Source organism: Rahnella sp. GSA61A (genome assembly GCF_019969905.1).
GTDB classification, from domain to species: Bacteria; Pseudomonadota; Gammaproteobacteria; order Enterobacterales; family Enterobacteriaceae; genus Rahnella; species Rahnella aceris.
On record NZ_JAHXYO010000030.1, the window covers coordinates 1 to 54,020 of the forward strand.

The window sequence follows — 54,020 nt, forward strand, 5'->3', positions numbered from 1 at the left end:
CAAACTCTTCAATTAAAAGTTCGATTTGCTTCAACAAGTGAAGCGGTGCTCAGAGATTACTTCGTAATAATTCAACTAAATGAATTACTGCTTGGTCACTCTAAGACTTGATATTTTTTGCCACCGAAGTGGCTGATATCGTCTTGTGAGTGCCCACACAGATTGTCTGATAAATTGTTAAAGAGCGTACGCTGCGAGACTTAACTCAGCAACGTGGGAGGCAGATAATACTCTTTCTCCCTGAAGAGTCAACCATTTTCTTTTACAAGATGCGGTGTTTTCACCGGGTTGATTCTTCCTGACTGGGCGACTTGGTTCTTGTTAGAGGAGTCGTTGTTCCCGGTCAGTGGAGGCGCATTATAGGGAGTTCTCAGAAGGCCGCAACCCCTAATTTCAAAAAACTTTCTGAATGCTTTCTTTTTGGCCTGAACGTCTATTAAGCCCGCATTAGTGCGATTTTTTATACGATATTTGCCCAAAATCTTCAGCGAATTTGGCCACCTGCTGCCAGTCGGTATATTCCACTTCTTTACGGGTATCTGTTTCACCACCTGTCATCCGCATAATCAGTTGGATCATGACCTTATCGAACCAGCGATATCGCGGATAACGTAATGCGCCAGCAAAGACACCGCACATTGCCGGTTCCCACGGGGATGCCAGCAGGAATTTACGTACATAGGCATTAGTCTGTGGCGTTCGTTTTTCGGGTTTGCGCGCTGTCAGGTTGACGCCGAAAAAAGCCGACGGCATGTGATTCAAAGTTTCGGCGTGTTTTTTAACGAACTTATCCAGCACCGGGTTAAAGTGACCGTAACGTATAGAAGCGCCGATCATCACCTGGTCATAGCTTGTCAAATCGACATGTTCCGCATGTACCAGATCAACAACATCGCAGTTGCACTTTTCTTTCAGCTCACTTGCTATATAAGAAGCGATAGCATGTGTCTGCCCGTCACGACTTGAATAGAGTATCAACGCTTTCATACTTGTTTCCCTTTCTTAAAACTCATTCCCGCCAGAACGTCGGCGTGAACAGCACTAATAATGTGAAGACTTCCAGACGACCAAACAACATGGTGACGATCAGGATCCATTTCGCCACGGAATTCATCGAAGCAAAGTTATCAGCCACCACCCCCAGCCCCGGGCCAAGGTTATTGAGTGTGGCGGTAACCGCAGCAAAGGCGGAGAAGTTATCCACACCGGTGGCAACAATCGCCAGCATGCTGACAATAAATACCAGCGCGTAAGCGGAGAAGAAACCCCATACCGCTTCTATGATACGTTCAGGCAACGCGCGGTTACCCAATTTGATGGTGTAAACCGCATTCGGGTGAACCAGCCTTTTCAGCTCGCGCGAACCCTGTAAATAAAGCAAAAGAATACGGATCACTTTAAGACCGCCGCCCGTTGAACCGGCACAACCACCAATAAAAGCAGAGCACAATAATAGAAGCGGCAGGAACAGCGGCCATTTGGAAATACTGTCAGTGGTATAGCCTGCGGTGGTGGCCATTGATACCACCTGGAAGAATGCCTGATTGAGCGTTTCCAGCGGCGAGCCGTAGGTATTGTGGATCCACAGAATCACCGTGCAGATGACGACCAGCGTGAACTGCACGCCGATAAACATGCGAAATTCCGGATCACGCCAGTATACCTTGAGGTTTCGCCCGCTCAGCACCGCAAAGTGCAGGCCGTAGTTACAGCCGGAGATCAACAGGAATACCGCCACAATGGTATTAATCGTTCCGCTATGGAAATAGCCGATGCTGGCATCATGCGTCGAGAAGCCACCGATAGCGATAGTCGAGAAACTGTGGCTGATGGCATCAAAGACCGGCATACCGGCGCCCCATAATGCCAGCGCACAGGCGATGGTCAGCAGCACATAGATAAGCCACAGCGTTTTTGCTGTTTCGGCGATACGCGGGCGCATCTTGTTATCTTTCAGCGGCCCCGGCATTTCGGCGCGATACAACTGCATTCCGCCGACCCCCAATATCGGCAGAATGGCTACCGCGAGCACAATGATCCCCATACCACCAAACCATTGCAGCATCTGCCGGTAGAAGAGAATCGCTTTCGGCAAAGAATCCAGCCCGACCAGCGTGGTCGCGCCCGTCGTCGTCAGGCCGGAGAAAGATTCAAAGAAAGCATCGGTAAGGGAAAGATTCGGCCGCTCGGAGAACAGAAAAGGCAATGCCCCGACGCTGCCCAGCACCGTCCAGAACAGCACCACAATCAGGAAACCTTCCCGTGGCTTCAGCTCACTTTTCTGCTTCCGGTTTGGCAGCCAGAGAAATAACCCAATCGCCAGGGCGACAAAGAAGGTCTGACTGAACGCACGCCCCGCACCATCGCGGTAAATTAAAGCGACCAGACCGGGAATAATCATCGTTCCCGAGAAAAGGATGACGAGCACCCCCACAATGCGTGTTATGGCACGAAAATGCATGCTGGTGCGTTCCTCAGCGAATTAACCATAGAAAAATTTAAGAAACCGGACGCAGGATTAGCGTGCCACGGCTGATATCGAACAAATGGCTGACGGTTGCCGGTGCATCTGCGGCAGGCAACGCCAGAACGAGATCCACCGCCGCGCCGTATTCACTGCGTAAAATATGCCCGCCAACCTGCAAAAGCAGCGTTTCCACCAGCTGTAACTGGCTGTAATCACACTGCACCGCGAACTCCGCCAGCGGAACCTTTTGCTGCACGATAAGTTGTTTTAATGCCTGCTGAACACCGCCGCCGTAGGCTTTCACTAACCCGCCAGTACCCAGCATTATGCCACCGTAATAACGCACCACGACGGCGGTGATCTCCCCGACTCCGCTTCCCATCAGCTGACTTAAGATCGGTTTACCGGCTGTGCCCGCCGGTTCGCCATCATCAGAAAAGCCCAGTTGCTGAGAATCAGCAGGCGCGCCAGCTACAAACGCCCAGCAGTGATGACGCGCTGCCGGATGCTGGTTTCTGACCTCCTGAATAAAAGCCTTTGCCACTTCAACTCCCTCAGTTCTCGCCAGCAGGGTGATGAAGCGACTCTTCTTTATTTCTTCGCTGAAACTGACAGGCTCAGCGGGGACGGGATAAGGCTGCATCAGGCCAGCTTCAGATCACGTGTCATATTTTCGATACGATTATCGTGGATGACAATGTTGTCTTCGATACGAATGCCGCCAAATGACTTCATGGCATTGATGCGATCCCAGGCAAAGTGTTTGCTAAACTGCCCTTCGCGCCACGGTAACAGCAACGAATCGATGAAATACAAACCCGGCTCGATAGTCAGCACCATGCCTGGCTCAATCACACGGGTACAACGCAGGTAGGGATATTGCGAAGGCGCGGCCAGATGCGTGCCGGTATCATCCTGCATAAACCCGGCGACATCGTGAACCTGTAACCCCAGCGGATGCCCCAGACCATGCGGCAGGAAAGGCCCGGTCAGGTTCTGTTCCACCATGGCGTCTTCACTAATATCCACCACCAGCTTATGCGCTTTCAACAATTTGGCGATACGGTGATGCATCTGAACATGATAGTCGGTATAGCGCACACCGGCTTTAATCGTATCAATTAACGCAAGTTCTTCCGTATTGAGATCTTTCACGAGTGCTGCAAAATCACTGTCCGGTTTTGCGGCATAGGTACGCGTCAGATCGGCGGCATAACCGTTATATTCTGCACCGGCATCAAGCAGGAAGCTGTGCATTTCGGCAGGCGGCTGATTATCGAGCGTAGTGTAATGCAGTACGGAAGCGTGTTCATTGAGCGCGACAATGTTGCTGTAAGGCACATCGGTATCACGATGACCGGTAGCAGTGAGATACGCCAGATTGATATCAAATTCGCTCATGCCGGAAAGGAACGCTTCTTTCGCCGCGCGATGGCCACTGACCGCGACTTTCTGCGCTTCACGCATACAGGCCAGTTCATAGTCTGTTTTGTAAGCGCGATGATAATGCAGGAAATCCAGTACCACTTTCGGATTCACGTTCGCCGCAGGGATACCCATGCTGATCGCACGTTCCTGACTGTAACCGATGTAACCCACACGTTTGAGATCAACCGGCAACTGGCCTTTGATATCGTCAGCGTTGGCCAGCGGCGTCAGGGAAATCTCTTTCGTCCAGAAGGACTCCGGCAGCGGCTCATGGCTGTGCCAGTAATCCACCGGAGAATAGAACCACAGCTTCGGCGCATTCACGCCATCCACCCACAACCAGCAGTTCGGCACTTTGGTGACCGGCACCCAGGCTTTGAACTGCGGATTGACTTTGAAGGGATAACTGTGGTCATCAAGGAAGGTCGTCAGCAACTCACCGGAGTGAATCAGTAACGCATCAAGCTGAGAACGTTGCAGAATTTCACGGGCACGCGTCTGCAGCGTGGCGATATGTTCTTTATAAAGCGTAGTAAGCGATTCCATCCAACTGTCCTTTTTTCACCTGAATGACGATGCAGCATCTTACCACAGCCTCACCGCGACCATAGTCCCGGAAGGTTTGTGATCTTGCCTGCAAATAAAACACATCTCATTTGCAAATTATTAACATAAAAACCACACTCCAAAACATCTGGTCATACCAGATCATCCCAGATGATTCAGGAGAGACACATGCTCTACCAAGGCGAAACACTACACCTGCACTGGCTCGACGGCGGTATCGCGGAGCTGGTGTTTGATGCTCCAGGCTCGGTCAACAAACTCGACACCCAAACTGTCGCCAGCCTGGGCGAAGCCATTGCAGTACTTGAAAAACAGTCTGACCTGAAAGGTCTGCTGCTCAGTTCGGCCAAACCAGCGTTTATCGTGGGCGCGGATATCACCGAATTTTTATCCCTGTTCAACGCGCCAGCCGAAAAACTGCATGAATGGCTGGATTTCGCCAACAGCATTTTTAACCGGCTGGAAGACCTGCCGGTACCGACACTTTCTGCCATCAGCGGTTATGCGCTGGGCGGCGGTTGCGAATGCGTGCTGGCGACAGATTTTCGTATCAGCACTGCCGATGCCCGGATTGGCCTGCCGGAAACCAGTTTAGGGATTATGCCGGGCTTCGGCGGTTCCGTACGTCTGCCACGTCTGATTGGGACCGATAGTGCGCTGGAAATTATCGCCGCCGGTAAAAATATCAGCGGAAAAGAGGCCCTGAAAGTCGGGCTGGTCGATGCAGTGGTTGAAGCCGATAAACTGCGCGACGCTGGCATCAGCATGCTGAGAAACGCCGTTGACGGCAAACTGGAATGGCATAACCGTCGTGATCCTAAACGTCTGCCGTTGAAACTCAGCCAGATTGAAGCGGCGATGAGCTTCAGCGTCGCCAAAAGTATGGTCATGCAAAATGCCGGTAAACACTATCCGGCGCCCATGAGCGCGGTGAAAACCATAGAAGCCGCGGCCCGTCTGGGTCGTGATGAAGCGTTGCAGCTGGAAACCGCCAGCTTTGTGCCGCTCGCACAATCAAAAGAAGCCCGCGCACTGGTCAGTATTTTCCTTAACGATCAGTTTGTGAAAAGCAAAGCCAAAAAACTGGCGCAAGACAGCGAAAAACCGAAACAGGCCGCCGTATTGGGCGCGGGCATTATGGGCGGCGGGATCGCCTACCAGTCTGCGCTGAAAGGCGTGCCGGTTGTGATGAAAGATATCAACGACCAGTCCCTGACGCTCGGCATGAACGAGGCTGCCAAGTTGCTGAACAAGCAACTGGAGCGCGGTAAACTCGACGGTCTGAAAATGGCTAAAGTGCTGTCGACCATTCATCCGACGCTGGATTACAGCGGCATCGAACGTGCCTCTGTGGTCGTTGAAGCCGTGGTCGAGAATCCTAAAGTGAAGGCCGCGGTGCTGGCGGAAGCGGAATCTCTGCTCGGCACCGATACCGTTCTGGCCTCGAATACCTCGACCATTCCTATCGATCTGTTGGCGTCTTCGCTCAAACGCCCGGAAAACTTCTGTGGTATGCACTTCTTCAACCCGGTGCATCGTATGCCGCTGGTCGAAATCGTGCGTGGTGAGAAAACCTCAGACAAAACGATTTCGCGCATCGTTTCTTACGCACTGGCGATGGGTAAAACGCCTATCGTGGTCAACGACTGCCCGGGATTCTTCGTCAACCGCGTACTGTTCCCGTATTTCTCCGGTTTCAGTCTGTTACTGCGTGATGGCGCTGATTTCCGCCAGATCGACAAAGTGATGGAAAAACAGTTCGGCTGGCCGATGGGTCCGGCTTATCTGCTGGATGTGGTCGGCATCGACACCGCGCATCACGCCCAGGCCGTGATGGCCGCCGGTTTTCCTGAGCGCATGGCGCGGGATTACCGTGACGCTGTTGATGTGCTGTTTGATAACCGTCGTTTTGGGCAGAAAAATCAACTCGGTTTCTACCGTTACAGCGAAGACAGCAAAGGCAAGCCGCGCAAGGAAGTTGACGAACAGGCGATCAGTCTGCTGGCCGACAACCTGAAACCAGCACACACTGACTTCTCACCGCAGGACATCATCGCCCGCATGATGATTCCGATGATTAACGAAGTGGTGCGCTGCTTTGAGGAAGGCATTATTGCCAGCCCGGCCGAAGCCGACATGGCGCTGGTTTACGGCATCGGATTCCCTCCTTTCCACGGCGGCCCGTTCCGTTATCTTGATACCCTCGGCACCACTGAGTATCTGAAAATGACCGAACAGTACGCACATCTGGGGCCGATGTATCAGGCACCGGAAGGGCTACGCGCTAAAGCGCAAACCAATGAAAGTTACTATCCGGTTGCCGCTCCGCTGGAAAACTTCAGCACCGGTAATCAGGCATAAGGACCGAAATCATGGAAAACGTAGTCATTGTTGACGCAGTCCGCACGCCAATGGGCCGTTCAAAAGGCGGCGCATTCCGCCATGTCAGGGCTGAAGATCTCTCCGCGCATCTGATGCGTGCCGTACTGGCCCGTAATCCGGCGCTGAACGCCAAAGATATTGATGATATTTACTGGGGCTGCGTCCAGCAGACGCTGGAACAAGGCTTCAACATTGCCCGTAACGCGGCGCTGCTGGCGGAAATACCGCACAGTGTTCCCGCGACTACGGTCAACCGTCTGTGCGGTTCTTCCATGCAGGCGCTGCATGACGCCGCCCGCGCCATTATGGTCGGTGACGCACAGGTCAGCCTGATCGGCGGTGTGGAACATATGGGTCATGTGCCGATGAATCATGGTGTGGATTTCCATCCGGGGCTGAGCAAAACCGTAGCGAAAGCCGCAGGGATGATGGGACTGACGGCGGAAATGCTGGCAAAAATGCACCAGATCAGCCGTGAAATGCAGGATGAATTTGCCGCACGTTCACATCAGCGTGCTCATGCAGCCACCGTAGACGGGCATTTCGCTAACGAAATTGTGCCGACCGAAGGCCATAACGCCGATGGCGTTCTGACCCGTTATGATTTCGACGAAGTGATCCGCCCGGAAACGACGGTCGCCACACTGGCAGCTTTACGCCCGGCGTTCGATCCGGTGAATGGCACTGTCACGGCGGGAACTTCTTCTGCCCTCTCCGACGGCGCATCGGCAATGTTGCTGATGAGTGAATCCCGTGCCAAATCTTTAGGTCTGAAAGCCCGTGCCCGCATCCGCGCCATGGCGGTGGTGGGCTGCGACCCGTCCATTATGGGTTATGGCCCGGTGCCAGCAACGCGTCTGGCTCTGAAACGCGCCGGACTGAGCGTGCAAGACATCGGTCTGTTCGAACTGAACGAAGCCTTCGCCGCACAAGCCTTGCCGTGTGTGAAAGATTTGGGACTGCTGGAAACTATGGAGGATCGCGTCAACCTGAACGGCGGTGCCATTGCGCTCGGTCACCCGCTCGGCTGCTCCGGCTCACGTATTTCCACCACACTGCTGAACCTGATGGAGCGCCGCGACGTCCAGTTTGGCGTTGCGACCATGTGTATCGGTTTAGGTCAGGGCATTGCGACCGTTTTCGAACGCATCTGATTCTCTCTTTGTGCAAAAGCAAAAAAGCGGGCATTTAGCCCGCTTTCATCAATGTGTTCTGCCTGTTTTAGTTGCCGTTTTCCCGCCTGTCAGGGGCGGGCTTTTTCATTGTTCAATCAGATGAAAGAGAAAGCATCACCAAACAGACGGTCTTCCTGCGCACCGCGCTCGGCGACAAAACGTTCACGGGCGATTTTAGCCATCTCAAAACGACCGGCGATATAAATGTCGTACTCAGCCAGTGAAGAGAAATCCTGTAAAACCGCGCTCAGCACGGTACCGCTTCTGCCCTGCCAGCCCTCTTCCGGCTGTTCAACTACCGGGATCACCTTCAGGTTCGGATGATTAATGCTCATCGCTTCCAGCTCACCAAGATCGTACAGATGCTTCAGTTCACGCCCGCCCCAGTAAATGGAGATATCGCGGTGCGGTTGCTGCTCAAGTGCGGTGATAAGAATCGAACGGACGTAGGAGAAGCCGGTGCCACCGGCAATCAGCACCAGAGGACGCTCGCCGTCTTCACGTAGCCAGGCATCGCCGTGCGGAATATCAACGGTGATTGCCTGTTCTTTCAAAATGCGATCCATCACGGCCATCGCGTACAAATTCAGTTCAGACGCGCCGATGTGCAGCTCAATCACATTGTGTTGAGCCGGCGTCGAGGCCAGCGAGAACGGGCGCTTGTCACGCTCATCCATTACCACCATAAGATACTGACCCGCGCGGAACGAGAAAGGCGCTTCCGGAACCAAGCGGACGCGATACACCGTATCCGTTATCGCCTCAACCGAGGTCACTTTACAGCTCAATGTTGTCATGCGTTCCCTCTGTGGGTCATCAAAGCAAAGCGTAGGACAAAGATTCGATTATTTTTTCGCATCGTCTTTATCATTAAGAATAGCGAGTTCATCCCAAATAGCATCGATACGCGCGGTGACTTCCGGATCTTTCACAATCGGACGTCCCCATTCACGCTGCGTTTCACCCGGCCATTTGTTGGTCGCATCCATCCCCATTTTTGAGCCAAGCCCCGAAACCGGAGAGGCAAAATCGAGATAATCAATCGGGGTATTTTCCACCAGAACCGTATCCCGCGCGGGATCCATCCGGGTGGTGATCGCCCAAATAACGTCGTTCCAGTCGCGGGCATTCACATCGTCGTCGCACACAATCACAAACTTGGTGTACATAAACTGACGCAGGAATGACCAGACCCCCATCATCACGCGTTTAGCATGACCGGCGTATTGCTTCTTCATGGTAACGACAGCCAGACGGTAGGAGCAACCCTCAGGCGGCAGATAGAAATCAACAATTTCCGGAAACTGTTTTTTCAGGATTGGCACAAACACTTCATTCAACGCCACACCCAGAACCGCAGGTTCATCCGGCGGACGGCCGGTGTAGGTCGAATGATAGATGGCATCTTTTCGCTGCGTCATGTGCGTAATGGTAAACACCGGGAAGCTATCCACTTCATTATAGTAGCCGGTGTGGTCGCCATAAGGGCCTTCCGGTGCCATTTCACCCGGCTCGATATACCCTTCAAGCACAATCTCGGCGCTGGCAGGCACTTCCAGATCGTTGGAAATACATTTCACCACTTCCGTTTTGTTACCACGCAACAACCCGGCAAAGGCATATTCAGACAGCGTATCGGGCACCGGCGTCACAGCGCCAAGAATCGTTGCCGGATCGGCACCCAGCGCCACGGAAACCGGAAAACGCTGGCCCGGATTCTGCTGGCACCATTCCTGGAAATCGAGCGCGCCGCCCCGATGGGACAACCAGCGCATGATCACTTTATTTTTACCCAACACCTGCTGACGATAAATGCCCAGATTTTGACGCGGCTTGTTCGGGCCACGAGTCACAGTCAGGCCCCAGGTGATGAGCGGGGCCGCATCTTCCGGCCAGCACTGCATCACCGGAATTTTGGTGATATCGACCGCATCGCCTTCCCAAATCTGCTGCTGACAAGGTGCCGAATGCAGCATTTTGGTCGGCATGTTCAGCACTTGTTTAAACTTCGGCGCTTTGTCGTATAAATCACGAAAACCGCGTGGCGGCTCAGGTTCTTTCAGAAACGCCAGTAATTCACCGACTTCCCGCAACGCACTGACATCTTCTTTGCCCATGCCCATCGCCACACGCTGAGGTGTGCCGAATAAATTGCACAAAACCGGCATGTCGTAGCCTTTAGGATTTTCGAACAAAAGCGCCGGACCACCTGCACGCAGGGTACGATCGGCAATTTCGGTCATTTCCAGATAAGGGTCAACTGACTGGCTAATGCGTTTCAGTTGGCCTCTCTTTTCGAGTAACGAGAGGAAGTCACGTAAATCACGGTATTTCATGCTGATTCTGAGTCGCCAGGTTGAAGGAGAGCATTATAGAGCCTCTCCAGAGTTGTTGCTGCTTTTTTGTTATCAGCAAGTTTGTTATCAGTAAATTTCTTATTGGTAAGTAAAGTCTGATAACGAAAAAGCAGTATAACCGTCAGCCCGGGTATTTTTGGTCTGACGGTGCGGAAGTTATATCGCGACGACAATCACACGCAGTTAAAAGACACCAGAGGCTGGAGCGCCTGAGTATCCTGATATTCCTGTGTGTCTTGCCCGTGGCGGAAAACCTTAAACCCCTGATTTTTAGCACTGAAGTAACTCAGATCATTGCCGGACACCTGCAACAGGCTGCCTTCACGCAACGCAATCACTGATTCAGACGGGTTAACCGCGCAGAATTCCGCAATGCGCTCATCACGGGTTTCGCCCATATGACCGCTTAAATGGGCATCGATGTAATGCGGATTGATTTGCACCGGGAACAGGCCGAGAGCAGGCAGAACCACAGAGTTGCGAACAGGCATATCATTGGTGGTGCGGATGCTTGGCGTGGCGACATTACAACCCGCACTCCAGCCAACATAAGGCACATTGCGCTCACGCACTGCCCGCTGAATTGGTACGATCAGGCTATGTTCATGCAGCATCTGATTAAGCATCCAGGTATTCCCGCCGCTGATCAAAATGCATTGTGCGCCGGCAATAGCTTCAGCAGGATTTTCTGCATGATGAATGCTACTGACGCGAATGCCCAACGTATCAGAAAGTTCCAAGGCGCGGGCATCGTAATCACTGCGGATCAGGGCGTAGGGGACCAGCACGGCAGAGGTGATATTGTGTGCCTCAAACATAGTCTGGATGCGCGTTTTAGCGTAACCCAGTAACTCAGATTCACCTGAAAGCTTGCCGTTACTCAGTAAAAACAGCTCCATGAGATTTCTCCTGATAAAATAGGATTAATAGAGGGGATAAGAACGCGCTTTTCTCCGATAATAAAAGATAACGGGCCGACAATCAGCAAACGTCTGCATAGACTTGCACTGTCTGTATCTCATGAGCGGCTTTTGGTATGCTGCCCCGCTCAACGCTTTTATGTGGGAAACTATGGAATCCTGGTATTTACTCTATTGCAAACGTGGTCAGCTTCTTCGCGCAAAAGAACATCTTGAACGCCAGAACGTTAACTGCCTGACGCCGATGATCACACTGGAAAAACTGGTGCGCGGACGCCGCACTGCGGTCAGCGAGCCACTGTTTCCAAATTACATGTTCATCGAGTTCGACCCTGAGCGGATCCATACCACGACGATCAACGCAACGCGTGGCGTCAGCCACTTCATCCGCTTTGGTGCGAAACTGGCCACCGTCCAGCCTGATGTCATCAAACAGTTGATGGAGCCACCAACAATTGAAATTCGTGATCCTGATACGCCGTATGAAGGCGATCAGGTGGTGATTACCGACGGGATTTTTGCCGGTATCGAAGCGATTTATACTGAACCGGACGGCGAAGCACGTTCACTGCTGATGCTTAACCTCATCAACCAGCCGGTTCGTCAGAGCATCGAAAATACGCACTTCCAAAAAATCTGACCGGCATCTCCGCCCAGTACAAATGATAAAGGCACCGTTAAAGGTGCCTTTATCATTGGGTTCAGCGGCGCGCGGACAATGCAAAAAGTTTACGTGCATTGTCATCCGTGATATCTGCCAGCCACTGAGGATCTTCCCCGCGCCACAGCGCGACCTGTTTAACAATATGCGGCAGGAAAGCCGGTTCATTGCGGCGGTTTTTCGGCTTGTTTTCCATATCACGCGGCAGTAAATACGGTGCATCGGTTTCAAGCATTAACCTGTCCGCAGGGATCAGCGGCAGCATGTCACGTAATTCCAGCCCGCGACGCTCATCGCACACCCAACCGGTGATACCAATCGACAGTCCGAGAGATAAATACAACTCAAGCTCCTGACGGGTGCCGGTGAAACAATGAACCACGCCGCCCGGCAAATCGGACAGCCAGGGTTTCAGCAACGTGGCGAAGCGCTCACCAGCATCACGACAATGCAGAAACACCGGCAACTGTAATTCTTTCGCCAGCGCCAGCTGTGCCGTGAAAGCCGCTTCCTGTCGATCTGCCGGAGAAAAGTTGCGATTGAAATCCAGCCCGCACTCACCGATAGCCACAACATTGGGTAACACTGCAAGCTCACGGATACCGGCTTCAACCTGCGCATTCCAGTGACTTGCCTGATGCGGATGCACGCCCGCCGTCGACCAGCAAAAATCAGGATGCTCATCCGCCATTTTCTGCGCTTCGACACTTTCCTGCGCTGACGTTCCGGTGATCAACATGCCGCTCAGACCGGCAGTTCTGGCTCTTTCCACTACCTGCAGCCGATCTTTATCAAACTGACTGCTGGTGAGATTTATACCGATTTCAAACATGGGGAGTCCTGAAACAGAAACCGCCCAACAGGGCGGTTTCTATGTATAACGAAAGAAACTTTAAGCAGGCTGATCCGGATCGGTCTCGTTGTCGACGTCCGACCGGCGACGGCCTCCGACATAGAAACGGGCAAAGAACACGCCGATTTCAAACAACAGGTACATTGGAATGGCCAGCAATGTTTGCGAGAACACATCCGGCGGTGTTAACAACATCCCGACCACAAAAGCCCCGACCAGCACATACGGACGTTTCTTTTTCAAGTCTTCGGGTGTCGTTACACCACTCCAGCAAAGCAACACAATCGCGATAGGCACTTCGAAGGAGACGCCAAACGCCATAAACAACGCCATCACGAAATCGAGATAGTTGTTAATGTCGGTGGCTATCTGCACGCCAGCCGGTGCAGTTTTCGCAAAGAAAGCAAACGCCAGCGGAAACACGACGAAATAAGCAAACGCCACACCGAGATAAAATAACGCGGAGCTTGAAAACAGCAGCGGCATCATGAGACGGCGTTCGTGTTTGTAGAGCGCCGGAGCCACAAATGCCCAGACCTGATACAAAATGAACGGTGCAGAGACAAACACCGAGACAATCATGGTCAGTTTGATAGGCGTAAAGAACGGCGACGCGACGTCAGTCGCAATCATGCTCGCGCCCAGCGGCATTTGTTTGATCAGCGGTGAAGCCACCAACTGATAGATGTCATTTGCGAAATAAACCAGCGCTAAAAACACCACAATAATGCAGATAATGGCATTTAACAGGCGCTTACGCAGCTCAATCAGATGACTGATAAGGGGTTGTGTATCTTCAACTGCCATGTTTAACGCTCGCCTGTCGTTTGAGTTGATGAAGCCGGTTTAGCCGGTGCTGCGGGTTCAGCCACAGGGGCTTCAGCAGCAGTTTTCACAACCGGTGAAACGTCAACAGAAGCGTCAGCCGCGTGTTCCGCCGAGGCCGTCAGCTTTTCAGCCGCAACATGCGCCGTTTTATTTGAGGCCAGAGCGGCATCAACAGCACTTTGCGGTGCCGTTGCCGGTGCAGAAACCACATTGTCGGCAGCAGCAGGAGAGACACCCGCATCATGGTGCGCTTCAGCTTCATCCAGAACAGGGTTGTGGATGGTGTTGCCTTCCGCTTTGGCTTCTTCCACAGCTTTCTCTGCAGGATTCAATCCTGAATTGATCGACTGCTTCATAGATTCTGCGGCTTCTTTCAACTCGTCCATAGACGCTTTGATTTCTGGCGTGAGATTCTTCAGACCGGCTTCTTCCGCTTTCTTCAGGCTATCCTGCAATTCCTGGAGTTTCAGTTCCTGCGACAATTCGCTTTGAACTGAAGCAGCCATGGCACGAAGCGTACGGATCCAGCCTGCTACTGTTCTGACTGCTACAGGTAAACGCTCGGGCCCGAGGACAACCAGGCCAATCACCAATACCAGCAGCAGTTCACTAAATCCAATATCGAACACGGCTTATACCTGCTCTTTGTTTTGGCTCTTGGTGTCTTCTGCTTTCGCTTCTGGCTTGCTTTCAACAGACTTTGCTACGAAATCAGCATCAGTGGGAGAAACGTCAGCGTCTTTAGTTTTTGACTGGCTGTCGTCGTCACTCATGGCTTTTTTGAAGCCTTTGATGGAAGCACCCAGATCAGAACCCAGACCACGCAGTTTCTTCGTACCGAACAGCAGTACCACAAGAACAACGAGGATCAGGATTTTTGTAATACTAATACCACCCATTATTTTCACCTCAAACAGGAAGGAACGACATTTATTGCCGTCCGCAAACGGCATTCGATTTAAAACAATTTGCTCAGCTGGCGCGCTTCCATCCGATTAACCAGGAAACAACACCGGCTGCCATCAGGCAGGCGGGGTAAACCTTAACGCCACCCAACAGTAAGAGGGTTCCGCTCAGTAACAGCGTCGCACCCATTCCCAACAAATAACGAGACTGCCCCTGACGGGAACTCTGGTTATGGATCTGGGAGGAAAGCTTCTCAATGTTGTATTGCAACAGCTTGTGCTGATGCAGGCTCTGATAAACCAAATCTGGCAGTTCAGGCATTTTCTCAATCCAGAACGGCGCACGCTCTTTCAGTGCGCGGATCATCGCCGGCAGACCCACCTGATCACGAACCCAGCTTTCGAGGAAAGGTTTCGCCGTTGTCCACAAATCCAGTTGAGGATAAAGCTGACGCCCGAGGCCTTCTACATACAACAGTGTCTTTTGCAGCAACACCAACTGAGGCTGGACTTCCATATTAAAACGGCGAGCCGTATTAAACAGATTTAACAATACGTTACCGAAGGAAATATCCGCCAGCGGTTTCTCAAAAATCGGTTCACACACTGTCCGAATTGCAAATTCGAATTCTTCAACGTTGGTATCTCGCGGGACCCAGCCGGAATCGACATGCAATTCAGCTACTTTGCGGTAATCACGGTTAAAGAACGCGATGAAATTCTCCGCCAGATAGCGCTTGTCTTCCTTATTGAGCGAACCAACTATGCCGCAATCAATGCCTATGTAGCAAGGATCTTCAGGCGTTTCGTAGCTCACAAAAATATTGCCCGGATGCATATCCGCATGGAAGAAACTGTCGCGAAAAACCTGAGTGAAGAAGACCTGTACACCGCGCTCCGCCAGCAATTTCATATTGGTGCCCTGTTTTTTCAGCGCCTCAATATCAGAAACAGGGATCCCGTAAATACGTTCCATCACCATCAATTGTTCGCTGCAATAGTCCGGGTACACTTCCGGCACATACAGCATCGGGCTACCTTCAAAGTTACGGCGAAGCTGAATGGCATTCGCGGCTTCACGTAACAGATTCAGTTCATCGAGCAGCGTTTTCTCATACTCACGTACCACTTCACGCGGACGCAAACGGCGACCATCCGGTAACAAAATCGGTAGCCAGCCAGCAAGACGCGACATCAAACGGATATCAGCAACAATGGTCGGTAAAATATCCGGACGGATAACTTTGAGCACCACCGGTTTGCCGTTTTCTTTCAGGATCGCCGTGTGCACCTGAGCAATCGACGCAGACGCCAGCGGCGTCTGATCGAACTCATCAAACCAGGTTTCCAGCGGGCCACCCAGCGCGGCATCAATTTGCTGACGGGCTTTCGCACCATCAAACGGCGGAACATGGTCCTGAAGCAAAGCCAGCTGATCGGCTATGTGCGGGGGGAAAAGATCGCGGCGTGTAGACATCATCTGACCGAACTTGATCCAAACCGGCCCAAGCTGTTCCAGTGCCAGGCGCATGCGCTCACCTAACGGCTTTTCTTTATGACGATTTGGTAACCAGAAAAAAAGATAACGACCAATTCTCAGTGGTAACGTTAAGCGGATTTTAGGGATCAGTTCGTCAAGGCCGTAGATCAGAAACATGCGGATAATCAGATATAAACGTCGCATTTCCCTAGGCGTCACGGTTTGTCCTCCAGTTTTTTGATACGTTTATCCAGCGCATCCAGCTCACACACCAGTGCGGAAACCTCATCACTAAACCAGACAACTTCCAGCGGACCGGGTGCCATTTTCCACTCTTCAGTCAGCGTTTGCGCCACATAGCTCTGCTGGTGTTTCAACCCTTTTTGCAAAAAGCTGAAAACGCCCTGCACGGTCTGACTCAGCCCCTGTGCCGCAATGTCACCGATATAGGGTGCCAGAAATTCCGCAGGCTCAATTTCCGCCATATCCAGCAATGCAGAGAACTGCTGAACCAGGGCGATATCGCCATCAACTACCAGCTCGCCACTGCGCATCATGGGCGACAACTGCTGGCGATCACGTAACTTATGCAGCACTGACAGTTTCGAGGTGACGGTGCAATCTGCCGCGCCGTCCCATTGCCCGAGCACATCAATTTTCTGTTCACTGAACACAAACGTCAGTGGTGTACTCAGTTCCTGCAATTCAACACGCAGAACTTTACCGGCCAGACGTGTCCGCGCCGCCTTCATGCTGCGATCTCTGAAAAGCAGGTAATTAAGCGGCGTCTCGATAGCGGCAGTCAGTAACGGCGTTAACAACATCGGCATACTCATATCAGAATTTGAAACCCCGATGTAACGCCACAATGCCGCCAGTCAGGTTGTGATAAGTCACATTTTCAAAACCTGCGTCCGCCATCATTCCTTTCAGTGTTTCCTGATCCGGATGCATACGGATTGATTCAGCCAGATACCGGTAGCTTTCGGCATCGTGTGCAACCAGCTCGCCAATACGCGGTAAAATATGGAAGGAATAGGTGTCGTAAGCTTTGCTCAGCGGCTTCAGCACCGGTTTGGAGAATTCCAGTACCAGCAGACGCCCGCCCGGCTTGAGTACGCGGAACATGGAACGCAGCGCCTTCTCTTTTTCAGTCACGTTACGCAGACCGAAAGAGATGGTGATACAGTCAAAATAGTTATCCGGGAACGGCAGAGCCTCGGCATTCGCCTGAACGTAGCTGACGTTGCCGACGATGCCAAGATTGCGCAGCTTTTCGCGGCCCATCTTCAGCATGGAATCATTGATATCCGCCAGCACGACTTCGCCTTTCTCACCCACCAGACGGGAAAATTTTGCGGTCAGATCGCCCGTACCACCGGCCAGATCCAGCACACGTTGTCCCTGACGGACACCGCTGCAATCAATAGTGAAGCGTTTCCAGATGCGATGAATACCGAAAGACATCAGATCATTCATCAAATCATATTTTGCCGCAACGGAATGGAAGACTTCTGCCACCATTTCCTGTTTTTCATCTTTGGCTACTGTACGAAAACCAAAATGGGTGGTTTCCGGCGTCTGCTTTTCCATTATTTATGCCTGCTTTTTCAGTCGAACTCTTGGGGAGAAGTGTATCAGAACCCGTTCGAAAGCCCCATCACCGATGGTGATTCAACATATTGCAAAAATTCATGCATTGAATCACAAATACAGTGCAGGCCCTCTGACCCGCTATGTCTGCTGGTGGGGAGTTAACTCACCCGGGTTCAGCGTCTGTTCTTCTTCCGCATCAGAGGTATCGGGCAGAGATGCGGTGTCTTCAGGTTCATTTTCCGCTTTCGCTATTTCAGCCAGAGACGGACTGATAGGCCGTTTAACTTCAACACCCAGCGCGCGGAAACTTTCCACCTGTCCGATAAGATTACCACGGCCTTGCGAGAGTTTATTCATCGCGGATCGATAACTTCCCTGCGCTTTGTCGAGACTTTGTCCCATCGACTCCATGTCATCCACAAACAGCCGCAGTTTGTCGTAAAGACGTGCCGCGCGGTCGGCGATACGTTTGGCGTTCTGACTCTGATGCTCATAGCGCCACAAGTTACTGATCGTTCGCAGCGCCACCAGCAGGGTCGTCGGGCTGACCAGCATAATATTGTGCCGGAGCGCTTCGCTAATCAATTCTGGCTCACGGTCGATAGCCAGCAGAAAAGCGGGCTCAACAGGGATAAACATCAGCACATAATCGAGGCTGCGCAGACCGGGAAGTTGCTGGTAATCTTTGCGCCCGAGCAGGCGGATATGTCCGCGAACCGAGGCAATATGTTCATTGAGCGCCGCTTCCCGCTCGCTGTCATCCTCGCTGTTGAAATAGCGCTCATACGCGACCAGGGTCATTTTGGCATCAATCACTACGTCTTTATTCTGCGGTAACCTGACGACCACATCGGGTTGCATCCGGCTGTTGCTGTCAACCTGCACGCTGACCTGAGTCTGGTACTCATGCCCTTCACGTAAACCGGAAGCCTCGAGCACGCGGCTCAGCACCACTTCCCCCCAGTTGCCCTGCGTTTTGTTGTCACCTTTCAGTGCCTTGGTCAGGTTGACGGCTTCACGGGCCATCTCCACATTCAGTTGCTGCAGATTGCGGATCTCATGCGCCAGCGTATGGCGTTCACGGGCTTCCTGCCCAAAGCTGTCCTGCACCTGACGACGGAAACCATCCAGTTGCTCGCGCAACGGCAACAGTAACTTGTCGAGACTTTGCTTGTTCTGTTCGTCGGCACGGCGGCCATTTTGTTCGAAAATCCGGTTAGCCAGATTTTCAAACTGGCTGCTCAGGCGCTGTTCGCTGTTAATCAGCAGACGCTGCTTTTCTTCAGCCGCCATGCGGGTTTCATCCAGACGGGTTGAAACCTCACGCAACTCTGCTTCCTGCGCGCTGTTGATTTCCCGCTGCGCACGCAGTTCCTGATTCAGTTGCTCACACTCGTTTTGCCAGTGGGCAAGCAGTTGTAATTTTTCCTGACTGGCCGCCTGCAGGCTATGCAGTTTTCGCAGCTCAAGTTCAGCCTCACGCAGTTGCTGCTGCCCTGATTGCCGCTCGCTTTTGTGCGTATCATTTTCCGCTTTAGCCTGTTCCAGCGATTGTTCCAGCAAACGGCGCTGCGTTTCATACTCCGTCTGCTGTTGCTGTTGGCGCAGGCTGGCGATAAGCCAACCTACGAGTAAGCCCACTAACCCCGCCCCCAGGGCTGTCAGGATGCTGATATCCACGCGATTTCCCTCTTAAAGTCTCTTGCGGCCAAGGTAATGTCAGGCTGTATGGATGTCCAGTCTATTTTCTGTTGCATTGAGCCTTTGCGAGACGTCTTCCAAAAAGGAATTTCTCTGTATTTGCCCCCTTGCGATAGCCAGCCACAGAGAGCAGCATTCAAAACCAGCGGCTCAGCCACTGAATGCCGAAAGCACCTGGCGCCAGGATGCCGAAAGCCCAGATGAGTGCAGACGTCACATTCGCAATCTGGAAATATTTTTGCGGCATACCGCAGATACCGGCAACCAGTGGCACAACGGCACGAAGCGGGCCAAAGAAGCGGCCAATGAAAGCCCCGGGCATGCCCCATTTTTCAAAGAAAGCATGTCCACGAACCAGCATTTGCGGATGGCGGGAGAAAGGCCAGAAATTGCCAACCCGATCCTGATAACGGGCACCAATCCAGTAAGAAAGCCAGTCCCCCAGGAAAGCGCCTGCGGCGGCGGCGGCCCAGATGGGCCAGAACGGAATACCGGTTTCGCCGATCAGCGCGCCGAGTCCCAGCAAGATAAACGTTGCCGGGAGCAGCAGGGAAAGGAATGCCAGAGACTCACCAAAAGCCAGAAAGAAAACGATCGGTGCAGCCCACACCTGATGGGCGCGGATGAAGGTAGTGGTGTACTCAAGAAGGTCGTGAACAGTCAAAAATGCAGTTCCTTTTGTCAGAGATCCGGGAGGAGGTTCATCAATTATTCCAGATGGATTACTAACATGACCTTAACAGATCTGCTTAGCAGGGCAAAAAAACGGGCCGCCAGAGGCAGCCCATTGATGTGATGATGTGATGTGGTTGTTTTAGTTTTATAGGGACTAAATAAGCCTGCGGGCTGCTTCTACAACAATCTTCACCGCATGACTTTCAGTCTTTTTCATGGTTTCCGCATTAGGGATTTCCTGCTGCGTGCGGTTCACGATAACACCCGCCACCATCCCCGCGCGCAGACCCTGGCTTGCACACATGGTCAGCAGAGTCGCGGATTCCATTTCGTAGTTCATGACGCCCATTTCCTGCCACTCTTTCATCGATTCTTTGAAGCGACGGACAACACGGCCAGAGTAAGTGTCATAACGTTCCTGACCCGGATAGAAGGTGTCAGAAGAGGCGGTAACGCCAATGTGCGTCGCGGCACCCACGGCTTCTGCCGCCGCAACCAGCGCGGTGGTGCAGGCAAAATCGGCTACTGCAGGGAATTCCATCGGCGCAAAGTGCAGGCTCGCGCCATCAAGGCGAACGGCAGCGGTCGTGACCAGAACGTCACCGACATTGATGTGTGGCTGGATAGCGCCAGTTGTGCCGACTCGCAGGAAAGTACGGATCCCCAGTTGCGCCAGTTCTTCAACCGCAATAGAGGTCGAAGGGCCACCAATACCGGTTGAGCAAACAATCACAGATTTGCCATCAAGCTCAGCACGCCATGAGGTAAATTCGCGGTGGGAAGCCAGACGAACCGGGTTCTCCATCAATTTGGCAATTTTTTCCACGCGCTCAGGGTCGCCGGGAACAATCGCCAGCGTCGCGCCGTTTAAATCTTTTTTGGCCAGGCCAAGATGGAAAACTTCAGGCTGAGACATAACAAACTCCTCTGTGTGTAAGGTCATTTATTGGCAGGAGGAACACCCGGCAACTGTACTGAACATTGTGACGTTATTTCGTGACGGTCGTCACTATGATGTAACAACAGGAATTTCACATACATTTATTTTGTGATTCAAGTCACAAAATAAGGAGGGGTGAGGGAATTTTAAACAGGCAATCTCCGCTGCCGGGGATTGCCTGTTTATCAGTTACAGTTAATCAGGCAGGAACGGCATCTGCCGCCGCACTGCGCGACCAGATCCGGTGTTTGAGCATGTCTTTCAGAAACGCCTTCAGCAACGCTCCTTCTGCTTTTTCACCTTCCACAACGCCCTCTTCCGGCACATCATCCGTCAGCCCCAGCAGCGATTTGAAGCGGCGTGCATCGCCACTTAGCCCCACCACTTTCAGGTGTTTGTAGGCTTCGAGCACATAATGCCGTGCATCGCCATTCATCAGCAGTGCGTCGATATGCCCATGCGGAACAATCACTGCATCAACGGTGATGGAAGGCGATCCGGCAAACGTCGCATCAACCGGCAACGTAGAACCATCATCGGCAGTCACACTCCCTAAGTGACTGGCCAGCAGCTTAGGGTGAACGCCAGCGGCCTGAAGTGCCTGTAAGGTTTCCAGAACATCCGCCGCATTCACACCTTCACCCAGCAATATCGCCACCTGCCGCCCTTTGATCGTGCCTTTACCGCTGGCATACAAACTCAGCGACGGATCATTTTTCAGCCCATTCACGGGCTTCGGCGGCTTGATCTTCAGGGTGTCAGCGGAAAGGGTAATACCCAGATTTTTCGCCACTTTCTGCGCCAGCGTCTGATCAACATGCGCTAACAGATCCACGACCCGCTCGCGGATATACGGCCGCGCCACCTTCGATAATTCAAATGAGAAAGCGCCGATAATATGATCCTGCTCCGCTGTTGTCTGGCTCAGCCAGAACAGGCGCGGATGGGCATAATATTCGGCAAATGACGGACTGCGCTGACGGATTTTTTCTGCATCAACCCGTTCAGGATAACTTTCAAAGCCACCGCCGGACGCTGCCGGAGGTGTTTCCCTCGGCCAGTTATTGTTGATGGAATTCGGCTCGTAGTTCGCCGGATTCGTATCAATGTCCTGACGGTGCATGCCGTCACGCTGGAAGTTATGGAAAGGGCACGTCGGCCGGTTAATCGGAATTTCATGGAAATTAGGCCCGCCCAGACGACTGATTTGCGTGTCGGTGTAAGAGAACAGTCGCCCCTGCAACAGCGGATCATTGGTGAAATCTATGCCCGGCACAATGTGCCCCGGGTGGAACGCGGCTTGCTCGGTTTCAGCAAAGAAATTATCGGGGTTACGGTTGAGCACCATTTTGCCGATCAGTTCTACCGGCACCAGTTTTTCAGGGATGAGTTTGGTCGGGTCGAGCAGGTCGAAATCAAATTTGAATTCATCTTCTTCAGGGATCAACTGCACACCCAGTTCGTATTCCGGATAATCTCCGGCTTCGATGGCTTCCCACAAATCACGGCGGTGGAAATCGGCATCTTTCCCGGCCAGTTTCTGCGCTTCATCCCATAACAGAGAGGCTTTTCCGGCCAGCGGTTTCCAGTGGAAACGCACAAAAGTGGCTTTGCCTTTTGCATTCACGAAACGGAAAGTATGGATGCCAAAACCTTCCATCGTGCGGTAACTGCGCGGAATGCCCCGGTCAGACATCGCCCAGAACACGTTATGCAGGGTTTCCGGTTGCAGGGACACGTAATCCCAGAAGGAATCGTGCGCACTCGCTCCCTGCGGGATTTCGTTATGCGGTTCGGGTTTTACCGCATGCACAAAATCAGGGAATTTATGGGCATCCTGAATAAAGAACACCGGTGTATTGTTACCGACCAGGTCGTAAATGCCTTCATCGGTATAAAACTTGGTCGCCCAGCCGCGGATATCACGCACGGTATCTGCCGAACCGCGGGACCCCTGAACGGTAGAGAAACGCACAAATACCGGCGTTTTCTTTTCAGGATCAGACAGGAAGCTGGCTTTGGTCACCGCCTTCATACTGCGATAGGGCTGGAAATAACCGTGCGCTGCAGCGCCCCGCGCATGAACGATACGTTCGGGAATACGCTCATGGTCGAAGTGAGTAATTTTTTCACGGAGAATGAAATCTTCAAGCAGTGTCGGGCCACGGTTTCCGGCTTTCAGCGAGTTCTGATCATCAGAGATTTTGGTGCCCTGATTGGTGGTCAGCGGCTGTTTTTCACCATTTTTGCGGTGGCGTTCTAATGCATCGAGTTTGGCATTGGTATTTTCCGGACTCTTCGCACTGCCGGACGCTGTCGGTTCTTTTCCTGGCGGTGTCGGTTGTGGCGAAGGCTGATAAATACGATCGCCGGGCGCAAGATCCCCCAGGCCTGGCTGTGAAGATTCAATGCCCGTGGCGGGGGCGCGGCTTACCGATTTTGACTCGCTTTTCTTGGTCACTTTAGAGGGTGATTTTGACATTGAACATAGCTCCTCGACAAAGGTTTCGGGTGTTCTGTAGACGTTCTGTAAATCTTCCATGATGACTTTCCTGATTAACTTTTAACTATAGAACATCTCTTGCGCCTTGCTGTTCATGCTTTCCGGCTATAGTTTTAATCCATAGCCACAGATTTTCGTATGGACACTTGCCTGGAGACCCCAATGAAAAAAGAAGAATTGCTTACCCTGAAACAGGCTCCGACCAGCTTTGCCCCTGCCGTCACTCCCGTCGCCAGCACCACTATCCATACCGATACTGACGGGCTGCACGCAGGCCAGACCACCATACCCTCGCAGGGCGAAGATATGCCCGCCTACCTCGCCCGTCCGGAACAGTTCACCGGTAAATTGCCGATCGTGCTGGTGGTGCAGGAAATTTTTGGTGTACACGAACACATTCAGGATATCTGCCGCCGTCTGGCGAAACAGGGTTATATGGCCATCGCGCCGGAGTTGTACTTCCGTCAGGGCGACCCGCGTGACTACACTGAAATCAGTGAGCTTTTTGCTAAACTGGTCAGTAAAGTGCCGGATCAGCAGGTGCTTGCAGATCTCGATCACACTGCACACTGGGCATCACAACATGGCGGGGACATTTCTAAATTAGGCATCACAGGTTTCTGCTGGGGCGGGCGCATTACCTGGCTGTACGCGGCGCACAATCCGCAGCTGAAAGCGGGCGTGGCGTGGTACGGCAAACTGGTCGGCGATAAAACGCTGACCAGCCCGTCAAATCCGGTTGACCGCGCCGCCGCGCTGGATGCACCGGTTCTGGGTTTATACGGCGCAGAAGATTCCAGCATTCCTCTGGATACCATTGAAACCATGCGTCAGGCCATTCGCGCAGCCAATGCTACGGCGGAAATCGTGGTATATCCGGAAGCGGGCCACGCGTTTAACGCCGATTATCGCCCGAGTTACCACGCTGAAGCCGCCGCCGACGGCTGGCAACGGATGCTGGATTTCTTTGCGCAGTATGGGGTTAAGTAATAAAAAGTATGGTGTGCAGTAAAAGGACACCGACCAGAATGACAAAAGCCCGACAGGTTTTTCCTGCCGGGCTTTTTACGGGAAGTTAACCCATTACAGCGACAACTGCCCAAAGGCACCCTGCCAGTCTTGTTCAAATTTATCGACAGCCGCCTGTACCGCAGGCGCACTGATAAATTGCTCCGCTACGTCCACCGGGATAGTGACAGACTGACAACCTGCCAGCAGACAGGCCAGAACCTGACGCGGCGTTTTAAAACTGGCGGCCAGCACTTTGGCATGCGGCGCATGCAGGGACAGCAATTGCTGCAACTCCGTCACCATCGCAATGCCATCTCCCCCCTGGGCATCCAGCCGGTTAACATACGGCGCGACATATTCTGCTCCGGCCAGCGCCGACAGGAGTCCCTGCCCGGCACCATACACCGCGGTTCCCAGCGTTGGAATTTTGCGGGTACGTAAGATCTTAATCGCTGCCAGACCGGCGGCGGTGACCGGCACTTTGACCACCAGCCCCGGCACGCGGGAATGCAGCAGTTCAGCTTCTTCCACTATCTGTTCGGTCTGATTCGCCAGCACTTGTGCAAACAGTTTCCCTTCACCACCTAATGCATCACGAAGCCCGGGCAAAACCTCCCACACGGAAGTCTGCGATTTAGCCACAATGCTCGGATTGGTGGTCACACCCTGTAACGGTAAAATCCGCGATAAACGTTTTACTGCACTGATATCAGCCGTATCCAGATAAAGTTCCATATTCTCTCCTGTCAGAGTTCCAGTTCTTGTTTAAGCAGCGCTTCAATCTGTGCTGCGGTGGTGGAATGCATCAGCACATCACGGAAACTGTCATGCATAATCCGTCGCGCCAGCTTTGAGAAAATCCGCATATGCTGATCGCCTGCAGCGTGTTTATTGAGAGTCAGCATGATGACAAACTGCGCTTCTTCATCGCCCCACCGCACCGGTTGCGGGAGTTTCGCGACGCTGATAGTCGATTGCTCAATGTGTTCTGATTTGGTGTGCGGTATCGCAAAGCCAAACCCGAGGCCGGTGGAAAATACGGCTTCGCGCGCCCAGACATCGGCGGCGAGTTTGCGCGGATAACGGCAACGCCCTGCCAGCATCAGGTTATCCACCATGCCTTTAATCACTTCTTCTTTACTGCGCCAGTCAGCATTAAGCGCCACACATTCCGCCGTAATCAACGGGGCATCGTTGACCGCCATCCTGAACTGCGCCAGCAGGTGTTCGACTTCCAGCGACGTGCGACACTGCATGGCGCGGTTCAGCAGCAGGCGACATTCGCGGCTGTCGAGTTTGGCCAGCCGTGCTTTGGTCACAGGAACCGACGGTGCACTCATGCTGATTTCATCAAGCCCCAGCCCGACCAGCAGCGGCAATACCGAGCCTTTCGCGCCAAGTTCACCGCATAAACCAATCCATTTACCGTGGCGATGCACTTCGCGCACAACGTGGTCGAGGCCGCGCAGGAAGGCCGGATTCAGGCTGTTGTAATGGCGTGTCACTTTCGCGTTATCACGGTCGACCGCCAGCAGATACTGCGTCAGGTCATTACTGCCGATGCTAAAGAAATCAATCTCTTCGCAACACTGATCGATGATGAACATCACCGACGGCACTTCCAGCATGATCCCAAGCTGAATTTTTTCATCAAACGGCACTTGCTCACTGCGCAACGACTGCCTGACTTCAGCCAGTTGATCTTTCACCCATAAGATCTCTTCCATAGAGGAGATCATCGGGATCATGATTTTCAGCGATCCGTGCGCCGAGGCGCGCAGGATCGCGCGCAACTGCGTATGGAATAACGGCAGGTATTCCTGATAAATACGCACGGCGCGATAACCGAGGAACGGGTTGTTTTCGGCAGGAATGTTCAGATAATGAACTGGTTTATCGCCACCGATATCCATGGTGCGGACAATGATGGTTTTGCCGTTGGCCGCATCCGTAGCCTGACAATAAATGTTGTACAACTCATCTTCGGAAGGAGCGCTGGCGCGATCCATATACAGCATTTCTGTACGGAACAGTCCGACAGCTTCTGCCCCATTGCCAAACGCCGCGCTGGCTTCGACCGAGTGGGCAATATTGGCCGCCACTTCAAGGCGCACACCGTCAGCGGTATACCCCGGTTTATTGAGATATTCACTTTGCTGTTCACGCAGCGCCTGATGCACCGCCTGTTCCTGACGATAATAACGGCGCACCGGTTCGCTGAGCGCACAGACAATCAGCCCGAGATCGCCGTCGATCTGCACATTCTGCTGCAAATAAGCCTGAAGTGGCTGTGGATCAACGCCAACGAGTGCAGGAATATTGAACGATCGGGCAAGGATCACAGTATGCGACGTACTGCCTCCGCTGCCGAGCAACAGCCCCTTCAGATGTGTTTTATCCAGTTCGAGAAATTGACTTGGCGTCAGTTCATCTGCCAGACAAATACTGGCTTCGCTCAGTGCCTGCTGGGAAGGAAAACGCTCCTCGCCATAGATTTGCTGTAAAAGCTGGAAGCTGACATCACGAATATCCAGCTCGCGTTCACGCAAATAGGCGCTGGACGATTGTGCAAGCTGCAAGCTGAAATGCGCGGCGGTGTCGACAATGCTTTGCGCACAGCTCCGGCCTTGCGCCACGCGGCTCAGCAAGGCTTCCCGCAGGCTGTTATCACGCAGCAAAGAACGGTGCGCTTCCAGCACTGCCGTGATCGTCCCGTTGTCCGCCATCAGCTGTAATTCGAGTGATTTTTCAAGCTGTGCCAGTCCGGTGGAAAGCAGACTTTGTTCTTTATCTTTACCCTGAGATTCCGGTAGATCCCTGAGTGTCGCCAGATTCACATTCGACAGGCTAACCAGTTTCCCCAGCGCACAACCTTCACTGACTGAACGGGCGCGGAAAACCAGCGGAGAAAGATGCATCAGGGATTCAGGAAGCGGCTCAAATTCAGCGTTTTCATCATGCTCAGGCAGGGCTTCATCGCAATGAGGCAGCTGATGTTTAATGAAATGTGCCAGCGCAGCATGCGCAGCATCTTCGTCATTCCCTTCGATGGTCACGTGACATTCATCGTTAAACAGAATATCGGCACCAATCAGTGAAAGGACACTTTTACCATCTGCAATGCGGTCAGTACGCCCATTGTGCCACTTAAATACAGACCCGAAACTGTTGCACAGCGTTTCAATATGGCTGGCCGGGCGGGCGTGAACACCATTTACCAACATGCAGGTGAAGCTCAACTTCTTGGCCATTTCTGAATCCTCATCCCAAATTCCGGTGTAATGCACCGACTCCTTGCAGCATAAGAGTCAGGCGGATCCGATAGCTACCAGACAAAAATGACAAACACTGGATAAATGTAATGTGTATCGTTTTTTGCGAGCCAGCTCACGCGCCACTACCGTCACTAAACCGCGTATTGTCTCGGGTTATTTGAACCGGCTCGCATTTTTGTGAGGACATTACAAAAGTCCAGTAAAACACAAATTTGTCCACTATGAGCGCCACAGCCAGCAGCCTATTGTTGAGGTCGATAGCCTTTCTGTATCTGCGGTTTTTGAAATGAAACCCCTGATATTTGCGATTTTCAGCCCGACACCGGTTTTCGTGGAGTTCATCATGAAAGACTTACTCAATATTCTAAAAAATACCCGCCAGCATCTGATGACTGGCGTGTCTCATATGATCCCCTTTGTGGTCGCGGGCGGCATTTTGCTGGCGGTCTCGGTGATGCTGTATGGCAAAGGTGCCGTACCGGACGCGGCAACCGATCCGAACCTGAAAAAGTTATTTGATATCGGCGTCGCCGGTTTAACCCTGATGGTGCCTTTTCTGGCGGCTTATATCGGTTATTCCATCTCTGACCGTTCCGCGCTCGCCCCTTCGGCGATCGGTGCCTGGGTCGGCGCCTCATTCGGCGCAGGATTTTTTGGCGCGATCATCGCCGGTTTGCTGGGCGGCATTATCGTTTTCTATCTTAAGAAGATCCGCGTACCGAAGATCCTGCGCTCGGTGATGCCGATCTTCGTGATCCCGATTATCGGCACCCTGCTGACTGCGGGCGTCATGATGTGGGGACTGGGCGAACCGGTTGGTTTGTTGACCACCTCCCTGACTCACTGGCTACAAGGCATGCAGCAGGGCAGCATTATTGTGCTCGCCATCATCATGGGGCTGATGCTGGCCTTCGACATGGGCGGACCTGTTAATAAAGTGGCCTACGCTTTCATGCTGATTTGCGTGGCACAGGGCGTGTATACCGTGGTGGCGATTGCCGCCGTGGCTATCGCGACACCGCCGCTGGGGCTGGGCTTTGCCACGCTGATTGGCCGTAAATACTATTCCACCGAAGAGCGCGAAGCGGGCAAAGCCGCCATGCTGATGGGCTGTGTCGGTATCACCGAAGGCGCCATACCTTTTGCCGCCGCTGATCCGTTGCGTGTCATTCCTTCCATCATGTTCGGTTCTGCTTGTGCGGCGGTGACTGCCGCCCTGGTTGGCGCGCAATGCTATGCCGGCTGGGGCGGGCTGATTGTACTGCCGGTCGTGCAGGGAAAACTGGGGTATATCGGCGCGCTGCTGGTCGGCATGGTTGTCACTGCACTGTGCGTCAACACGCTGAAATATCTGGCCGCCAAAAAGCAGTCGGCAAAAACGCGTCAGGAATCTGACCTTGATCTGGACTTCGAAATTAACTGAACCCAAAGGAAAACATCATGACTCACATTATTGCTGTCACCGCGTGCCCGTCCGGTGTTGCTCATACTTATATGGCGGCTGAAGCGATTGAACGTGCGGCAAAAGCTAAAGGCTGGGAATGCAAAGTTGAAACGCAGGGTTCAATCGGTCTGGAAAACGAACTGACGCCGGAAGATGTGGCGGCCGCCGACATCGTGATCCTGACCAAAGACATCGGTATCAAACAGGAAGAGCGTTTCAAAGGCAAAGTGACGGTGCGCGTGGCCATCAGCGATGCCGTAAAACGCGCAGATGCCATCATGGAAAAAATCGCAGCGCATCTCGCCAAAGCTGCTGTCACGGATTGATCCCAAGGAGAACGAGATGACTTCCCGCACAGAACGTCTTAAAGCCGCACTTTTCGCCAGCCCGCGTGAAATCTCGCTGGAACGTGCCCTGCTGTATACCGAAAGTCACCGCAGCACAGAAGGCGAACCCACGCTTTTGCGCCGCGCGAAAGCCACGGCATACATTCTGGATAACATTGAGATTGCCTTGCGTGAAGACGAGCTGATTGTCGGTAACCGTACGGTCAAACCACGTGCGGGGATCATCTCCCCTGAAATGGACCCCTGCTGGCTGCTGAAAGAGCTGGACACGTTTCCCACCCGTCCGCAGGACCGTTTCAACATTTCTGAGCAGGATAAACAGATTTACCGCAGGCAGCTTTTCCCTTACTGGGAATCGCATTCGATGAAGGATTTCATTAACAGCCAGATGCCGGAAGAAGTGAAAGCGGCCACTCAGACGCAGATTTTTAGTATCAACCAGACTGACAAAGGTCAGGGGCACATCATTATCGATTATCCCCGTCTGCTGAATTCGGGCCTGGATAACTTAGTTTCAGAACTTCAGCAACACGTTGCCGGCGCGCCGGATAATGCCTTTTATCAGGCAGCGCTGATTACACTGCAGGCAGCACAGCGGCATATTTTGCGCTACGCCGCGCTGGCAGAAGAGTTAGCAGAAGCCTGTCAGGACAACTCAAGAAAACAAGAACTGGCGCGTATTGCCCGCATTTCGCGATATATTTCCGGCCATAAGCCACAGGATTTCTATCAGGCCTGCCAGCTGTTCTGGTATATGAATATCATTTTGCAATACGAATCCAATGCCAGTTCGCTGTCCCTCGGGCGCTTCGATCAGTACATGCTGCCGTTCTATCAGCACTCGCTGTCCCACGGCGAATCCCCGGCGTTTCTTAAAGAACTGCTGGAAAGCCTGTGGGTGAAATGCAACGACATCGTGCTGCTGCGTTCGTCGTCCAGCGCACGTTACTTCGCCGGATTCCCGACGGGTTACACCATTTTACTCGGCGGTCTGACCGACACCGGACGCAGCGCCGTCAATGTGTTGTCGTTCCTGTGCCTGGATGCCTATCAGAGTATTTGTCTGCCACAGCCTAACCTTGGCGTGAGAGTCAATGAACTGATCGACCGCCCGTTCCTGCTGAAAACCGCCGAAACAATCCGCCTCGGCACCGGCATTCCACAAATCTTTAATGATGAAGTGGTGGTTCCGGCATTTCTCAATCGTGGCGTGCGCCTTGAGGATGCGCGGGATTATGCGGTAGTAGGCTGCGTGGAATTATCCATCCCTGGCAAAACCTACGGGCTGCATGATATTGCCATGTTTAACCTGTTGAAAGTCATGGAACTGACGCTGCATGAAAATGAAGGAAACACCGCGATTACTTATCCTGAGCTGGTGGAACAGATCCGCCGGAAAATCAGCCATTACGTCAGGCTGATGGCGCAGGGCAGCAATATCTGTGATATCGGCCACCGCGACTGGGCACCGGTTCCGCTGCTGTCCTCCTTTATTACAGGTTGTCTGGACAGCGGCAAAGACATTACCGCTGGCGGCGCACGTTATAATTTTTCCGGTGTTCAGGGTATCGGCATCGCCAACCTCAGCGATTCCCTGTATGCGCTGAAAGGCATGGTGTTTGATCAGCAACGCCTGACCTTTGATGAATTACTGGCTTCGCTGAAAGAGAATTTTGCCAGCGAGGAAGGCCGCGCCATTCGCGCCCGCCTGATCAACCGCTTTGAGAAGTATGGCAACGACATTGATGAAGTCGATTTGATCAGTGCAGATTTGCTGCGTTTTTACTGTAAGGAAGTCGAGCAGTATCGTAATCCACGCGGTGGTCAGTTTACGCCGGGTTCTTATACCGTTTCCGCACACGTACCTTTAGGTGCGGTAGTCGGTGCAACGCCGGATGGCCGTTTTGCCGGTGAACAACTGGCAGATGGCGGACTTTCGCCAATGTTGGGCCAGGATCATCAGGGACCAACGGCGGTATTGAAATCCGTCAGTAAACTCGACAATACACTGCTCTCCAACGGTACGCTGCTGAATGTGAAGTTCACGCCATCAACGCTTGAAGGCCAGCAGGGGCTGAATAAACTGGCCGATTTCCTCGGCGCGTTCACCCGTCTGAAGTTGCAGCATGTGCAGTTCAACGTGGTGAATGCTGAGCAGCTTCGCGAAGCGCAAAAACGTCCACAGGATTTTGCGGGGCTGGTCGTCAGGGTGGCGGGATACAGCGCGTTCTTTGTTGAGCTGTCAAAGGAGATCCAGGATGACATTATCGGCCGCACCGCGCACCAGCTCTGACCTGCGGATCCCTGTTATGGAAGCAACGGAAAGACGCGGGCGCATCTTCAACATTCAGCGTTTTTCACTCAACGATGGCCAGGGTATCCGTACCCTGGTTTTCTTCAAAGGTTGCCCCCACCGCTGTCCGTGGTGCGCCAACCCTGAATCGATGTCACCACGCATTCAGGTCATCAAAAGGCAGGCAAAATGCCTGAACTGCCGCACCTGTTTGCAGGATCCGAACGAATGTCCGAGTGGTGCAATGGAGTATGTCGGCGAAGATATTACGCTGCCGGACTTAATGACGCGCCTGCTCAAGGATGAGATTTTTTTCCGCTCGTCGGGCGGTGGTGTCACGCTTTCCGGCGGCGAAGTGCTGATGCAATACACATTTGCCGGTGAGTTGCTCAGGGAATTGCAGGCCTTAGGCATTCCGACAGCGATCGAAACGGCGGGCGATGCACCGCTGGGCCACCTGTTGGCGCTCGCCGATCACTGCGATCAGGTATTGTATGACTTCAAGATAATGGATCCCGCTCAGGCACGAGCAGTGCTCAATATGGATCAGCCGCGTGTGTTGCAGAATTTCACGGCGCTGGCACGACGCGGCGTTAAGCTGCTGCCCCGCCTGCCGTTGATCCCCGGTTTCACGTTAACACTTGAAAATATGCAACAAATTCTGGATTTCCTGCAGCCCTTCAATTTAACTGAAATCCATCTGCTGCCCTTTCACAAATACGGCGAAGCGAAGTATCCGTTACTGGATAAAGCGTATTCAATGTATAAGACGACGGCACCGGATGCCGCAGCTATTGCGCCGTTTTATGCGATGGCCGAAAAATACGGTTATACCGTGACGCTCGGTGGATAAATTTTCTTAATCAGGGGAAACACTATGTCGCTCAAACTGGTCGCAGTAACCGCCTGTATCAGCGGTGTGGCGCATACTTATATGGCGGCAGAAAAGCTGGAAAAACTGTGTCAGCACGAAAAATGGCCGGTAAAAGTTGAAACTCAGGGTGCGCTGGGCCTCGAAAATGCACTGTCAGAAACCGACATTGCTCAGGCCGATGTTGTGCTTTTAGTCACTGAAATTCAACTGGAAAACGGTGAGCGATTTGCGCACAGCCGTTGCGTCCAAACCGGCATCCACACCTTTTTACGCACGCCGGAGAAAGTGATGGCTGCCGTAAAGAAACTCGCCACCTCGCCTCAGGGAACGAAAATCGTTCTGCCCTGACGATTACGACGTCCTATTTTCCAACTGGCTACGGTATTGCCGCCGGTATTCTGACGGAGAACGCTCAGTGCTTTTCCTGAACTGGCGGCAAAAATAGTTACTGTCGACAAAGCCACAGGCGTGCGCCACTTCCCTCACTTTCATGTCGTAGCCTTTCAACAAGTTCTTCGCCTGTTCAAGGCGGACATAATTCAGGTATTCGTTCAGCCCGATACCGCCGCTTTTCTGGAATAAATGCGACAGGTAATTTGGCGAAATATAGAAAGCCTTAGCGACAGAATCGCGGGTCAGCGGCTCGCGGTAATGTTCTTCGATATACTGGCGAACGGCCTCAAAAAGCGCCTGACTGCGCGAGGCAGTTTTCACAAAGGAACTGAACAAGTCCAGCGCGTGGCTCAACAACCCTTTCACCAGAAACTGCGCCGTAGTCTGATCGCTGCGGTGCCAGGCCAGTTCGTTTAATGCCTGCAACATAAACGCCCCCACGCGCGGCCCGCGCCTGCCCACATTGCCTTTTTCGCCGGACGTAAACTGCGCGCCATCCCAGTTCAGCAGACTAAAGCCCAGTTGCTGCTTGCCAAATAACAGAGTCAGCGTGCGTACCGGTTCCTGCCATTGCGGGCTGTTCCAGCCTTTAGCGGGAACGAACAACACATCGCCCGCCAGCATGCGGACATCCTGATTGTTCCCCTGTTCGTCCTCGCATTTCATCATCTGCTCCCCTTCCAGAATCAGTTCCAGCCGGGGGAAATCGACCTGATAGGACAGTTCAGGCACGGAATGCTGAGCACCGGCAAAATACACCTGGCGGATACCGTGCGGATGTTCAAGTACTGGCGTTAAAAGGGGAAAAAGCAGATGGGTCATGGTCAGGCTACCTTTCAGCAGAATCACACCATGATAGCGAATCTGCGCCGGAGAAAGAAAAACAAGACCAAAATTTGCGGAAGAAGATGGAAATTCCGCCCCGCCAGGCGTTGCACATCCGGTGCAGCCTTCAGGCGGAAGGGTTCCACCTGTAAAGCGTCACGGGCATGTGTCACTTTCAGAGGGCGGACTGATGCGGCAATGGCACGGGGACGCAAAAAACTCAAATAAAAAGGGGGCACCGGAGTGCCCCAAACGTTTCAGCAACAACACAACGTAAATCTAGAGAGCGTTCACTCAGGCTTTCTCAGCACGCAGACGCCTGGCGGCTTTCACCATGTTTTCCAGCGACTCGCGGGTTTCCGGCCAGCCACGGGTTTTCAGGCCGCAGTCCGGGTTGACCCACAGGCGTTCTGCCGGAATACGATCTGCAGCTTTACGCAGCAGGTCTTCAATCCATTCCACACTGGGCACATTTGGCGGGTGAATGTCGTAAACGCCCGGCCCGATTTCGTTCGGGTATTCGAAGTCTTTAAACGATTCCAGCAAGTCCATATCGGAACGTGAGGTTTCGATAGTGATCACGTCAGCATCCAGTGCGGCAATGGAATCCATGATGTCGTTGAACTCGCAGTAACACATATGGGTATGGATCTGCGTGTCGTCACGGGCAATTGCGGCATTCAGTTTGAACGCATCCACCGCCCAGCGCAGGTACGCATTCCATTCAGACTGGCGCAATGGCAGGCCTTCCCGCAGTGCCGGTTCGTCAATCTGGATGATGCCGATACCGGCTTTTTCCAGATCTTCGACTTCATCACGCAGTGCCAGCGCGATTTGTTTGGCGATTGTTTCGCGGCTGACATCTTCACGCGGGAACGACCAGCACAGGATCGTAAGCGGGCCGGTCAGCATGCCTTTCACCGGTTTTTCGGTCAGAGACTGCGCGTACTTCGCCCACTCTACGGTGATCGCTTGCGGGCGGCTGACGTCGCCGATAATGACCGGAGGTTTCACACAACGTGAACCGTAGCTCTGTACCCAGCCGTTTTGCGTGAACACAAAACCGTCCAGATGTTCACCGAAGTATTCCACCATGTCATTACGTTCAGCTTCGCCGTGAACCAGCACGTCGATACCCAGACGTTCCTGTTCTTTGATGGCTTGCTTAATATGCTCACTGATACCGGTACGGTATTTAGTGTTATCCAGACGGCCTTGTTTAAAGTCCAGACGCAGGCCGCGGATTTCAGTGGTTTGCGGGAATGAACCGATGGTTGTGGTCGGCCATGCCGGCAGGTTGAAACGGGCACGCTGCGCTTTGGCGCGTTCGGTGTAAACATGCTGACGCTCAATATCCGCAGCAGTAATCGCGGCAACACGTTTACCGACGGCCGCATTGTTTACTCGGGTGGATTCACGACGGGCGCGGATTGGCGCGCTGTATTCCGCCAGTTTTTGCTGCGCTTCGGCGGTGGGATTGTTCAGGGCAGCGGTCAGCAACGCCAGTTCGGCACATTTTTGCAGGGCGAAGGCGAACCAGCTTTTCACTTCTTCATCCAGACGGCTTTCGACGCTTAAGTCGATCGGGCTGTGCAGCAGTGAACAGGAGCTGCCGATCCAGATTTTACGGTCTTCAACCAGTGGCTTCAGACGGTCAAACCAGGTACTGAGATCCGCGCGCCAGACGTTACGGCCATTGATGACCCCCAGAGAAATCAGCCAGTCTTTTGGCAGCGCGTTGATGACGGTTTGCAGATCGTCACGACCAGCGACGGCATCAATATGCAGACCCTGAACCGGTAACTGGCGAAGGGTGTCGAGGTTGTGCCCGACGCTGTCGAAATAAGTGGTCAGCAGCAGTTTAGTTTTGCTCTTTTCCAGCGCGGTGTAAGCCGGTTTGTACGCATCCAGCCATTCCTGCGGCAGTTCCAGAACCAGAGCCGGTTCGTCAATCTGCACCCATTCGATGTCGCGTTTTGCCAGTTCAGCCAGAACCTGCTGATAAACAGGCAGAATATCGTTGAGCAGGGAAAGACGGTCAAACTGTTCGCCCTTCACTTTGCCGAGCCAGAGATAAGTCAGCGGCCCAAGCAGCACCGGTTTCACTTTGTGGCCGAGCGCCAGCGCTTCGTCCACTTCTTCCAGCAGTTGTGTCCAGGCCAGTTTGAATTTCTGACCTTTCACGAACTCCGGCACCATGTAGTGATAGTTGGTGTTAAACCATTTGGTCATTTCCGCCGCGGCAGCCGGTTTACCGGTCGGCGCACGGCCACGGCCAAGGCGGAATAAAGTATCGAGATCAACAGAGCCATCGGCATTCTGATGACGGGCCGGTACGTTGCCCAGCAACAGGCTGGTGGTCAGTACGTGATCGTACCAGGCGAAATCGCCCACCGGCACCAAATCCACGCCTGCTTCAGCTTGTTGCTTCCAGTGACGGGCGCGCAGTTCACGTCCGGTTGCCAGCAGTTCTTCCTGAGTGGAATTGCCTGCCCAGTAGCTTTCTTGTGCTTTTTTAAGTTCACGACGCAGACCAACGCGTGGAAAACCCAGAGTGTGATTCAGTATCGTCATCTTTTAAATTCCTGTTTAGCCATCCAGATGTTTACACATCCATAATCCGCAGGTAGTGTATATTCCACAAGCGCAAATTATTCATGACACAGTGAAGGACTCTCATGATCGAACTGAAACACCTGCGAACGTTGCAAGCACTGCGCAACACCGGGTCACTGGCCGCAGCCGCCTCGCAGCTTCATCAGACCCAATCGGCCCTGTCGCACCAGTTCAGTGACCTTGAGCAACGCCTCGGTTTCAGGTTGTTCGTGCGAAAAAGCCAGCCTCTGCGTTTTACCCCGCAGGGCGAAATCATGCTGAATCTGGCAGAACAGGTGCTGCCGCAAATTCAACAGGCATTGCAGGCATGCAATGAGCCGCACCAGACTTCACTGCGTATCGCGATTGAATGCCACAGTTGTATTCAGTGGCTGACGCCTGCACTGGATAACTTCCATCAGAACTGGCCGCAGGTGTTAATGGATTTCAAATCCGGCGTGACGTTCGACCCGCAGCCCGCCCTGCAACAGGGCGAGCTGGACATCGTATTAACCTCTGACATCCTGCCGCGCAGCGGTTTGCACTATTCCCCGATGTTCGATTTTGAAGTGCGTCTGGTGCTGGCACCGGATCATCCGCTGGCGACCAAAACGGTGATCACGCCGGAAGATCTCAGCACTGAAACGCTGATGATTTATCCGGTGCAACGCCAGCGTCTGGATATCTGGCGTCATTTCCTGCAACCGGCAGGCGTCAGCCCGTCACTGAAAAGTGTCGATAACACGTTGTTATTAATTCAGATGGTGTCGGCGAGAATGGGAATTGCAGCGTTACCGCACTGGGTAGTAGAGAGTTTTGAGCGCCAGGGTCTGGTGGTGACCAAAACCCTGGGCGATGGCTTATGGAGCCGCCTGTACGCCGCCGTACGTGACGGCGAACAGCGCCAGCCGGTGACGGAAGCCTTTATTCGTTCGGCGCGGCAGCACGCGTGCGATCATCTGCCGTTTGTGCGCGACGCGGCACGACCCAACGCCGGTGTACCCACAGTGAGGACATAATCACAGCGGCACCGATAATAAAGCTCGGCCAGTGCGGCTGCTGTTGCCAGATGGCCAGGTTAACCAGCAGCCCGGCCGGGACGTGAAAGTTGTTCATAATCCCCAGCGTTCCCGCATCGACCTGCGTCGCACCGTAGTTCCACATGAAATATCCCAGCCCTGAAGCGCCGATCCCCAGCCACACCAGAATGCCCCATTGCAGGTCAGTGGTCGGCAGTTTTTGCGGATTGCCCCACAGGAACCACGCCACCACCGCGCAAAGCAACGCGCCGATATAGAACCAGGAAAACGCCGTGTGCTGTGGCATCGGCCGGGTTTCCATCAGGCGTTTATAGCCCACCTGTCCGATGGCAAAACAGATATTCGCCGCCTGCACCAGTAATAAGCCAATAATGAAATGTTCGCTGATGTGGTCGTAACGGATAATCGCTGCACCCGCCACCGCCAGTAACGCACTGAGCGCATAACCGATGCGGATTTTGCGGCCACTGATCAGGTCATAAATCAGCGTGACGTACAGCGGCGTCATGACCGTAAACAGCAGGAATTCCGGCACAGACAGATACAGGTACGCCTCGAAGCTGATGAGATACATGATCCCGAGCTGCATTGCCCCCACCGCCATATACAACAGAATGGTCGTAAGCTGATGGCCTTTCCAGCGCAGGAACGGCAGGAAAACCAGCGCCGCCAGCCCTAAACGGACTAACACAGAAAATACGCTGTCGACCTGTCCGGCCAGATACACGCCAATCAGGCTGAAGGAAAAAGCCCACAAAATAGTGGTGATTATGAGTAAAGGCACGGCAATTGAGCCCTGTTGTCAGTGATAAGTGTGAAAGATGCACGATTGTAACGGAATGGGGAAAACCACGAAGTGCGAAGGTGGTTTACATCTGTTCAATTATAGAGCAAACGAGAGCAATACCACGCTTTGAGGGAAACGTGCGCTCAAATACCCCGTCCGGGGGCATGATGGCATACACTTAACGTATGACTGGAAACGGAGGATGAACTGATGAAATGTTTATATGGAATGCTCGCCGCGCTGCCGCTGCTGTTTGCCGTTCAGACCGCCAGTGCAGTCGAAAAGGTGCCGAACCCTAACGATCCGTTGCTGACCAATCCGTCGCAACAGCGCATGCAACAACAACAGCAAAACAATCAGCAAATGCAGAAACGTCAGCAGGAGCAGGATTTACGCACCAGCCAGCAACAACAGCAGCTCAAGCTGAAGTCGCAAATCCAGAGCAATCAGCAACGATTGCAGATCCAGCAGAATAATCAAACGCTGGGGCAGAAGCTGAATCAGACACCTTAATATTCCGGGAGGCACTCAGTGCCTCTTAAATTCCTCATCGCCGTAATGCTGTACTGACTATTTACCTCCGGTAATATCACCACCAGAAACAATAAAAATATCCCTCCCCTTGCATTTATTATTAATGCTTTTATTATTCCCGACCGATAAGAATAAAGTCTTTCTGCCCCTGAATCAGCGCGGCTAATAAAACAGGATCCGCACCTGAAGACGCATTAATAGTGTTTTATAAAATTAAAAGGGAAATTATTGCATGAAAGTTTCAACAGGGATTACCGTAGTTGCTGCCAGTTTATTATTATCCGCCTGTGCGACGACCCAATCTGAAAAGATCTCTGCCGCCAATGGCAGCACTATTGGCCTGTACTCAGGCTTTGCCTCGGCAGATATGAATAATAACCGCTCGCCTGATGTGTATTTGCGTGAAGTCACGCCCTCTTACACCGCTGCGGGCGTTGGACTTAATGTCCTGACTTCTGTGCTTGCTGGCGGTATCGCCGTGAATACCTTCAGTAAGGAAAACCTGAAAGGGTCTGAAATCAAAACCCTGCCTGAACCGACGAAAAACTATCTGACACCCCGGGCCAGGCCGCTCATCACAAACTGGCTGCAAAAAAATAGCAACGGCTATCAGTATAAAAACAATCTGAATATTGTGGCTGCACAGTGGTTACTGGTTTATAAAGACCTCTCCAGCGCCAACTCGGACTACGAGTTGCGTTACACCATTAAATTCTATAAAAAGCCTGAAGATGCGAATATGTTCTCCGCATGGGTTATTGCAGAATGTACGCCAACTGTCGTGACCGCCCCGCTTGCTGACTGGCAGGCAAATAACTATGCGCTGGTCACCAAAACCACAGAGAAATATATGGATTCCTGCCTGCTGGAACTGGATAACCAACTCCCGCGCCTGCTCAAACACTGAGTATTCTCAGCGGTAAAATAATTAAGGCGCGGGATCCGCGCCTTATTCCTGTCAGATAAAATCCGGCCCGATCACATCAATCTTATCGGTACAAATACAGTCCACGCCCCAGCCCAGCAATTCGCGGGCACGCGCCGGATTATTCACCGTGTACACCAGAATATGCAGCCCGGCGTCTTTGATGGCTTTAACGCGTTCTTCGTTGAGCAATTTGTGATTAAGATGCAGGGAAACGCATTCCAGTTCGTCAGTCAGCGCTTTCCAGTTTTCGTGCCATTCATCGATCAGCAAGCCACGCGGTAATTCCGGTGCGGCTTTTTTGGCGGCAACCAGCGCGTCGAATTCAAACGAGGAAAGCAACGGCGGAACGGCCTGATCTTTCCACAACTCCCGGGCGGCCAGCGCGACGTCGGTGCCGGTTTTCTCATCGGTTCCGGTGGTGGGTTTGATCTCAATATTCACCATCATGTGATGGCGCGCACAGCGTTCGGCTACCTGCGCCAGCAGCGGTAATTTCTCGCCTTTAAAAACGGCGCTGTACCAGTTACCGGCATCGAGCTTTTCGAGTTTTTCCCACGGCAATTCACCGGCCACGCCCCAGCCGTTGCTGGTGCGGTTCAGGGTATCGTCATGCAACAGGAAGATTTCCCCGCCTTGCGCCAGTTTGGCGTCAAATTCGATCATGGTGTGACCGTATCTGGCGCCCGTGTCGATGGCTGCCAGTGTATTTTCCGGTGCCAGTGCGCCGCCACCACGATGTGCCACAATGCGAGGATATGGCCAGGCTTTCATGTTTATTCCATCCGTAATCCGCTGTGAGTATCGAAAAAGTGTAACGCTTTCGCCGGGAAATCCAAGCGCAACAACGAGCCTGCTGTCGGGAACACTTCATGCGACAAACGCACCACGACACCGCTGTCCGCCAGTTTGCCGTGCGCCAGATTATCCGCGCCCAGCAGTTCCAGCGTATTCAGCACCATCGGGATCCCCTTCTGCGAATCATCAGTCAGATGAATATGTTCAGGACGGATGCCCACTGTCAGTTCGCGTCCTCCCCATTCCGGGCGAGGAACCGGCAGCGGCAGTTCGAATCCGTCTTCCATTACCAGCGATGTACCGTCAGTGGTCAGCTGGCCCGGCAACAAATTCATGGCCGGAGAACCGATAAAGCTGGCGACAAACAGACTTGCCGGACGGCGGTAAACTTCAGACGGCGTACCGATTTGTTCGGCAATGCCTTTGTTCATCACGATCACGCGTTCCGCCAGCGTCATGGCTTCGACCTGATCGTGCGTGACGTACAAACTGGTGGTACGCAAACGGCGGTGAAGCTGTTGCAGTTCAAGGCGCATCTGCACACGCAGTTTAGCGTCGAGATTAGACAGCGGTTCATCAAACAGGAATACCGCCGGTTCACGCACGATAGCGCGTCCCATCGCTACACGCTGACGCTGCCCGCCGGAAAGCTCACGCGGTTTGCGTTTCAGCAACGGGCCGAGTTCAAGAATACGGGCCGCTTCCTCGACGCGGGCGAGGATCTGCGCTTTACCGAAGCCGCGAATTTTCAGGCCATATGCCATGTTGTCGAACACGCTCATATGCGGATACAGCGCATAGTTCTGGAACACCATCGCAATACCGCGATCTTTCGGTTCCAGTTCGGTGACGCGCTGGTCGTTGATATAGATATCACCGGAGGTAGTGCGCTCCAGCCCGGCCACCATACGCAGCAGGGTGGATTTTCCGCAGCCCGACGGCCCGACCATCACGATGAATTCGCCGTCGGCGACATCCAGATCAATACTCTGGATAATCTGGTTTTTGCCGTCGTAGGATTTGGTCACTGCCTGTAATTTCAAATTTGCCATTTCAGTTTACTTCTCACTGTCTACCAGACCGCGCACAAACCAGCGCTGCATCAGGAGCACCACCGCCAGCGGTGGCAATAAGGTCAGGATCATGGCCGCCATCACCTGATTCCATTGGGTCGAGCCGTCGCCGGAGGAAATCATGCTTTTAATCCCCGCCACCGCCGTGCCCATCGAGACATCGCTGGTGATCAGGATCGGCCACAAATATTGGTTCCAGCCATAGATGAAGGTAATGACGAACAGTGCCGCAAGATTGGTTTTCGACAGCGGCAGCACAATGTCCCAGAAGAAGCGCATCGCGCCCGCGCCGTCGATACGCGCCGCCTCCAGCAGCTCATCCGGTAAGGTCATAAAGAACTGGCGGAACAGGAAGGTGGCGGTCGCCGAGGCCATCAGCGGCAACGTCAGGCCGGTGTAACTGTCGAGCATATGCAGATTGGCGATCACCTGGACGGTCGGGAAAATACGCACTTCCACCGGCAGCATCAGCGTCATGAAAATCAGCCAGAAGAACAGGTTACGCAGCGGAAAGCGGAAGTAGACAATGGCGTAAGCCGAGAGCATCGACACCGAAATTTTACCGACGGTGATGACCATCGCCATGATGAAACTGTTGATCAGCATCCGTCCGAATGCCGGACTGCTGTTACCCGCCCCCTGCGTCCAGATCGTGGTAATGTTTTCCCACAAGTGCGTGCCCGGGATCAGCGTCATCGGCACGTCAAAAATCTGTTTGTTGTCCAGCGACGCTGCCACAAACGCGACGTACAGCGGAAAGAGGATCACCAGCACGCCGAGCAGCAGCATGATGTGGCTGAAGATATCCAGCCCTCTGCGGTTTTCAATCATTGATAACGCACCTTACGCTCGACAAAGCGGAACTGAATGAACGTCAGGCCGCAAACCAGCAGCATCAGAATCACGGACTGGGCGGCAGAACTGGACAAGTCCAGACCGGAGAAACCTTCGCGATATACTTTGTAAATCAGGGTGGTGGTCGCCTGCATCGGGCCACCGGCCGTCGCAGCATCAATCACCGGGAAAGTATCGAAGAAGGCGTACACCAGATTGACCACCAGCAGGAAGAAACTGACCGGCGAAATCAGCGGCAATACCAGATTGAAGAAACGGCGAACCGGGCCTGCGCCATCGATAGCCGCTGCTTCCACCAGCGATTTAGGAATCGACTGCAACGCTGCCAGGAAGAACAGGAAGTTGTAACTGACTTGCTTCCAGACCGATGCCAGTACCACCAGGAACATCGCCTGACCGCTGTTTTGCGCGTGGTTCCAGTTGTAGCCTATCGAGCCGAGGAAATGAGTAATCAGGCCCAGACCGGGGCTGAACAAGAACATCCACAAGACGGCGGCCACCGCAGGCGCAACGGCGTATGGCAGGATCATCAGCGTCTGATAAATCCGGCTGCCGCGCACAACGTGATCGACCAGCGCCGCGAAAAACAGCGAAACGGCCAGCCCGATAAACGCCACCATAAAACTGAATTTCAGCGTGGTGTAGAAAGAATCGAGATAGTACGAGTCCTGAAAAAGCTGCACGAAGTTAGTCAGACCGGCAAAGGTACTGGATAAGCCGAACGGATCCAGCGTCTGCACCGAATACCACAGCGCCTGACCGGCAGGCCACAGGAAGAATATCGCGGTGATTAACAGCTGCGGCAAAACCAGCGCGTAGGGCAACCAGCTGCAACCAAAACCGGGACGGTGTGAACTCATGATGGTTTACTCGTTAATATAAAAGACTCCCCGAAAGGGAGCAAACCAGGTTGGTTTTGAATTTGGCTTTTGGCTCCTCCCCCTGCGAAGGGGGAGGTTGGGAGGGGGTTTGGCAAGCGACTGAGTTGTCTTTAATACCCCACCCCAGCCCTCCCCTTCGCAGGGGAGGGAGCAAAACTGGATTACTTAGTAGAAGCTTCGAAGCGACGTAACAGTAAGTTCCCGCGCTGTACTGCAGTGTCTAACGCTTCTTTCGCCGTTTTCTTGCCGCTCCACACGCTTTCCAGCTCTTCATCCAGGATGGTACGGATCTGAGGCATGTTGCCCAGACGCAGACCTTTGGTGAACGGCAACGGTGGCTTGTTCAGCATCTGGCGGGTGGCGACGTCAGAACCCGGGTTCTTCTCGTAGAAGCCTTCTTTCCTGGTCAGCTCATACGCGGCAGTCGTCACCGGCAGATAACCGGTTTTCTGATGCCATTCGGCTGCGATTTCCGGCGTGGTCAGGAATTGCAGGAATTCGGCAACGCCTTTGTAGGTGTCTTTGTCTTTGCCGTTCATCACCCACAGGCTTGCACCGCCGATGATGGCGTTTTGTGGTGCGCCTTTGATATCTGCGTCGTAAGGCATCATGCCTACGCCGTAGTTGAATTTAGAATACTGACGGATGTCAGCCAGTGAACCGGAAGACGCGGTAGTCATCGCGCAATCGCCGTTATAGAACTTGGCGGTGGATTCGTCTTTACGACCAAAATAGGTGAAATCACCTTTCTTGTTCATATCTTCAAGCATCTGGATGTGTTTGATTTGCTCTGGTTTGTTGAATTCCAGAACCGCATCGGTGCCATCGAAGCCGTTGTTTTTGGTGGCGATTGGCAGACCGTGCCAGGCACTGAAGTTCTCGATCTGGATCCAACCCTGCCAGCCGCTGGCGTAACCACATTTCATGCCCGCTTCACGCAATTTCTCGGTGTACGCAGCCATATCCTGCCAGGTTTTCGGCGGCTGATCCGGGTTCAGACCGGCTTTCTTAAAGGCATCTTTGTTGTAATACAGCACCGGCGTGGAGCTGTTGAAAGGCTGAGACAGCAGACGGCCTTTGGAATCGGAGTAATAACCGGAAACGGTCGGCACGAACTGGGAAACGTCTTCTTTAATGCCCGCATCGCTGAACACTTCGTAAACCGGTTTGATGGCTTTGCTGGCCATCATGGTCGCGGTGCCCACTTCGTAAACCTGCAAAATCGCCGGCGCATTACCGGTGCGGTACGCGGCAATACCGGCCGCCAGGCTTTCATCGTATTTGCCTTTGTAGACAGGCATGATTTTGACATCAGGGTGCGTCTGGTTAAAACGGTCCGCCAGCGAGTTCACTTCTTTGCCTAACTCGCCGTCCATAGAGTGCCAGAAAGGGATTTCTGTCACAGCGAAAGCATTGGCGCTGAAAGCCAGCGTCAGCGCGGTGCCAATGACCGTTTTTTTGAGGTTGATGAACATGCCTGTCTCCTGAATTCTGCTGGTGTGCTGCAAGTGCAGCCTGAAGTAAGCCGGGTAGAGTCGGGAGGTAAAATGACACGGAAAAATGACAATAAGGTTACGGGAAAGTTAAGCGGGGATGACAGACAGATGGCAGAAAATGAGGTTCATGCCGGTTAAACGTTAGGAAAAACCGTCCGCAGGACGGCTTATCTTATTAGATTTATGCTACGGTGCGTTCATTCCAACTGTCTTTAAATATTATGTTCCCATCGATATATTTCCATTGAATTGACTCATAGCGCATTTCAATATTTTCCAGATGCGTTCCTGTTCCCGAACCGGGATGAAGGCTAGGAGTAATTCCGGTGATCTTCACATTTTCCATGCGAATGTTGAAATACTCTGCTTCTACACCCGCGTCTAATATGTGATACATCTTAAACTCAGCAGATTTAAGCGTAATTCCCTGACTAATCGTACGGTAAAGTATTGGCGTCGTGCGATCAAATTCCTTTTGAAATAATATCGGTGTATGAATACGCGTACCTGTCAATTTTCCAGTATTTCTATCCGTCGGAACTGTCAGGTGGTGTGAAAGTGACTTCACTTCAATAGAACCCACACGCCCGTGAACATTACAACTTCCGATAACAGGAGAACCATTTTCATCCGTTAACCACAAATAAGCAGGATTAGACATTTTTATTTCCTTAATTTAATGTTTCGGCTTTTTTTTCCTATAGCCTTCTATTTTTCCGATGCACTTTGATACACAGAAGAAACAAACCAGCCATCCTGCGGCATAAACGAATTTCATAGGCCACACAACTGGCAGCATAAGGCTTCCGATTAACCCGCCAACAAAAAGCACAGATTCAAAAAAATCCCATACGTTGACGACGGCAAATATCACCCATTTCGCTGCGCCTTTTGCGACAACAAGAAGCGGTTTATTGTGTGACATGCAGTTTTCGCCCTACAGCATCGATTATCCTGTCAAACGCAGGCTGTCCGCGCGTAGCACCTATGTGCACCGCATCGATGAACGGCTTAACAGCGGGTTCAAAAAGAAAGTAGGTAAGGTCATAATCATGGGGTCGAAGGAGCCAGTAAATCTCCGGTGCTTCGATGGCAAGGCTTTCTGATTTTCTTATTGAGCGCTCACTCATTCCCCCTATAAGCAAAATCATCGTCACCCTGCCAATCCAGTTTTTGGCACTTTGTGCACCGATAAATGACACTCTCGCCAGCACAGCAGCACCAATCACCGCAATAAGTTTCGCGGTAAGTAAACGCCCGGCAATCGAGGATGCCACGCCACGATAGACATTATTTTGTTTGGTCACTGAAGCATATTTATCGAATTCTTTAAATATGATCTCTACCGCATTTGTTATATACTTGTAATTGAGTATGTCATTATGTATTGCTTCAGCCATGCGAAAACGCTGTGTCTGATGTGCAAAACGGGAATCTGTATCAAAATATCCTATGGCCAGGTAACCCATATCTAAAGGAACGGTAAGCGCTCCATTTATTAATCCGGTAATTGTGGCTGGGGACATGATGATATCTGAAATTCTATTTGCAACATCGTCTATATCACTTGAAACGTTATTGATATCTGCCACGATAAACCTCCCTGATTTCGTGTTGACATGACCTTAATACAATAAGGGTTAAATGACCAAGTGTTATAAATTCAATTTTTTTTATTAAATGTGCGGTATACCGTGGAATATCAGGGAGCAATATGAATGAGGTACTGTACCTGCCAGCAACTGCCCCTGGCTGTCTGGCAGATAGAGGTTTACCCTTAAACGACCCCACTTTTTCTGGCGCCAGAGCGACGGAGCAAAAATAAAGCGCCTTGTATAAACAAAGCGCCTTAGATGAGAAATACGGGAAAATTACAGGGCGCGTTTCAAACGGGCGACTGCCTCGTGCATTTGCTCTTCGGTCGCGGTGGCGAATGACAGACGGAAGGTCGAGTGATCCGGATTATCGGCATAGAAGAATTCCCCCGGGACAAACACCACGCCCTGCTCCAGCGTCTTTTTCATCCAGTCAGCGCAGTTACGCGGCTCGCGGAAACGCGCCCACAGGAACATGCCGCCTTTCGGATATTCAAACGTCAGCACATCGCCCAGCTCGCGTTCCAGCAGTCCGGCCATGATCTGGCATTTGTTTTTATACGCCGCACGGATGGTTTCGATCTGCTTCGGCAGACGACCCAGACCGAGATAATATTCCGCAATGGTCTGCGACAGCGCGCTGGCATGCAGATCTGCGGCCTGTTTGATGATGGCGACTTTATGCAGCAACCAGTCTGGCATAATGACCCAGCCCAGACGCAGGCCCGGCGCCAGAATTTTGGAAAACGTTGAGGTATAGATGATGTTATCCGCGTGACCAAACATCGCTTTCGACAGCTCAAACAGCGTCGGCTGGCGTTCGTCGGTGAAACGCAGTTCGCCGTACGGGTCATCTTCGACAATCAGGAATTCGTGCTGTGCTGCCAGTTTCACCAGTTGCTCACGACGGGCACGGCTCAGGGTTACGCCGCTCGGGTTTCCGAACGTTGGCACCAGATACACGCCTTTAATCTTCTGCGTTTTTAGGCGTTCCGCCAGCTCATCAACAATCATGCCGTCGCCATCAGAACCGACGGACAGCAGTTTAGCTTCAGCCAGTTCCAGGGTTTGTAACGCCGCCAGATAGGTCGGGCGCTCCACCACGAAAACATCATCGGGGTTCACCACGGCGCGCATCACCAAGTCCAGCGCCTGCTGGGAGCCTGCAGTGACCACGATATCTTCAGGCTGCGCAACCACACCACGCTCCTGACAAAGCTCAGCAATACGCTCACGCAGCGTATAACTGCCTTCGGTCAGACCATACTGGAATGCATGTTCCGGCTGTTCAGTAATGGCCAGCTGTGTGGCTTCACGCAGGCCGTCGAAATCAAAAAGCGCCGAAGAAGGAATACCACCCGCCAGCGAAATAACGCCTTCCATCTTGCTATGTTTCAGCAATTCCCGGATGGCTGAACTTTTAAGCCTGACCATACGGGCGGCGAGTAAACCTTCTGTGTTCATGACATGTTCCTGATGATGTGCAAAGTTATACGAATGTAAGAGATGTTAATTTATAGACAAAATAAAAACCGCAAAGCGCTTGCCGTGCGGTTTGTTAGATTTAACACAGATTTTTAAAATCCGATGCCAATTTATGCGCCAAGATAGGCCGCACGCACCGCTTCGTTCGCCAGCAATGCCGCACCGGTATCTTCCAGCACCACATGACCATTCTCCAGAACGTAACCACGATCAGCGAGTTTCAGCGCCTGATTGGCGTTTTGCTCGACCAGGAAGATGGTCATTCCTTCTTCGCGCAATTGCTGGATAGTATCGAAAATCTGCTGGATGATGATGGGCGCCAGCCCCAGCGACGGCTCATCGAGCAGCAGCAAACGTGGCTGGCTCATCAGCGCACGGCCAATCGCCAGCATCTGTTGCTCACCGCCGGACATGGTGCCTGACCGCTGCACACGACGCTCTTTCAGGCGCGGGAACAACGTAAACACGCGCTCCAGCCGTTCCTGATACTGATCGCGTGTGGCAAAGAAACCGCCCATCGCCAGATTCTCTTCCACCGTCATGCGTGAGAACACGCGGCGGCCTTCCGGCACAATCGCGATATCGCCACGCATGATTTTGGCGGTCTGCCACTGCGTGATGTCTTTTCCTTCGAAAATAATCGAGCCATTCGTCGCACGTGGTTCGCCACATAAACTGCCAAGTAGTGTGGTTTTACCCGCGCCGTTCGCGCCGATCAGCGTGACGATTTCCCCTTTATTAATACTCAGGCTGACTTCATGCAGCGCCTGAATTTTGCCGTAATGGGCGGATACCTGATTAAATGACAACATCTTGTTCTGTCCCTTAGCCTTCGCCCATTAACCTTCGCCTAAATAGGCGCGGATCACGTCAGGATTATTACGAATTTCAGCCGGTGTGCCTTGTGCCAGCGGCGTGCCCTGATTCACTACGTAGATGCGGTCGGAAATACCCATTACCAGTTTCATGTCGTGCTCAATCAGCAGAACAGACACGTTGTGCTGGTTACGCAATTCGGCAATCAGCTGGTTCAGCTCTTCGGTTTCACGCGGGTTAAGACCGGCAGCCGGTTCGTCGAGCATCAGGATTTCAGGACGCGTCACCATGCAGCGGACAATTTCCAGACGGCGTTGCTGGCCGTAAGCCAGATTACCCGCCTGACGGTTTGCCAGCTCGAGCAATCCGACACGTTCCAGCCAGTCAGCAGCGCGATCCAAAGCATCGGCTTCAGCGCGACGGAAGCCCGGCGTTTTGAACAGCCCAGCCAGCACGCCGCTTTTCAGGTGCTGATGCTGCGCGACCAGCAGGTTTTCGATCACCGTCATTTCACGGAACAGACGCACGTGCTGGAAAGTACGTACCACGCCCATGCGGGCAATTTTCTGCCCCGGTAAACCTTCCAGATGCTGATCACGCAGTTTAATGGTGCCGCCGCTCGGTTTGTAGAAACCGGTCAGGCAGTTAAATACCGTGGTTTTACCGGCACCGTTCGGGCCGATCAGCGAAACAATTTCGCCCTGATTGAGGTTCAGCGCCACATTGTTGACCGCCAGCAGGCCGCCAAAACGCATCATCAACCCTTCAACCGCTAACAGAGGTTGCGTACTCATGCCTTTTCCCCCTGATCTGCGATTTGTTGCTTAGACAGCTTCAGTTTCAGTTGCGGGCGCTTCATCGGCAGTAAGCCCTGCGGACGCCAGATCATCATCAGCACCATTAATGCGCCGAGCAGCAACATGCTGTACTCGTTGAGATCACGCATCAGTTCGCGGGAAACCACCAGCAAAATAGCCGCCAGAATGACTGCAAACTGCGAGCCCATCCCGCCGAGCACGACGATAGCCAGCACGAAGGCGGATTCCGCAAAGGTGAAGGATTCCGGGCTGACAAAGCCCTGACGCGCCGCAAACAGCGTACCGGCAAAACCGGCAAACGCAGCGCTGATGGTGAACGCGGTCAGTTTGATGCGGGTCGGGTTCAGGCCCAGTGAACGGCAGGCAATTTCATCTTCACGCAAGGCTTCCCATGCACGGCCGAGCGGCATACGCAGCAAACGGTTGATGATGAACAATGTGGCGATCACCAGCAACAGCGCCACCATGTACAGGAAAATAATGCGGTCGCTGGGATCATACGTAACATTAAAGAAGTTGCTGAAGGTATCCCAGCCGCCGTCGCGCGGTGTCCGGCTGAATTCCAGCCCGAACAGCGTGGGTTTCGGGATCTGGCTGATGCCGTTCGGTCCGCCGGTCAGTTCGGTATTATTGAGCAGCAGGATGCGGACGATTTCCCCAAAGCCCAGCGTCACAATCGCCAGATAGTCACCGCGCAGCCGCAGAACCGGGAAGCCAAGCAGGAAACCAAACGCCGCCGATACCAGACCGGCCAGCGGTAAGGCTTCCCAGAATCCGATGCCGTAATAGTGATTGAGCAGCGCGTAGGTGTAAGCGCCGATGGCATAAAAGCCGCCGTAACCCAGCACCAGCAGGCCGGACAATCCGACCACCACGTTCAGACCGAGGCCGAGCATTATGTAGATGAGCGTCAGCGTGGCGATATCCACCGTGCCGCGCGAGACGATAAACGGCCAGGCGATAGCGGCGATAATCAGCACCAGCGCCAGCAGTTTTTGTTTCGGCGTCGAGCCATCAAAGCTCGGCAAAACCCAGCCCGGACCCGAGACCTTTTTCAGGCCGCTGCTGACCATCGGGCGGAATAGCTGGAATACGAACACGATGGCGCAGCCGATGGCAATCCACGTCCAGCGCACTTCACCGGCGCCGTTGACCACCAGTTTTGTGCCGTCGAGGCTCAGCTGCAATCCCATGATGAATGCGGCCAGCACCAGCAGGACGAAAGCGGAGACCAGCGCATTTAACAGATTCAGGCGCTTCATACTTTCTCAACCTCCGGACGACCCAGAATACCGGTCGGCAGCACCAGCAACACGACGATCAGCAGTGCAAAGGAAACCACGTCTTTGTATTCGGTGCTCAGATACGCTGAGGTCAGCGCTTCAGCCACGCCCAGAATCAGGCCGCCGATCATCGCCCCCGGAATACTGCCGATCCCACCAAGAACCGCGGCGGTGAAAGCTTTCATACCGGCCATGAAGCCGATATACGGATTGATTACGCCGTAGAACTGGCCGAGCAGAACGCCCGCTACGGCCGCCATTAACGCGCCAATGACGAAGGTTAGCGAAATCACGCGGTCAGTGCTGATCCCCAGCAGGCTGGCCATTTTGAGGTCTTCGGCGCAGGCACGACAGGCACGGCCCATACGCGAATAACGGATGAACAGCGTCAGCGCCAGCATCGCGACAAACGTGACGACCCAGATAATCAGCTGCATGGTGCTGATGGTCGCCGCAAAGCCGTTGGTTTCACCCAGTTTCCACTGACCGGTCACCAGACTCGGTAAGGCGAGATCGCGTGAGCCCTGCGTGAGGCTGACGTAGTTTTGCAGAAAAATTGACATCCCGATGGCAGAAATCAGTGCAATCAACCGCTTGGAGTTACGCACCGGCTTATACGCCACGCGTTCAATACTCCAGCCATAGGCACTGGAAATTACAATCGCGGCGATAAAACCGGCACCGATCAGCAACCAGCTGGCGTCGATACCCATCATCATCAGGGCGGCGATAACAATAAAGGAGACATAACTGCCGATCATATACACCTCGCCGTGGGCGAAGTTGATCATGCCGATAATGCCGTAAACCATGGTGTAACCAATGGCGATCAGCGCATAAGTACTGCCCAACGTGACACCGTTGAACATCTGCTGAATGAAATAGAGGAACTGCTCTGACATACCCTATCCTTATTAATCAAGGGTTTGATAACTTGTGCTACTCCTCCCCCTGCGAAGGGGGAGGTTGGGAGGGGGTTTTGCAAACAACGCCGTTGCCATTACTACCCCACCCCAGCCCTCCCCTTCGCAGGGGAGGGAGCGGAGAACCACTTTGGTGCGGTTTTATTTGATTGGGGTAGACGTGCCGTCTTTATGCCACTCGAAAATACCGAATTCGAATCCTTTCAGGTCACCTTTTGCATCCCAGCTCAGCGGGCCCATCACGGTATCCACTGGCGCTGATTTCAGGTTTTTGGCGATATCTGCCGGTTCCATGCTGCCGCTGCGTTCCATACCGGTAGTCAGCGCCTGCAATGCGGCGTAAGTCGTCCAGACGAACGGACCGGTTGGATCCAGTTTCTTGGCTTTCAGGGCATCCACAATTGGCTGGTTAGCCGGTACCTGATCATAACGTTTTGGCAGGGTCACCAGCATGCCTTCAGAAGCATCACCGGCAATGTTAGACAGTGAGGAGTTGCCCACACCTTCCGGGCCCATGAATTTAGCTGCCAGACCGGCTTGTTTTGACTGACGCAGGATCTGCCCCATTTCCGGGTAATAGCCGCCGAAATAAACGAAATCGACGTTTTCTTTCTTCAGACGCGCCACCAGTGTGGAGAAGTCTTTGTCGCCTGCGGTCACGCCTTCAAACAGGACAACGTTGCCGCCGCCTTTTTTCAGCGCATCCTGTACAGAACGGGCCAGGCCTTCACCGTATTGCTGTTTATCATGCACCACGGCGATACGTTTTGGTTTGATAGTGTCGAGGATGTATTTCGCTGCGGTCGGGCCTTGATCAGAATCCAGGCCAGTAGTGCGCATCACCATTTTATAACCACGGGTGGTCAGGTCAGCGTTAGTCGCCGCCGGGGTGATCATCAGCACGCCTTCATCTTCATAGATGTCGGAAGCGGGCTGAGTGGAAGAAGAACACAGGTGACCGATCACGTAACGAATACCGTCGTTGATCACTTTGTTGGCAACCGCAACGGCTTGTTTCGGATCACAGGCATCGTCATATTCCACGCCAACCAGTTTGTCGCCCTTCACGCCGCCTTTGGCATTGATATCAGCGATCGCTTGTTTTGCCCCCGTAAACTCCATGTCACCGTACTGGGCGACCGGACCTGACATAGCACCGACAATGGCGACTTTGATGTCTTTTGCGAACGCCGCCTGACTCATTGCTAATGCAATACACCCTGCCAGCCAGATCTTACCCTTTGTTACTTTCATCCGATTACCCCGTTCATGTGTGTGTTGTGGTTTGCTCTTTGTTGCCTGTTCAAAACATCATCACTTAGGAAATTTAGTATAAGTAATAACGAGTTACCGGCTTATTTCGTCTTATTTTCGAATAAGACTTTATAATTCATATCATTAAACAGGAATTTTCTTCTGCAAATCAAATAGCACAATCAGAAATATGAGGTGTAAACAGAATTTTATTTGGCTGAAAAGGCGGTGTAGATTTAAACAATCAGTCGTTAACACTGGCTTTATTGATTAAAGCCAACATTTATCGCTTATGCAGAGATCACTAAAAAACTTTTCGACCTGTTACTGTACAAAAAAAGTTACGCCCGATTTCTGGTGGATTCCGCTACACTGACGCTCCCTTTTTCTGACCTTGCGCATCATGAAATTAACTATCCAAAAACTGACGTCGCTCAGCGTGCAGGACCTGATCGACCTGGCAAAAATCTGGCCGGAGCAAACTGAAAGTGACTGGCAAGCCAGCCTGCAAAATAACCGCGCGCTGTTCGCTGCGGTGTTTAATGAACGCATTCTGGGCGCAGTGAAAATCAGGCTCGACGGTAATCAGGCTGAACTGAGTGATTTGCTGGTGCGCGAAGTCACGCGCCGTCGCGGTGTCGGATTGTATCTGATGGAAGATGTGCAGGCGCAACTGCCGCAGGTGGAAAGCTGGACGATGAAAGCGGATCCGGAACCCGTGCTGGATGCATTTATGCTGGCCTGCGGTTTTGTACGTGAAGGCAATGTCTGGAAAAAATCCTGAGCACAGCCTGCCCGCGCGGATTTTCAGTCATAAAAAAAGCGACCCGAAGGTTAATGCCGATCGTTTAAGGATCAGTTGACCGATCCGGTGGCTCGTGTAAAAAGGGTTCATGCTCATCATGGACCCTTTTTAAATGGAACTTTCACAAGCTCTCGGTATTATCAATCTCACTGCCCCC

Annotated in this window: 50 protein-coding genes; 13 read left to right on the top strand and 37 right to left on the bottom strand. The window is 52.9% G+C overall.

Annotation, left to right across the window (positions count from 1 at the left end):
* Positions 1–447: 447 nt before the first annotated feature.
* The 4 genes from hemG to pepQ are packed head-to-tail and all read right to left on the bottom strand — an operon-like array spanning position 448 to position 4,441.
* Positions 448–987: a menaquinone-dependent protoporphyrinogen IX dehydrogenase gene (hemG, locus tag LC431_RS24290; RefSeq protein WP_223510404.1), complete on the bottom strand. Its 540-nt coding sequence runs from the start codon at positions 985–987 to the stop codon at positions 448–450.
* Between the two features lie 22 nt (positions 988–1,009).
* Positions 1,010–2,461 (bottom strand): Trk system potassium transporter TrkH, encoded by a 1,452-nt coding sequence (trkH, locus tag LC431_RS24295; protein ID WP_013577421.1) that lies wholly within the window; start codon positions 2,459–2,461, stop codon positions 1,010–1,012.
* Positions 2,462–2,498: 37 nt separating this feature from the next.
* On the bottom strand, positions 2,499–3,110 hold the full coding sequence (locus LC431_RS24300; protein ID WP_013577422.1) for an IMPACT family protein: 612 nt from the start codon (positions 3,108–3,110) through the stop codon (positions 2,499–2,501).
* Complete coding sequence (gene pepQ / locus LC431_RS24305) at positions 3,110–4,441, bottom strand: Xaa-Pro dipeptidase (protein WP_013577423.1); 1,332 nt, start codon at positions 4,439–4,441, stop codon at positions 3,110–3,112. The genes LC431_RS24300 and pepQ overlap by 1 nt, the downstream gene beginning before the upstream one ends.
* 189 nt (positions 4,442–4,630) lie before the next feature.
* On the opposite strand from pepQ, the gene fadB reads away from it, so the two are divergent.
* Together fadB and fadA are read left to right on the top strand one after the other, a co-directional pair.
* On the top strand, positions 4,631–6,823 hold the full coding sequence (fadB, locus tag LC431_RS24310; protein ID WP_013577424.1) for a fatty acid oxidation complex subunit alpha FadB: 2,193 nt from the start codon (positions 4,631–4,633) through the stop codon (positions 6,821–6,823).
* A gap of 11 nt (positions 6,824–6,834) precedes the next feature.
* Positions 6,835–7,998, top strand: a complete 1,164-nt coding sequence (gene fadA, locus LC431_RS24315; RefSeq protein ID WP_037035376.1) for an acetyl-CoA C-acyltransferase FadA — start codon at positions 6,835–6,837, stop codon at positions 7,996–7,998.
* A 116-nt stretch (positions 7,999–8,114) separates the two neighbouring features.
* Here the strand turns inward: fadA and fre are convergent, their stop codons facing one another.
* The 3 genes from fre to pepE all read right to left on the bottom strand — a co-directional run bounded on the left by fre (position 8,115) and on the right by pepE (position 11,275).
* A complete protein-coding gene (gene fre / locus LC431_RS24320; RefSeq protein ID WP_013577426.1) occupies positions 8,115–8,816 on the bottom strand; it encodes an NAD(P)H-flavin reductase in 702 nt (233 codons plus the stop codon).
* Positions 8,817–8,864: 48 nt separating this feature from the next.
* Positions 8,865–10,355 (bottom strand): 4-hydroxy-3-polyprenylbenzoate decarboxylase, encoded by a 1,491-nt coding sequence (gene ubiD, locus LC431_RS24325; protein WP_112152560.1) that lies wholly within the window; start codon positions 10,353–10,355, stop codon positions 8,865–8,867.
* A gap of 194 nt (positions 10,356–10,549) precedes the next feature.
* Positions 10,550–11,275 carry a dipeptidase PepE gene (gene pepE, locus LC431_RS24330; RefSeq protein WP_013577428.1) on the bottom strand — a complete coding sequence of 242 codons (726 nt, stop codon included), beginning with the start codon at positions 11,273–11,275 and terminating at the stop codon, positions 10,550–10,552.
* A gap of 172 nt (positions 11,276–11,447) precedes the next feature.
* Here pepE and rfaH point away from each other — a divergent pair, with 172 nt between their 5' ends.
* A complete protein-coding gene (gene rfaH, locus LC431_RS24335) occupies positions 11,448–11,936 on the top strand; it encodes a transcription/translation regulatory transformer protein RfaH (protein ID WP_015690568.1) in 489 nt (162 codons plus the stop codon).
* 61 nt (positions 11,937–11,997) lie between these two features.
* On the opposite strand, the gene tatD is transcribed toward rfaH, so the two are convergent.
* The 11 genes from tatD to katE form a co-directional block, all read right to left on the bottom strand.
* Entirely contained in the window at positions 11,998–12,789 is a 792-nt protein-coding gene (gene tatD / locus LC431_RS24340) for a 3'-5' ssDNA/RNA exonuclease TatD (RefSeq protein ID WP_013577430.1), read from the bottom strand.
* Positions 12,790–12,849: 60 nt separating this feature from the next.
* Positions 12,850–13,617, bottom strand: a complete 768-nt coding sequence (gene tatC / locus LC431_RS24345) for a Sec-independent protein translocase subunit TatC (RefSeq protein ID WP_013577431.1) — start codon at positions 13,615–13,617, stop codon at positions 12,850–12,852.
* A gap of 2 nt (positions 13,618–13,619) precedes the next feature.
* Positions 13,620–14,267, bottom strand: a complete 648-nt coding sequence (tatB, locus tag LC431_RS24350) for a Sec-independent protein translocase protein TatB (protein WP_013577432.1) — start codon at positions 14,265–14,267, stop codon at positions 13,620–13,622.
* Between the two features lie 3 nt (positions 14,268–14,270).
* A complete protein-coding gene (tatE, locus tag LC431_RS24355; protein ID WP_013577433.1) occupies positions 14,271–14,537 on the bottom strand; it encodes a twin-arginine translocase subunit TatE in 267 nt (88 codons plus the stop codon).
* Between the two features lie 73 nt (positions 14,538–14,610).
* Positions 14,611–16,242: a ubiquinone biosynthesis regulatory protein kinase UbiB gene (gene ubiB / locus LC431_RS24360; RefSeq protein WP_013577434.1), complete on the bottom strand. Its 1,632-nt coding sequence runs from the start codon at positions 16,240–16,242 to the stop codon at positions 14,611–14,613.
* Positions 16,239–16,847: an SCP2 domain-containing protein gene (locus LC431_RS24365; RefSeq protein WP_013577435.1), complete on the bottom strand. Its 609-nt coding sequence runs from the start codon at positions 16,845–16,847 to the stop codon at positions 16,239–16,241. The genes ubiB and LC431_RS24365 overlap by 4 nt, the downstream gene beginning before the upstream one ends.
* A 13-nt stretch (positions 16,848–16,860) precedes the next feature.
* On the bottom strand, positions 16,861–17,616 hold the full coding sequence (gene ubiE, locus LC431_RS24370; protein ID WP_013577436.1) for a bifunctional demethylmenaquinone methyltransferase/2-methoxy-6-polyprenyl-1,4-benzoquinol methylase UbiE: 756 nt from the start codon (positions 17,614–17,616) through the stop codon (positions 16,861–16,863).
* Positions 17,617–17,757: 141 nt separating this feature from the next.
* Positions 17,758–19,299: a DNA recombination protein RmuC gene (rmuC, locus tag LC431_RS24375; protein ID WP_013577437.1), complete on the bottom strand. Its 1,542-nt coding sequence runs from the start codon at positions 19,297–19,299 to the stop codon at positions 17,758–17,760.
* Between the two features lie 157 nt (positions 19,300–19,456).
* Complete coding sequence (locus LC431_RS24380) at positions 19,457–19,984, bottom strand: DedA family protein (protein WP_013577438.1); 528 nt, start codon at positions 19,982–19,984, stop codon at positions 19,457–19,459.
* A 165-nt stretch (positions 19,985–20,149) separates the two neighbouring features.
* A complete protein-coding gene (gene udp, locus LC431_RS24385; protein ID WP_013577439.1) occupies positions 20,150–20,911 on the bottom strand; it encodes a uridine phosphorylase in 762 nt (253 codons plus the stop codon).
* A 223-nt stretch (positions 20,912–21,134) separates the two neighbouring features.
* Positions 21,135–23,417, bottom strand: a complete 2,283-nt coding sequence (gene katE / locus LC431_RS24390; RefSeq protein ID WP_015690570.1) for a catalase HPII — start codon at positions 23,415–23,417, stop codon at positions 21,135–21,137.
* 183 nt (positions 23,418–23,600) lie between these two features.
* Here katE and LC431_RS24395 point away from each other — a divergent pair, with 183 nt between their 5' ends.
* Positions 23,601–24,428, top strand: coding sequence for a dienelactone hydrolase family protein (locus LC431_RS24395; RefSeq protein ID WP_013577441.1), 828 nt, complete (start codon positions 23,601–23,603; stop codon positions 24,426–24,428).
* Positions 24,429–24,521: 93 nt separating this feature from the next.
* Here LC431_RS24395 and fsa read toward each other — a convergent pair whose 3' ends face one another.
* Positions 24,522–25,184, bottom strand: a complete 663-nt coding sequence (fsa, locus tag LC431_RS24400) for a fructose-6-phosphate aldolase (RefSeq protein ID WP_013577442.1) — start codon at positions 25,182–25,184, stop codon at positions 24,522–24,524.
* Positions 25,185–25,195: 11 nt separating this feature from the next.
* Positions 25,196–27,700: a phosphoenolpyruvate--protein phosphotransferase gene (ptsP, locus tag LC431_RS24405; RefSeq protein ID WP_015690571.1), complete on the bottom strand. Its 2,505-nt coding sequence runs from the start codon at positions 27,698–27,700 to the stop codon at positions 25,196–25,198.
* A gap of 367 nt (positions 27,701–28,067) precedes the next feature.
* Between ptsP and LC431_RS24410 the strand changes: the two genes are divergently transcribed.
* The 5 genes from LC431_RS24410 to LC431_RS24430 are packed head-to-tail and all read left to right on the top strand — an operon-like array spanning position 28,068 to position 33,030.
* Positions 28,068–29,147, top strand: coding sequence for a PTS fructose transporter subunit EIIC (locus LC431_RS24410; RefSeq protein WP_013577444.1), 1,080 nt, complete (start codon positions 28,068–28,070; stop codon positions 29,145–29,147).
* A gap of 17 nt (positions 29,148–29,164) precedes the next feature.
* Positions 29,165–29,494: a PTS fructose-like transporter subunit IIB gene (locus LC431_RS24415; RefSeq protein ID WP_013577445.1), complete on the top strand. Its 330-nt coding sequence runs from the start codon at positions 29,165–29,167 to the stop codon at positions 29,492–29,494.
* 16 nt (positions 29,495–29,510) lie between these two features.
* Positions 29,511–31,808 carry a formate C-acetyltransferase gene (locus tag LC431_RS24420; protein ID WP_112197619.1) on the top strand — a complete coding sequence of 766 codons (2,298 nt, stop codon included), beginning with the start codon at positions 29,511–29,513 and terminating at the stop codon, positions 31,806–31,808.
* Positions 31,774–32,661 (top strand): [formate-C-acetyltransferase]-activating enzyme, encoded by an 888-nt coding sequence (locus LC431_RS24425; protein ID WP_037035395.1) that lies wholly within the window; start codon positions 31,774–31,776, stop codon positions 32,659–32,661. The genes LC431_RS24420 and LC431_RS24425 overlap by 35 nt, the downstream gene beginning before the upstream one ends.
* Before the next feature lie 24 nt (positions 32,662–32,685).
* Complete coding sequence (locus LC431_RS24430; RefSeq protein ID WP_013577448.1) at positions 32,686–33,030, top strand: PTS fructose-like transporter subunit IIB; 345 nt, start codon at positions 32,686–32,688, stop codon at positions 33,028–33,030.
* Between the two features lie 3 nt (positions 33,031–33,033).
* Here the strand turns inward: LC431_RS24430 and LC431_RS24435 are convergent, their stop codons facing one another.
* Together LC431_RS24435 and metE are read right to left on the bottom strand one after the other, a co-directional pair.
* Positions 33,034–33,897: an AraC family transcriptional regulator gene (locus LC431_RS24435; RefSeq protein WP_013577449.1), complete on the bottom strand. Its 864-nt coding sequence runs from the start codon at positions 33,895–33,897 to the stop codon at positions 33,034–33,036.
* 297 nt (positions 33,898–34,194) lie between these two features.
* Positions 34,195–36,474: a 5-methyltetrahydropteroyltriglutamate--homocysteine S-methyltransferase gene (gene metE, locus LC431_RS24440; RefSeq protein ID WP_223510405.1), complete on the bottom strand. Its 2,280-nt coding sequence runs from the start codon at positions 36,472–36,474 to the stop codon at positions 34,195–34,197.
* Positions 36,475–36,578: 104 nt separating this feature from the next.
* On the opposite strand from metE, the gene metR reads away from it, so the two are divergent.
* Positions 36,579–37,514 carry an HTH-type transcriptional regulator MetR gene (metR, locus tag LC431_RS24445; RefSeq protein ID WP_013577451.1) on the top strand — a complete coding sequence of 312 codons (936 nt, stop codon included), beginning with the start codon at positions 36,579–36,581 and terminating at the stop codon, positions 37,512–37,514.
* Here the strand turns inward: metR and LC431_RS24450 are convergent.
* Positions 37,420–38,319 carry a carboxylate/amino acid/amine transporter gene (locus LC431_RS24450; protein WP_013577452.1) on the bottom strand — a complete coding sequence of 300 codons (900 nt, stop codon included), beginning with the start codon at positions 38,317–38,319 and terminating at the stop codon, positions 37,420–37,422. The genes metR and LC431_RS24450 overlap by 95 nt on opposite strands.
* Positions 38,320–38,532: 213 nt before the next feature.
* Here LC431_RS24450 and LC431_RS24455 point away from each other — a divergent pair, with 213 nt between their 5' ends.
* Positions 38,533–38,835 carry a DUF2756 domain-containing protein gene (locus LC431_RS24455; protein WP_013577453.1) on the top strand — a complete coding sequence of 101 codons (303 nt, stop codon included), beginning with the start codon at positions 38,533–38,535 and terminating at the stop codon, positions 38,833–38,835.
* Positions 38,836–39,088: 253 nt separating this feature from the next.
* Positions 39,089–39,763, top strand: a complete 675-nt coding sequence (locus tag LC431_RS24460) for a hypothetical protein (protein ID WP_223510406.1) — start codon at positions 39,089–39,091, stop codon at positions 39,761–39,763.
* 51 nt (positions 39,764–39,814) lie between these two features.
* Here the strand turns inward: LC431_RS24460 and ugpQ are convergent, their stop codons facing one another.
* From ugpQ to LC431_RS24530, 14 genes are all read right to left on the bottom strand, one after another.
* On the bottom strand, positions 39,815–40,555 hold the full coding sequence (gene ugpQ, locus LC431_RS24465) for a glycerophosphodiester phosphodiesterase (RefSeq protein ID WP_223510407.1): 741 nt from the start codon (positions 40,553–40,555) through the stop codon (positions 39,815–39,817).
* Between the two features lie 2 nt (positions 40,556–40,557).
* Positions 40,558–41,631: a sn-glycerol-3-phosphate import ATP-binding protein UgpC gene (locus LC431_RS24470; protein WP_047607693.1), complete on the bottom strand. Its 1,074-nt coding sequence runs from the start codon at positions 41,629–41,631 to the stop codon at positions 40,558–40,560.
* A 6-nt stretch (positions 41,632–41,637) separates the two neighbouring features.
* A complete protein-coding gene (ugpE, locus tag LC431_RS24475) occupies positions 41,638–42,483 on the bottom strand; it encodes a sn-glycerol-3-phosphate ABC transporter permease UgpE (RefSeq protein WP_013577457.1) in 846 nt (281 codons plus the stop codon).
* Positions 42,480–43,367 (bottom strand): sn-glycerol-3-phosphate ABC transporter permease UgpA, encoded by an 888-nt coding sequence (gene ugpA / locus LC431_RS24480; RefSeq protein WP_013577458.1) that lies wholly within the window; start codon positions 43,365–43,367, stop codon positions 42,480–42,482. The genes ugpE and ugpA overlap by 4 nt, the downstream gene beginning before the upstream one ends.
* Positions 43,368–43,549: 182 nt before the next feature.
* The gene (gene ugpB, locus LC431_RS24485; protein WP_013577459.1) at positions 43,550–44,863 is read right to left on the bottom strand and encodes a sn-glycerol-3-phosphate ABC transporter substrate-binding protein UgpB; all 1,314 of its coding nucleotides are present in this window, start codon (positions 44,861–44,863) and stop codon (positions 43,550–43,552) included.
* A gap of 202 nt (positions 44,864–45,065) precedes the next feature.
* Complete coding sequence (locus tag LC431_RS24490; RefSeq protein ID WP_223510408.1) at positions 45,066–45,545, bottom strand: type VI secretion system tube protein TssD; 480 nt, start codon at positions 45,543–45,545, stop codon at positions 45,066–45,068.
* Positions 45,546–45,560: 15 nt separating this feature from the next.
* Positions 45,561–45,809: a hypothetical protein gene (locus LC431_RS24495; protein WP_121020186.1), complete on the bottom strand. Its 249-nt coding sequence runs from the start codon at positions 45,807–45,809 to the stop codon at positions 45,561–45,563.
* A complete protein-coding gene (locus LC431_RS24500) occupies positions 45,796–46,410 on the bottom strand; it encodes a hypothetical protein (protein WP_223510409.1) in 615 nt (204 codons plus the stop codon). Before LC431_RS24500 ends, LC431_RS24495 begins: the two co-directional genes overlap by 14 nt.
* 345 nt (positions 46,411–46,755) lie before the next feature.
* Positions 46,756–47,943: a PLP-dependent aminotransferase family protein gene (locus tag LC431_RS24505; RefSeq protein WP_013577463.1), complete on the bottom strand. Its 1,188-nt coding sequence runs from the start codon at positions 47,941–47,943 to the stop codon at positions 46,756–46,758.
* A 131-nt stretch (positions 47,944–48,074) separates the two neighbouring features.
* Positions 48,075–48,776: a high-affinity branched-chain amino acid ABC transporter ATP-binding protein LivF gene (livF, locus tag LC431_RS24510; RefSeq protein ID WP_013577464.1), complete on the bottom strand. Its 702-nt coding sequence runs from the start codon at positions 48,774–48,776 to the stop codon at positions 48,075–48,077.
* Between the two features lie 27 nt (positions 48,777–48,803).
* Positions 48,804–49,574, bottom strand: coding sequence for a high-affinity branched-chain amino acid ABC transporter ATP-binding protein LivG (gene livG / locus LC431_RS24515; RefSeq protein WP_013577465.1), 771 nt, complete (start codon positions 49,572–49,574; stop codon positions 48,804–48,806).
* Positions 49,571–50,860: a high-affinity branched-chain amino acid ABC transporter permease LivM gene (locus tag LC431_RS24520; protein ID WP_037035404.1), complete on the bottom strand. Its 1,290-nt coding sequence runs from the start codon at positions 50,858–50,860 to the stop codon at positions 49,571–49,573. Before LC431_RS24520 ends, livG begins: the two co-directional genes overlap by 4 nt.
* Positions 50,857–51,783 carry a high-affinity branched-chain amino acid ABC transporter permease LivH gene (gene livH / locus LC431_RS24525; protein ID WP_013577467.1) on the bottom strand — a complete coding sequence of 309 codons (927 nt, stop codon included), beginning with the start codon at positions 51,781–51,783 and terminating at the stop codon, positions 50,857–50,859. The genes LC431_RS24520 and livH overlap by 4 nt, the downstream gene beginning before the upstream one ends.
* A gap of 162 nt (positions 51,784–51,945) precedes the next feature.
* Positions 51,946–53,058, bottom strand: coding sequence for a branched-chain amino acid ABC transporter substrate-binding protein (locus tag LC431_RS24530; protein WP_013577468.1), 1,113 nt, complete (start codon positions 53,056–53,058; stop codon positions 51,946–51,948).
* 403 nt (positions 53,059–53,461) lie between these two features.
* Between LC431_RS24530 and panM the strand changes: the two genes are divergently transcribed.
* Positions 53,462–53,842, top strand: a complete 381-nt coding sequence (panM, locus tag LC431_RS24535) for an aspartate 1-decarboxylase autocleavage activator PanM (protein ID WP_013577469.1) — start codon at positions 53,462–53,464, stop codon at positions 53,840–53,842.
* The last annotated feature ends 178 nt before the right edge of the window (positions 53,843–54,020 follow it).

What these genes read in the sequence shown, in the direction of transcription:
- hemG (WP_223510404.1), bottom strand. Translation starts at nt 987, where the DNA reads ATGAAAGCGTTGATACTCTATTCAAGTCGTGACGGGCAGACACATGCT.
- trkH (WP_013577421.1), bottom strand. Translation starts at nt 2,461, where the DNA reads ATGCATTTTCGTGCCATAACACGCATTGTGGGGGTGCTCGTCATCCTT.
- LC431_RS24300 (WP_013577422.1), bottom strand. Translation starts at nt 3,110, where the DNA reads ATGCAGCCTTATCCCGTCCCCGCTGAGCCTGTCAGTTTCAGCGAAGAA.
- pepQ (WP_013577423.1), bottom strand. Translation starts at nt 4,441, where the DNA reads ATGGAATCGCTTACTACGCTTTATAAAGAACATATCGCCACGCTGCAG.
- fadB (WP_013577424.1), top strand. Translation starts at nt 4,631, where the DNA reads ATGCTCTACCAAGGCGAAACACTACACCTGCACTGGCTCGACGGCGGT.
- fadA (WP_037035376.1), top strand. Translation starts at nt 6,835, where the DNA reads ATGGAAAACGTAGTCATTGTTGACGCAGTCCGCACGCCAATGGGCCGT.
- fre (WP_013577426.1), bottom strand. Translation starts at nt 8,816, where the DNA reads ATGACAACATTGAGCTGTAAAGTGACCTCGGTTGAGGCGATAACGGAT.
- ubiD (WP_112152560.1), bottom strand. Translation starts at nt 10,355, where the DNA reads ATGAAATACCGTGATTTACGTGACTTCCTCTCGTTACTCGAAAAGAGA.
- pepE (WP_013577428.1), bottom strand. Translation starts at nt 11,275, where the DNA reads ATGGAGCTGTTTTTACTGAGTAACGGCAAGCTTTCAGGTGAATCTGAG.
- rfaH (WP_015690568.1), top strand. Translation starts at nt 11,448, where the DNA reads ATGGAATCCTGGTATTTACTCTATTGCAAACGTGGTCAGCTTCTTCGC.
- tatD (WP_013577430.1), bottom strand. Translation starts at nt 12,789, where the DNA reads ATGTTTGAAATCGGTATAAATCTCACCAGCAGTCAGTTTGATAAAGAT.
- tatC (WP_013577431.1), bottom strand. Translation starts at nt 13,617, where the DNA reads ATGGCAGTTGAAGATACACAACCCCTTATCAGTCATCTGATTGAGCTG.
- tatE (WP_013577433.1), bottom strand. Translation starts at nt 14,537, where the DNA reads ATGGGTGGTATTAGTATTACAAAAATCCTGATCCTCGTTGTTCTTGTG.
- LC431_RS24365 (WP_013577435.1), bottom strand. Translation starts at nt 16,847, where the DNA reads ATGTTGTTAACGCCGTTACTGACTGCCGCTATCGAGACGCCGCTTAAT.
- ubiE (WP_013577436.1), bottom strand. Translation starts at nt 17,616, where the DNA reads ATGGAAAAGCAGACGCCGGAAACCACCCATTTTGGTTTTCGTACAGTA.
- udp (WP_013577439.1), bottom strand. Translation starts at nt 20,911, where the DNA reads ATGTCTCAGCCTGAAGTTTTCCATCTTGGCCTGGCCAAAAAAGATTTA.
- katE (WP_015690570.1), bottom strand. Translation starts at nt 23,417, where the DNA reads ATGTCAAAATCACCCTCTAAAGTGACCAAGAAAAGCGAGTCAAAATCG.
- LC431_RS24395 (WP_013577441.1), top strand. Translation starts at nt 23,601, where the DNA reads ATGAAAAAAGAAGAATTGCTTACCCTGAAACAGGCTCCGACCAGCTTT.
- fsa (WP_013577442.1), bottom strand. Translation starts at nt 25,184, where the DNA reads ATGGAACTTTATCTGGATACGGCTGATATCAGTGCAGTAAAACGTTTA.
- ptsP (WP_015690571.1), bottom strand. Translation starts at nt 27,700, where the DNA reads ATGGCCAAGAAGTTGAGCTTCACCTGCATGTTGGTAAATGGTGTTCAC.
- LC431_RS24410 (WP_013577444.1), top strand. Translation starts at nt 28,068, where the DNA reads ATGAAAGACTTACTCAATATTCTAAAAAATACCCGCCAGCATCTGATG.
- LC431_RS24415 (WP_013577445.1), top strand. Translation starts at nt 29,165, where the DNA reads ATGACTCACATTATTGCTGTCACCGCGTGCCCGTCCGGTGTTGCTCAT.
- LC431_RS24420 (WP_112197619.1), top strand. Translation starts at nt 29,511, where the DNA reads ATGACTTCCCGCACAGAACGTCTTAAAGCCGCACTTTTCGCCAGCCCG.
- LC431_RS24425 (WP_037035395.1), top strand. Translation starts at nt 31,774, where the DNA reads ATGACATTATCGGCCGCACCGCGCACCAGCTCTGACCTGCGGATCCCT.
- LC431_RS24430 (WP_013577448.1), top strand. Translation starts at nt 32,686, where the DNA reads ATGTCGCTCAAACTGGTCGCAGTAACCGCCTGTATCAGCGGTGTGGCG.
- LC431_RS24435 (WP_013577449.1), bottom strand. Translation starts at nt 33,897, where the DNA reads ATGACCCATCTGCTTTTTCCCCTTTTAACGCCAGTACTTGAACATCCG.
- metE (WP_223510405.1), bottom strand. Translation starts at nt 36,474, where the DNA reads ATGACGATACTGAATCACACTCTGGGTTTTCCACGCGTTGGTCTGCGT.
- metR (WP_013577451.1), top strand. Translation starts at nt 36,579, where the DNA reads ATGATCGAACTGAAACACCTGCGAACGTTGCAAGCACTGCGCAACACC.
- LC431_RS24455 (WP_013577453.1), top strand. Translation starts at nt 38,533, where the DNA reads ATGAAATGTTTATATGGAATGCTCGCCGCGCTGCCGCTGCTGTTTGCC.
- LC431_RS24460 (WP_223510406.1), top strand. Translation starts at nt 39,089, where the DNA reads ATGAAAGTTTCAACAGGGATTACCGTAGTTGCTGCCAGTTTATTATTA.
- ugpQ (WP_223510407.1), bottom strand. Translation starts at nt 40,555, where the DNA reads ATGAAAGCCTGGCCATATCCTCGCATTGTGGCACATCGTGGTGGCGGC.
- LC431_RS24470 (WP_047607693.1), bottom strand. Translation starts at nt 41,631, where the DNA reads ATGGCAAATTTGAAATTACAGGCAGTGACCAAATCCTACGACGGCAAA.
- ugpE (WP_013577457.1), bottom strand. Translation starts at nt 42,483, where the DNA reads ATGATTGAAAACCGCAGAGGGCTGGATATCTTCAGCCACATCATGCTG.
- ugpA (WP_013577458.1), bottom strand. Translation starts at nt 43,367, where the DNA reads ATGAGTTCACACCGTCCCGGTTTTGGTTGCAGCTGGTTGCCCTACGCG.
- ugpB (WP_013577459.1), bottom strand. Translation starts at nt 44,863, where the DNA reads ATGTTCATCAACCTCAAAAAAACGGTCATTGGCACCGCGCTGACGCTG.
- LC431_RS24490 (WP_223510408.1), bottom strand. Translation starts at nt 45,545, where the DNA reads ATGTCTAATCCTGCTTATTTGTGGTTAACGGATGAAAATGGTTCTCCT.
- LC431_RS24495 (WP_121020186.1), bottom strand. Translation starts at nt 45,809, where the DNA reads ATGTCACACAATAAACCGCTTCTTGTTGTCGCAAAAGGCGCAGCGAAA.
- LC431_RS24500 (WP_223510409.1), bottom strand. Translation starts at nt 46,410, where the DNA reads ATGTCCCCAGCCACAATTACCGGATTAATAAATGGAGCGCTTACCGTT.
- LC431_RS24505 (WP_013577463.1), bottom strand. Translation starts at nt 47,943, where the DNA reads ATGAACACAGAAGGTTTACTCGCCGCCCGTATGGTCAGGCTTAAAAGT.
- livF (WP_013577464.1), bottom strand. Translation starts at nt 48,776, where the DNA reads ATGTTGTCATTTAATCAGGTATCCGCCCATTACGGCAAAATTCAGGCG.
- livG (WP_013577465.1), bottom strand. Translation starts at nt 49,574, where the DNA reads ATGAGTACGCAACCTCTGTTAGCGGTTGAAGGGTTGATGATGCGTTTT.
- LC431_RS24520 (WP_037035404.1), bottom strand. Translation starts at nt 50,860, where the DNA reads ATGAAGCGCCTGAATCTGTTAAATGCGCTGGTCTCCGCTTTCGTCCTG.
- livH (WP_013577467.1), bottom strand. Translation starts at nt 51,783, where the DNA reads ATGTCAGAGCAGTTCCTCTATTTCATTCAGCAGATGTTCAACGGTGTC.
- LC431_RS24530 (WP_013577468.1), bottom strand. Translation starts at nt 53,058, where the DNA reads ATGAAAGTAACAAAGGGTAAGATCTGGCTGGCAGGGTGTATTGCATTA.
- panM (WP_013577469.1), top strand. Translation starts at nt 53,462, where the DNA reads ATGAAATTAACTATCCAAAAACTGACGTCGCTCAGCGTGCAGGACCTG.